The organism is Achromobacter sp. 2789STDY5608621, from assembly GCF_001299375.1.
GTDB lineage: Bacteria > Pseudomonadota > Gammaproteobacteria > Burkholderiales > Burkholderiaceae_B > Achromobacter > Achromobacter insuavis.
The window spans coordinates 56,023-111,756 of sequence record NZ_CYTU01000014.1 but is presented as its reverse complement, the minus strand read 5'-3'; the positions used below and the strand labels follow the sequence as shown (position 1 = coordinate 111,756).

Sequence of the window (55,734 nt, the reverse complement as noted above, 5' to 3'; positions counted from 1 at the left end):
CTGCGCGACAGCGAAGACCTGGGCGCCGCGCGCGAGCTGGTGCTGTCGCACCTGCGACTGGTGGTGTCGGTCGCGCGCCAGTACCTGGGCTATGGATTGCCTCACGCCGACCTGATCCAGGAAGGCAACGTCGGCCTGATGAAGGCCGTCAAGCGGTTCGACCCCGAGCGCGGCGTGCGCCTGGTGTCGTTCGCCGTGCACTGGATCAAGGCCGAGATCCACGAATACATCATCCGCAACTGGCGCCTGGTCAAGGTAGCGACCACCAAGGCCCAGCGCAAGCTGTTCTTCAACCTGCGCAGCATGCGCCCGGACGGCCAGACGCTGGACCCGGAACAGGTCGACCACATCGCGCGCGAACTCAACGTGCGCCGCGAGGACGTCAGCGAAATGGAAGTGCGCCTGTCCGGCCGCGACATGTCGCTCGAGAACCAGGACGACGATGACGACAGCTACGCGCCCATCGCCTACCTGTCCGACGAAGGCCGCCAGGAGCCGACCCGCGTGCTGGAACGCGCCGCGCGCGACCAGCTGCAGAGCTCGGGCCTGTCGAGCGCGCTGGAAGCGCTCGACCCGCGTTCGCGCCGCATCGTCGAAGCGCGCTGGCTGCAGGACGACGGCGGCGCCACGCTGCATGAACTGGCGCAGGAATTCGGCGTGTCGGCCGAGCGCATCCGCCAGATCGAGGCGGCCGCGCTGAAGAAGATGCGCGGCAACCTGGCCGCCTGATTCTCCGCCACATCCTCCCCGCCGCATCCATGCCCAGGGCCGCGATTCGCGGCCCTTTTCTTTGGTTCCGCCGCCTGTGCGCGCCTGTGGGAAGGGGCCGTGGCGGCCGTTGTCGCGACGCACCAATAAATTGATACAAATTCACCGCGAAATAACGGGCCATTTCAGAAACTTAATGAGGTGGGCGCCGCCTAACTTCACGTAGACCGCAAACTTTGGTTGGCAGTCTTGTCATCCGTCTCGGCTTCTCCTCTTTCCCCTCCCCTATGAGACGGATGCTTGCGGGGCACCACGCATATGGTGCCCCGTTTTTTATTGCGCGCGCGAAACGCGCGGCGCCTGCTCAGGCCGCTTGCGCGCTGTCGGGGCCGGGCTGCGTCGCCTGCCACAGCGCGTCCTGCACGCGCCGCACGCCGGTGGCCATGGAGCCATCCTGGTAAAGCTTGATCCAGCGATAGCCGGGCGCGAGGTTGTCGACCACGTGCTTGCCGTCGCGGATGCTGAACTGGAAGCAGGTGGACGGCGTGGCGAGCATGCGCAGGTTGTGGCGGCGGCGGTCGAACTCGTGGTGCACGTGGCCCCACAGCAGCACCCGCACCTGCGGCCAGCGCGTCAGCAGCTTGAACAGCGCCTGCGGGTTGTCGATCATCATCGAGTCGTGCCAGTGGCTGTCGATCTGCATCGGGTTGTGGTGCATGGCCAGCAGCGTGTGCCGTCCGGGCGCCTCGGCCAGCGCGGCTTCCAGCAGGTCGAGCTGGCTGTCGGGCAGGTGGCCGGCGTTCGAGCCGGGCACGGTGGTGTCCAGCGAGACCACGCGCCAGGCGCCCACGTCCGTCACCGGCACCGACCATTCGGGCAGTTCATGGCGCATCGCCACGGGCAGGTCGTGGTTGCCCGGCAGGCAACGGATCCGGGCGCCTTCCAGCGCCGGCGCGGCGCCCAGCATGGCGGCCAGGCGCTGGTAGGCGGCGGGCTCGCCGTCCTGGGACAGGTCGCCGGTGGCCAGCAGCAGGTCGGGATGCTTGCCGTCGGCCTCGATCTGGCGCAGCACGGCGCGCAGGCTGGCATCGGTGTTGACGCCGAGCATCACGGTGTCGGGCTCGCCGAACAGGTGGCAATCGGTCAGCTGGACGAGCATGGCCGGGGCGTCGGTGCGCCGGGCCAGGGTATGGACGCGTGCCAAGTGCGGCTCCTGCGAAGTTTCTGCACGGCCCCTACCATACCGAAAAAACATGGCGCGGCGCGCATCGCCCGGCCCGATCGGGGTAACGAAACGTGCGCCGGAAATATCTGTTCGCCGGAATCGACCGGAAAACCCGCTATTCTTGTGGAACTTCTCACAAGCTTCATGATCGGGACGCGGCGTTATCCATGGATGTAGGTTTTCTCGTATTCGGCCTGGCCGGGCTGTTGACCCTGGTGTGCTTCATGCCGCCGCTGGCTGGCCGCCTCAAGCTGCCCTACTCGGTGCTGCTGGCTATCGTCGGCTGCTTGCTGGGCATCATCGTGCACGTCCATGGCTGGGCGCCGAGCTGGATCGGCGACTTCCTCGACTCGCTGGAACGGTTCGAGATCTCCTCCGAGACCTTCCTGATGGTGTTCCTGCCGGTGCTGTTGTTCGAGACCGCGCTGTCCATGAACGTGCGGCGCCTGATGGACGACATCGGCCCGATCCTGATGATGGCCATCGTCGCGGTGGTGGTGTGCACCGTGGTGGTCGGCGTGACGCTGGACGCGATCTCGTCCTATGGCCTGGTGGTCTGTCTGCTGCTGGGCGCCATCGTGGCGACCACCGATCCGGTGGCGGTGGTGGGCATCTTCCGCGAAGTGGGCGCTCCCAAGCGCCTGACCACGCTGGTGGAAGGCGAAAGCCTGTTCAACGACGCCGCGTCGATCGCCTTGTACTCGGTGCTGCTGGCCGTGCTGGGCGGCCATGGCGAACTGACCGTCAGCGGCATCTTCAATGACTTCATCGTGCACTTCATCGGCGGCGGCATCGCCGGCTTCGCCATGGGGCGCCTGGCCTGTTTCCTGTTCGCCTGGCTGCGCGGCTTTCCCACGGCCGAGATCACGCTGACGCTGACGCTGGCCTATCTGTCCTTCTTCATCTCCGAGCACTACCTGAACGTGTCGGGCGTGGTCGCCACGGTGATCGCCGGCCTGGTGGTGGGGTCGACCGGCCGCACCCGCATGTCGCCGACCACCTTCGAATACCTGTCGAGCGCCTGGGAACAATTCGGCTTCTGGGCCAACTCCCTCATCTTCCTGTTCGCGGCCATGCTGATCCCCAAGCTGATGGCGGCCGCCGACTGGCAGGAACTGGTGCTGGTGGCCGTGGTGTTCCTGGTGACGCTGGTGGCGCGGGCCATCGTGGTGTTCGGCCTGCTGCCGTTGCTGGGGCTGACCAAGCTGGGCACCAAGGTCAGCAACCCTTATAAGGCGGTGATGCTGTGGGGCGGCCTGCGCGGCGCCGTGTCGCTGGCCCTGGCGCTGGCCGTGACCGAGCAGACCGGCGTGGCCGAGGAGGCGCGCCAGTTCATCGCGGTGGCCACCACCGGCTTCGTGCTGCTGACGCTGTTCGTCAACGGCATCAGCCTGCGGCCGCTGATCCGGATGCTGGGGCTGAACCAGCTGTCGCCGGTCGAGCGCACCATCCGCAATCAGGCGCTGGCGGTGGCGCTGGAAGACCTGCAGGGCAAGACCGAGGAAGTCGCCAAGACCGAGCATATCGGCAGCGAGGTGCGCGACCGCATCCGCGCCGTGTTCGACGCCAGCCTGACCAGCGTGCACGACGGCCAGGTCAGCCAGATGAGCGACGAGCAGCGGGTGGCGGTGGGCCTGGCGATCGTGGCGCAGCGCGAGGAGGAAATGTTCTTCGACATCCTCAAGGCGCAGATCGTCGACTGGCGCATGGCGGAAACGCTGCTGGCGCGGGCCGAACGGCTGGAGGACGCGATCCGAATGGGCGGGGTGCCGGGCTTCGAGCGCGCCATCATCGCCGACGTGCGCTATTCCTCGGGCTTCCGGCTGGCCTTGCGGCTGCATTACCTGTTCGGTTTCCAGGGCTGGCTGGCGCGCGAGCTGGGCCATCGTTTCGCCAACCTGATGAGCAAGCGGTCGGTGGCGCAACGCCTGATCGTGTTCGCGCGCGAGCAGATCACGCCGCTGCTGGGGGAAACCGCCACGCAGCGCATCGTGTCGCTGCACCAGCGCCGCCTGGACCTGATCGAGAACGCGATGCAGGCGCTGAACCTGCAATACCCGTCGTATGCGCAGTGGCTGCAGGAAAGCTATCTGGGCCGGGTGGCGCGCGAGCTGGAGCGGATCCGCTACCGCGACATGCTGGAACAGTTCCTGATCAGCGGCGAGGTCTACGCCGACCTGATGGCGCAGTTGAAGAGCCGCTGGGCGCATATCGACACGCATCCGCCGCTGGATATCGAGATGAGCGCGGCCGACCTGATCAACCGCGTGCCGCTGTTCGAGGGGCTGTCGGCCGATTCGCTGCGCGCCATCAGCAAGCTGCTCAAGCCGCGCCTGTCGCTGCCCGATCAGCGCGTGCTGACCAAGGGCCGGCATGGCGAAGAGATGTGCTTCGTGGCGTCGGGCGCGGTGGCGGTGCACCTGCCGGACAACACCATGATCGAACTGGGCAGCGGCGAGTTCTTCGGCGAACTCGGCCTGCTGGGCGAGCAGCAGATCGCGCCCGAGGTGACCTCGCTGGGCTACAGCAAGCTGCTGATGCTGTCGTCGCGCGATTTCCACGCCCTGCTGGCGCGCGACGAGCACCTGCGCGAGCGCATCCAGGTGGTGGCCAAGCAGCGCCTGCGCGCCATCGAGGTCTGGAAGCAGTTCTCGCAGGCCAACGCGGCGCCGGCGCCCGCGCCCGCGCCGGCGTCGGCGCTCACGCCGTCACAGGCGGCGGAAGCGGCCGAGGCCGCGGGGGCGGCGGATAGCGGGCTCGATACGCGGGCGGTGCAGGCGCTGCGGGCGGCCGAGCCGCAGCAGGGCGATAAGCGCCCTGCGCCGTTGCAGCAGGTCGAGACGCGCGCCGCGCCGTTGCAGCAGGTGGAGACGCGCCAGGCCGAGGCGCACAAGACCGACGCGCGAGACCCCGACGCGCGAGAAGCCGACGCGGCGCCAGGAGGCGCCAGCGCCTGATTCAGATTTCGCCGGCCGCCCGGCGCTGCATGATGTCTTCGAGGATCACCAGCGCCGCTTCCAGCGTGAATTCACCATCGGCCACGCGTTGCACCACGGTGTCGACGTCGGCGGCCGCGATTTCCATCACTTCGCCATCGCGGTTGGCGGGCCGCGCGTCCGCCGCCAGCACGCAGGTGCTGGTCAGTACGTCTTCGACCTGGTAGCCCTCGGGCAGGCGGCGGTGGATGCGCAGGATGGTGCGCAGCGGCGAGCGCTGCGCCAGGTCCGGCGCGTCCAGGCCGGCTTCCTCGCCGCATTCGCGCACCAGCGCAACGTCCAGGTCCTCGCCGCGGCCGGCCAGGCCGCCCACCAGGGTGTCCCACATGCCGGGGTCGGTGGATTTGCTGAGCGCGCGCCGCGCGATCCAGATGCGGCCATCGGGCGTCCAGGCGTTCAGGTGCACGGCCTTGGTCAACAGGCCCAGCGGCCGCATCGCCGCGCGTTCGATGACGCCAAGCGTGGTGTCGCCATCCAGCACATCGAGCAATTCATCGCGCCAGCCGCGCAGGCAGTTGGCTTGGCGCAACAGTTGCGCGGCCTGTTCGAGCACCGCGTCGAGGGCGGGACCGGGCGACAGCGTCGCGCCGATGCGCAACGCGTCGGCATCGGACTCGATATGGGCGGCCCCTTGCAAGGCATCGCAGGCGGCATGCGTGGCCCAGCCGCAGCGGCGCCCCGCTATATAGAGCGCGTGTGCGCCAACCGGGGCGGGCTCCTGGGCCCGTGCGCTCAGGGCGGCATACAGATCGGACAGCTGTTTGGGCATCGTGAGGCAGTGTTAATAAGACTGTCCGCGATTTTATGCCACCCCTGTTTACCCTGGGTCGTGAACGAACGCGCGCAGATGGGGGCGGGCGGTATGAATTCAAGAGCACAAACTTACATCCATTTGCGCGTCCGCTATAATCCGCCAGTTTCTTTGTGATTTCGAGTGGGAATGCGGGGGCCGCTCTATCTCCCTGCCTAGCCCTGCCATCTAATAATTGCGCGTAGTCCTGTTGCAGTGACATCCGTGCCACTAGGCGACAAGGGCCCTCGCGCCGTGTTTCGAGGTAAGCATGAAGAAGTGGAGAGGGATACTGGGCGCTTGTGCGCTGCTGATTGGCAGCGTGGCCGTCGCTCAGGTGCAAGACATGCCCGGCGGCCCGAAGGTCAATCAGCTGAACCTGCATGAAGGCGTCACGCAGATCACGCGCGATGTCATGTGGTTGCACTGGCTACTGCTCACGATCTGTATCGTGATTTTCGTGGGCGTCTTCGGAGTGATGTTCTACTCCATCTGGGCGCACCGGAAATCCCGCGGACACAAGGCCGCGACCTTCCACGAACACCTCGGCGTGGAAGTGGCCTGGACGGTCATCCCCTTCATCATCGTTATCGCCATGGCGTTGCCGGCCACCAAGACGGTCGTCGCCATGAAAGACACTTCCAGCGCCGACCTGACCGTCAAGGTCACCGGCTACCAATGGAAATGGGGCTACGAATATCTCGATGGCTCCGCCGCCGGGATCAAGTTCCTGGCCACCCTGTCGACCCCGCGCGCGCAGATCGAGAACCGTGAGCCCAAGGGCCAGTTCTACCTGATGGAAACGGACAACCACATGGTGGTGCCCGTGGACAAGAAGATCCGCGTGATGTTGACCGCCGCCGACGTCATCCACTCGTGGATGATTCCCGATTTCGGCGTCAAGCAGGATGCCATCCCCGGCTTCCTGCGCGATGCGTGGTTCCGCGCCGAAAAGCCCGGTATCTACCGCGGCCAGTGCGCTGAATTGTGCGGCAAGGACCACGCGTTCATGCCCATCGTCGTGGAAGTCCTGTCGCAACCGGACTACGATAAGTGGGTTGAAGACCAAAAGAAGAAGATGGCGGCAAACGCCGACGATCCCAATAAAGAGTGGACGGAAGCCGAACTGGTTGCCCGTGGCGAGAAGGTTTTCGCCGCCAATTGCGTGGCCTGTCACCAGGCCAACGGCAAGGGCATCCCGGGCAGCTTCCCCGCGCTCGACGGAGACAAGGTTGTCCTGGGCCCGAAAGCCGCCCAGATCAACACCGTGCTGAAGGGCAAGCCCGGCACCGCCATGGCGGCGTTCGGGCCGCAGCTCAATGATGTCGAGATCGCCGCGGTCATCAGCTATACGCGCCATGCCTGGAGCAATGCCGGCAAGGGGCAGGACCCGACAGTGATGCCGAAGGACGTGGCGGCCGCGCGTTGATCGCGCCCCGCTTTCCCATCGCCAGAGCTGGTTCCGTTTAGTCAGAGATACCCTGCCGGTTCCGTGGAACGGGGCCGGCACTCAGCAGGAAGGAGTCCATCATGAGCAGCGTCACTGTAGACCACGTGTCGCCGGGCCACGGCCACGGTCACGATGACCACCACCACGCCATGCCCACGGGCTGGCGCCGCTGGCTTTTCGCCACCAATCACAAAGACATCGGGACGATGTATCTCATCTTCTCGTTCGTCATGCTGCTCGAAGGCGGCACGCTGGCGCTGTTGCTGCGTACCGAACTGTTCGAGCCGGGCCTGCAGTTCTTCCGTCCCGAGCTGTTCAACCAGTTCACCACCATGCACGGCCTGATCATGGTGTTCGGCGCCATCATGCCGGCGTTCGTGGGCTTCGCGAACTGGATGATCCCGATGCAGATCGGCGCGTCCGACATGGCCTTCGCGCGCATGAACAACTTCAGCTTCTGGTTGCTGCCGGTGGCCGCGATCATGCTGACGGCGTCGTTCTTCGTGCCGGGCGGCGCCACCGCCGCCGGCTGGACGCTGTACGCGCCGCTGTCGCTGCAGATGGGCCCGGGCATGGACCTGGCCATCTTCGCCATGCACATCATGGGCGCGTCCTCGATCATGGGCGCCATCAACATCATCGTGACCGTGCTGAACATGCGCGCGCCCGGCATGACGCTGATGAAGATGCCGCTGTTCTGCTGGACCTGGCTGATCACCGCGTTCCTGCTGCTGGCCGTGATGCCGGTGCTGGCCGCCGCCATCACCATGGTGCTGACCGACCGCCACTTCGGCACCGGCTTCTTCAACGCCGCCGCCGGCGGCGACCCGGTGCTGTACCAGCACGTGTTCTGGTTCTTCGGGCACCCCGAGGTCTACATCATGATCCTGCCGGCGTTCGGTATCGTGTCGGCCATCGTGCCCGCGTTCGCCCGCAAGAAGCTGTTCGGCTACGCCTCGATGGTGTACGCCACCGCGTCGATCGCCGTGCTGTCGTTCATCGTGTGGGCCCACCACATGTTCACGACGGGCATGCCGGTGACCGGCCAGCTCTACTTCATGTACGCCACCATGCTCATCTCCATCCCGACCGGGGTGAAGGTGTTCAACTGGGTCGCCACCATGTGGCGCGGCTCGATGACGTTCGAGACGCCGATGCTGTTCTCGATCGGCTTCATCTTCGTGTTCACCATGGGCGGCTTCACCGGCCTGATCCTGTCGGTGGCGCCGATCGACATCCAGGTGCATGACACGTATTACGTGGTGGCCCACTTCCACTACGTGCTGGTGGCCGGCTCGCTGTTCGCGCTGTTCGCCGGCACCTACTACTGGCTGCCCAAGTGGACCGGCCGCATGTACAGCGAAAAGCTGGGCAAGGTGCATTTCTGGTCGACGCTGATCTCGTTCAACGTGACCTTCTTCCCGATGCACTTCCTGGGCCTGGCCGGCATGCCGCGCCGCTACGCCGACTACGCCGCGCAGTTCACGACCTTCCACCAGATCGCCACCATCGGCGCCTTCTGGTTCGGCCTGTCGCAGCTGATCTTCCTGTGGGCGGTGCTGCGCTGCTACATGGGCAAGGGCGAGAAGGCCACGGCCAAGCCGTGGGAAGGCGCCGAAGGGCTGGAATGGACGGTGCCGTCGCCCGCCCCGTTCCACACTTTCGAAACGCCGCCCGAAGTCAAGTGAGCGCCGATTCCAACCCCGCAACAGGCAGCATGGCAATGACCCCCGAGCAGCGCCGACGCAACAAGATCGCAGGACTGATTCTGCTGGTATTCGTCATTGCCGTGTTCGCCTGGACCGTGTTCCGCGGTTCGGCGCTGTTGACGGGCAAGGCCATCGGCGGCTAGCGAACCATGAGCGACGACCTGCGTGAATCCGCCCAGCGCAAGCTGAGTTTCCTTCAGACGATGAAGGCGGTGGCGTGGGGGTTTTTCGGCGTCCGCAAGGGCGCGGGCTACCGCGAGGACAGCGCCAGGCTCAATCCCGTGCACGTGATCGTGGCGGGATTGTTGGCGGCGGCGATCTTCGTGACCGTGCTGGTGTTAATTGTGCGTTGGGCGGTATCCAGCCTGACTTGAATCACTTAATTCTATAAATCAGTACCAGGGAGAAAGCCATGAGTGCAAGCCACTCGGTTCAAGGTAAAGAGGCACCCTATTACTACGTGCCCGCCGATTCGGGGCATCCCGTGCGCACGGCCGTGGCGCTGTTGCTCATGGGCCTGGGCGCCGCGGGCTGGATCAACGGCGTGAGCTGGGCCAAGTGGTCGGTGCTGGCCGGCTTCATCGCGCTGATCGTGGTGCTGTACTACTGGTTTGGCGACGCCATCCAGGAATCCGAGGCCGGCATGAACAGCAAGCGCATCGACGGGTCGTACCGTTGGGGCATGAGCTGGTTCATCTTCTCGGAAGTGATGTTCTTCGCGGCGTTCTTCGGCGCGCTCTGGTACGTGCGCACCATCACCACGCCGTGGCTGGGCGACATGGACCACCGCCTGATGCTGTGGCCCGACTTCCAGGCGGTGTGGCCCAACTTCGGTCCGGCCGGCGTGGTCGAGCACTTCCAGACCGTGGGCCCCTTCTGGCTGCCGACGATCAACACCGCGCTGCTGCTGAGCTCGGGCGTGACGCTGACCATCGCCCACCACGCGCTGCGCGAGAACCATCGCGGCAAGACCATGTTCTGGCTGGCCGCCACGGTCATCCTGGGTTTCATCTTCGTGGCCTGCCAGGCCGCTGAATACCACCACGCGTACACCGAGCTGAACCTCAAGTTCAATTCGGGCGCCTACGGTTCGCTGTTCTACATGCTGACCGGCTTCCACGGCTTCCACGTGATCCTGGGCGCCACGATGCTGACGGTCATCCTGATCCGCCTGATGCGCGGCCATTTCACCGCCGACCATCACTTCGGCTTCGAAGGCGCCGCCTGGTACTGGCACTTCGTGGACGTGGTGTGGCTGGGCCTGTATCTGTTCGTCTACTGGTTCTGAGGCGGGGCCCGGCGTTGCCGGGCCGACTGGCGGGACACGGGGCGAGGCTGGCGGGCCGCCGGGCAACACCGGCGCCGCGGGCCTCGCCCTTCGTTTCAGGGCGGTCGTGTTCCAATAGGGCCGGACCCGCCGGCATCTGGCGGGAACCGGCCGGACGCGGGCCTATCTAAGACCGGTGCTTTCGATCCAGCCCATGTGGTGGGCGAACAGCACGAACAGGAACAGGGCCACCGACAGGCCGATGCGCACCGTCAGCGCATTGACCGTGCGGTTGGTGCTGCCTTTGTCCCGCATCAGGTAGACCAGGGCGGATGCCAGACTGGCCAGAATCCCGATGAAGGCCAGTACGACGAAAACGCGCATGATGGTCTCCGGACAAATCGAATGTATTGAAGACAAATGGCCCGACCGCATTCAACCCGCTACACGGTAGCCGCCTTGCTCCTGCTGGGGATCGCCGTGGTGATCCTGGCGTCGCTGGGCCAATGGCAACTGCGGCGCGCCGACGAGCGACGCGACATTCTGGCGGCTATCGAGGCCGGCCGCAACCAGGCGCCGCTGCAGCTGGCGCCCTCGACCGCGCCGGCCGACATGAAGCCGTGGCGCGTGGCGCAGGCCAGCGGCACGTGGCTGCCGCAATTCAGTGTACTGCTGGACAACCGCAACCATGACGGCCGGCCCGGCTACTGGCTGGCCACGCCGCTGCTGCTGGACGCCGACAAGCGCACCGCGGTGCTGGTGCTGCGCGGCTGGCTGCCCCGGGTGATCCAGGGCCAGGGCGCGCCGGCGCTGCCGGCCACGCCCCAGGGCGAGCAGATCATCAAGGGCGAGCTGTCGCCGCGCGTGCCGCGCATGTTCGAGCTGTGGTCGCTGGGCGGCCAGGATGCCTCCAGCCTGCCCGCCACGCTGCCCGCGGCCGGCGGCGCCGTGCCGCAGGTGCAGAACCTGCCGCTGGACGCCCTGGCGCGCGCCACCGGCCTGACCCTGCTGCCCACGGTGGTGAGCCAGTTCGGCCTGGGCCAGGACGACGGCCTGGTGCACGACTGGCCGCAGCCGTCGGTGAATTTCCAGCAGAACACGGTCTACGCGGTAGAGTGGTTCTCTTTTGCCTTGTTCGCCGCGATCGCGTGGCTGGTGGTGCTGGGGGGCGCCATCAAGCGCATGCGCCAACGCACGGCCAACGACCCGGCGGCCTGAGCGGCCGCCTTTCCCGACAACAGGATTCCGAATCAACGTGGCTCGCGACATGACTGCTTCCCAACCCGCCCGGCGCTCGCTGACGCCCATGGTGCTGGTGTTCCTGTGCACGCTGGCGCCGATCGTGGCGGCCTTCGTGGTCTACATGAATCCGCAATGGTGGCCGGCCGACGCCAGCAACTACGGCCAGCTGGTCGAGCCGCAGCGGCCCGTGCCGGCGCCCGCGGCGCTCAAGCTGACCACGCTGGACGGCAAGCCGTTCGACCTGCAGACCTTGAAGGGCAAATGGCTGCTGGTCGCGGCCGACGGCGCGGCCTGCCCGGAAAGCTGCGCCCGCAAGCTCTACATCACCCGCAACACCCACGCCAGCCAGGGCAAGAACGTCGACCGCCTGGCGCGGGTCTGGTTCATCACCGACGACGGCCCGGTGCCGGACAAGGTGCTGGAGGCCTACCAGGGCACGATCATGCTGCGCGCCGATCCGGACCAGCTGGCGCGCTTCCTGCTGGCGCGCGACGCCGCGGCCGGCCAGCCCGGTTTGCAGGCGCCGATCTGGGTGATCGATCCCCTGGGCAACCTGATGATGCAGTATCCCGCCGACGCCGACGGCGTGAAGGTGCGCAAGGACATCAGCAAGCTGGTCTATAACTCGCGCATCGGTTGAATCGGTATTTAGTTGATTTCCATGGAACGCATCAAAGCGCGGTATCGCAAACTCGTCTTCTTCACCTGGTTCCTGACGCTGGACCTGATCATGTTCGGCGCCTTCGTGCGCCTGACGGACTCGGGCCTGGGCTGCCCGGACTGGCCCGGCTGCTACGGCAGCGTCACGCCGCTGGGGGCGATGGGCGATATCCACGAGGCCTCGCAGGCCATGCCGTTCGGGCCGGTGACGCTGTCCAAGGCCTGGATCGAGATGATCCACCGCTACGTCGGCTCGATCCTGGGCATGCTGATCATCGGCATCGTCTACATGGCCTGGCGCTACCGCCGCGAACTGGGCCGCTCGCCGGCCCTGGCGGTGACGACGCTGGTGGCCGTGTGCGTGCAGGGCGCGTTCGGCGCCTGGACTGTGACGCACAAGCTCATGCCCGCCGTGGTCACGGCGCACCTGGTGTTCGGCCTGTCGGTGCTGGCGCTGATGACCTGGCTGTCGGCGCGCGAACGCCCGCACCATGCGGTGGCCGCCGCGGCGCGGCGTTTCAAGCCCTGGGTGATCGGCGGCTTCGTGCTGCTGCTGATCCAGGTGACGCTGGGAGGCTGGGTCAGCACCAATTACGCGGCACTGGCCTGCATGGATTTCCCCATGTGCCACGGCAAATGGGTGCCGGACATGGACTTCCATGGTGGCTACTCGATCATCCGCGGACTGGGCGAACTGCCGTCCGGGGAAATGATCTCGCAGCCGGCGCTGACGGCGATCCACTGGGTGCACCGCAATTTCGCCTTCGTCGTGTTCGCCTACCTGGGCGTGCTGGCCTGGCGCCTGCGGGCCGACCGCGGCCTGCGCGGGCCGGCCACGCTGATGCTGGCGCTGCTGGGGGCCCAGTTGCTGACCGGCCTGACGACGATCTTCTTCCAGTGGCCTTTGTTGATCGCGGTGCTGCACAATGGCGGGGCCGCCGGCCTGACGCTGGCCGCGGTGGTCCTGATGGTGCGCCTGTCCACTGCGGGCGGGGCACCGGCCAGGGGCTACGGCCCCAATTCGGTGCGCGTTTAAAATAGGGTGCATGATGACCAGTCTTGCCGCTCCCCAATCCGGATTGCTCCGCCAGTATTTCGTTCTCACCAAGCCGCGCGTCACCCAATTGGCGGTGTTCTGCGCGGTGATCGGCATGTTCCTGGCGGTGCCGGGCGTGCCGGACATGCGCCGCGTGCTGTTCGGCACCCTCGGCATCTGGCTGCTGGCGGCCGCCGCCTTCGCCATCAACTGCCTGATCGAGCAGGAAGTCGACGCCCGCATGCTGCGCACGGCGCGGCGCGCCACCGCCCGCGGCACCATTTCCGCCTTCCAGGTGCTGAGCCTGTCCGGCCTGCTGGGCGGCGCCGGCATGTTCGTGCTGTACACGCTGGTCAACCCGCTCACCATGTGGCTGACCTTCGCCACGTTCGTCGGCTACGCCGTCATCTACACCATCATCCTGAAGCCGCGCACGCCGCAGAACATCGTCATCGGCGGCCTGTCGGGCGCCATGCCGCCCGCGCTGGGCTGGGCGGCGGTGGCCGATTCCGTGCCGGCCGAAGCCTGGCTGCTGGTGCTGATCATCTTCATCTGGACGCCGCCGCACTTCTGGGCGCTGGCCCTGTACCGCAACCATGACTACGTCAAGGCCGGCCTGCCGATGCTGCCGGTGACGCATGGCCAGCAGTTCACCCGCCTGCAGATCCTGCTCTACAGCATCGCGCTGGTCGCCACCACGCTGCTGCCCACCGCGATCCGCATGAGCGGCGCGCTGTACCTGGCGTCGGCGCTGGTGCTGGGCGGCATGTTCGTGTCGTACGCCTGGCGGCTGTACCGCAACTACAGCGACGAGCTGGCGCGAAGCATGTTCCGTTTTTCCATCCTCTACCTGGCGCTGCTGTTCGGCGCCCTGCTGGTGGACCACTGGGTCGCGCTGATCTGACCCCCTGGAGATAAGTCGATGTCCGTATTTTCCGCCAGCCGGCGCCTGGCCCTGCGCCTGGCCACGGCCGCCGCTTTCACCGCCGCCCTGGCCGCCTGCGGCGACAACGCGCCCCAATTCAAGGGCAGCGACATCAGCGGCACCCAGTTGGGCCGCGGCCTGGAGCTGTCGGACTACAACGGCAAGACGCGCACGTTGCAGGACTTCGCCGGCAAGGCGGTGGTGGTGTTCTTCGGCTTCACGCAATGCCCGGACGTCTGCCCGACGTCGCTGGCCGAACTGACCGAGGTGATGAAGAAGCTGGGCCCGGACGCCGACCGCGTGCAGGTGCTGCTGATCACCGTCGATCCCGAGCGCGACACGCCGGAAGTGCTCAAGCAATACGTAACGGCGTTCGACCCGCGTTTTCTGGGTTTGACCGGCACGCCGGACCAGGTGAAGAAGGCGGCGGCCTCGTTCAAGGCCTATTACGCCAAGGCGCCGACCAAGGACGGCAACTACACCATGGACCACACCGCGGCGTTCTACCTGCTCGACGGCAAGGGCGAATCGCGGGTGCTGGCCAACAACAACATCGGGGTCGATGCCCTGGTGCACGACATCCAGGCCCTGCTCAAGGGTTGATCGCCGGGCGGCCCGGCGGCGGGCCGCGACCGCGTGGCGCTAGGCGCCGGCTGCCGCGCTCCAGCGGGCCAGCGCATCGCGCGCCTTGTCGCCGAGTTCGGCCGCGGGCAGTTCGCGGCGGTGCGACATGATCATCAAGGCGTAGGGGGCGGCCAGCGCGGCCGCCTCGGGGCACAGGCGTGATTCGTCGCCGACCGACGGCGAGACGTTGCGCCAGTAGTTGATGGCCGCTTCGATCTGGGGCAAGGTAATGGCATCCATGGCCCTATTGTCCACGAATGCCAGGGGCTGTCCAATCGCATTGGTGCAGCAATGAAGCGTCACCATCGCAACATGCCGAAACCGCATCCGGGTGCTATACCACTGCCGGTTAGTAACGATGGAGCATCGTCATGAATAATCCCGTCCAGTCCGATTCCGCCCGCCGCGGCCTGCATCCGCTGGTTTCGGCCGCCGCCATCGCGGTCATCGTCATGTGCTCGGTCGGCGTCGCCGCCGTGCTCGGCTGGCTGCCCACGCCGTCGGCTACGCCGCACCCCGAGGATCCCGCGCTGGCGCAGGCCGGCCCCGAAAACGCCAACCTGGCGCCGGCCCAGCCTGGAGCCCCCGGCCAGCCGCAAGCCCCGGGCGCGCGGCCGCCCGCTGCCCAGGCGCAGCCCCAGGCCCAGGGCCGGCCCGCGCCGGCCGCGCCGCCGGCGGCGCAGGCCTGCCGCACCTGCGGCGTGGTGGAGACCATCCGCCAGGTTCAGGTGCCGGTCAAGGACAATAGCGACCACCTGGTCGGCACCATCGCCGGCGGGGTGGCCGGCGGCGTGGTCGGCAACCAGTTCGGCGGCGGCAGCGGCAAGACCGCGCTGACCGTGCTGGGCGCGGTGGGCGGCGCTTTGGCAGGCCGTGAAGTTGAGCGTAATATCAGGCAGCAACAAACGGTGACGCACTATGAGCTCACGGTCCGCATGAACGACGGCAGCACGCGCCAGTTCCGCAGCGCGCAGCCGTTCGCGTTTGCGTCCGGCGACCACGTGCGCGTGGAGAATAACCAGCTGCTGCCGGGATGACCGTGCCGGCCGGCAGCCCTTTGCGATCTATGGGAAACCAGGAATGAGCGACCAACACAGCAACCCGTTCGTCCTGCCCGGCATGGGCCAGAATGCCGACCTGTCGGGCAATCCGCTGCTGGCCAGCATGGAAATGATGCGCCAGGCCTGGGCCGGCCTGACTGGCCCGGGCGGGTTGGCGAGCAGCCTGCCGATGGCGCCGCCGATGAACCTGGAAGACCTGGACCGCCGCATCGCGGAACTGCGTTCGGTGGAAAACTGGCTGCGCATGAACCTGTCGATGCTGTCCAGCACGATCCAGGGCATGGAAGTGCAGCGTTCCACCATCAGCACCCTGCGCGCCTTCGTCGACTCGGCCGCCAACCTGGACCTGGGCGCCATGCGCGAAAGCGGGGCGGCGTCGCCGCTGGAAGTGGTGCTGGGCCTGAAACCGGCGCCCGCCGCCAAGAGCGCGCCGAAAGGCGCGTCGCAAGAGGCCGCGGGCGCGGCGAAGGCCGAGGCCAAGGCGCCCGAGGCCGACGGCGGCGCGGCTGGCGCCCAGCCCGGCATGAGCGAGCAGATGGGCGCGGCGGCGCAGTCGGCCTCCAAGGCCTGGTGGGACCTGCTGCAACAGCAGTTCAACCAGATCGCGGCGGCCACGGCCGCATCGATGCCCGGCAGCCAGCCGGCGCCCGAGGCCGACAAGCCCAAGGCCAAGCCGGGTGGTCCGCAGGCCGCGGCCGCCCCGGCGGCCAAGGCCGCCAAGACGGTCGCCAAGCCCGCCCGCAAGACCGCGCGCAAGCCGGCCGCCAAGAACACCGGGCCTGCCAGCGGCAAGCCCTGATTTTTTCAATCCAGATCCGGGGCCGCCGCGTCGGCCCCCGGGCGATTTCGATACACCGGAACTTATGCTTAATGTAGTGATTCTCGCCGCCGGACTCGGCAAGCGCATGCAGTCGGACCTGCCCAAGGTGCTGCACACCCTGGCTGGCAAACCCATGCTGGCCCACGTGCTGGACAGCGCCCGCCAGCTGGAGCCGGCCCGCGTCATCGTGGTGGTCGGCCATGGCGCCGATCGCGTCAAGCAGGCCTTCTCCGGACAGGACGATCTGCGCTTCGCGCTGCAGCAGCCGCAGCAGGGCACCGGCCATGCGGTCCAGCAGGCCGTGCCGCAATTGCTCGAAGGCGATGGCCAGGACGACGTGACCCTGGTGCTGTACGGCGATGTGCCGCTGGTGCAGCCCGAGACGCTGCGCGGCCTGCTGCGGGCGCGCGGCGCCGGCGCGGCGGTGCTGACCGAAGTGCTGGCCGACTCCACCGGCTATGGCCGCATCGTGCGCGACGCCGCCGGCAACGTCTGCCGCATCGTCGAGCACAAGGATGCCTCCGAGGCCGAGCGCGCCATCAAGGAAGTCAACACCGGCATCCTGGTCGCGCCCACCGCCAAGCTCAAGGACTGGCTCTCGCGCATCGACAACAACAACGCCCAGGGCGAGTACTACCTGACCGACGTGGTCGGCCTGGCCGTTACCGACGGCGTGCCGGTGGGCGCCGCCCAGCCGGGCGCGTCGTGGGAAACGCTGGGCGTGAACAGCCGCGTGCAGCAGGCCGAACTGGAGCGCCGCTGGCAGGCCGAACAGGCCCGCCGCCAGCTCGAGGCCGGGGTGACGCTGGCCGATCCCGCGCGTTTCGATGTGCGCGGCACGCTGACCTGCGGCCGTGATGTGTTCATCGACGTCGGCTGCGTGTTCGAGGGCCGGGTGACGCTGGCCGACGGCGTGCGGGTGGGCCCGCATTGCGTGCTGCGCGATGTGAGCATCGGCGCGGGCACGCAGATCGAGGCCTTCAGCCACCTGCAGCAAGCCCAGGTCGGCGGCGACGCGCGCATCGGTCCGTACGCCCGCCTGCGTCCGGGCGCCGAACTGGGCGATCGCACCCACGTCGGCAACTTCGTCGAGATCAAGAAGAGCGTGCTGGGCGTCGACAGCAAGGCCAATCACCTGGCCTACATCGGCGACGCCACCATCGGCGCGCGCGTGAACGTGGGCGCGGGCACCATCACCTGCAACTACGACGGCGTCAACAAGCACCGCACCGTCATCGAGGACGACGCCTTCATCGGCTCGGACTCGCAGCTGGTGGCCCCGGTGCGCGTGGGCCGCGGCGCGACGCTGGGCGCCGGCACCACCCTGACCCGCGATGCGCCGGCCGAGAAACTGACGGTGTCACGCGTCAAGCAGCTCACCATCGACGGTTGGCAACGGCCGGTCAAGAAGTCGTGACGCCGCCGGCGTCTGAAACCCCGGCCGGCGGCGCCAGGCCCGCCGCGCCGGACGGCCTGCCGGTCCCGCGCCGCTATTGGGCCGCGGCGACCGTCATGACGGGCATCAGCCTGTCGGTGCTGGACACCACCATCGCCAATGTCGCCCTGCCGACCATCGCCGCCGACCTGAACGCGTCGCCGGCGCAGGCGGTGTGGGTGGTCAACGCCTACAACCTGGCGGTGGTGATGATGCTGCTGCCGCTGTCGGCGCTGGCCGAGCGCATCGGCTTTCGCCGCATGTTCACTTTCGGGCTGGTGCTGTTCACGCTGGCCTCGCTGGGCTGCGCGCTGGCCGGCACGCTGGTGCAGCTGACGCTGGCGCGGGTGTTCCAGGGCGTGGGCGCGGCGACGCTGATGTGTCTGTTCGGCGGCCTGGTGCGCAACATCTATCCGCTCAAGATGCTGGGCCGGGGCATCAGCCTGAACGCCACCACGGTGGCGGTGATGTCGGTGCTGGGGCCGACCATCGGCTCGGCGATTCTGTCGGTGGCGCCGTGGCCGTGGATCTTCGCGGTCAACCTGCCGATCTGCGTGCTGGCCATGTTCGGCCTGCGTCACCTGCCCGAGGTGCCGCGCAATGACGTGAAGCTGGACGGGATCAGCGCCCTGCTGTGCATGGCGACGCTGGGCGTGTTCATCACCGGCATCGACATGATGGGCGAGGATCTGCTGCGCGGCATCGGCCTGGTGGCGATCGCGGCCGTGGCGGGCCTGGTGCTGGTGCGCCGCGCCAGCCGCCAGCCCGCGCCGCTGGTGCCGGTGGACCTGCTGCGCATCCGGCCGCTGGCGTTCGCGGTGGGGGCGTCGGCCTGCACCTTCGCGGCGCAGATGGCGTCGTATGTGTCGCTGCCGTTCTATTTCCAGCAGGTGCTGGGCCGGCCGTATCTCGAGGTCGGCCTGCTGATGGGCGCCTGGCCGGTGGGCACGGCGCTGATCGCGCCAGTGGCGGGCCGCCTGTCGGACCGCTATTCCGCCGCCACCCTGAGCGGCGTGGGCGCGGCCACCATGGTGGTGGGCATGCTGTGGCTGGCGGCGCTGCCGGCGGCCGTGGGCAACGTGCCGATCATGGCCGGCATGTTCGTGGCCGGGGTGGGCTTCGGCTTCTTCCAGACGCCCAACAACCGCGCCATGCTGTCGGCCGCCCCGCGCTCGCGCAGCGGCGCGGCGGGCGGCCTGCAGGCCACCACCCGGGTGTTCGGGCAGAGTTTCGGCACCGCGCTGGTGGCGATCGCCTTCAGCGTCAGCGTGGCGCATGGCCCCGGACTGGCCCTGGTGCTGGGCACGATCTGTGCCGCCCTGGCGGTGGTGGTGAACACGGTGCGCTTCAGCAAGCTGCGGGCGCCGTAGCGCGCCCTCCGTTCCCGGGCCGGGCGGCGCCAGACCCGCCGGCCGGCCCGCTTCTATAATGGCGACCGGCGCTGGGGTGGGATGCCCCGGCGCGATGATTACCTATTTTTAAGGCGTTCAGGCATGAAGATCACGGTCGTGGGTACCGGTTACGTAGGGTTGGTGTCGGGGGCGTGCCTGGCCGACATGGGCAACGACGTCATGTGCCTGGACGTGGACGCGGCCAAGATCGCCCTGCTGCGCCAGGGCGGCATTCCGATCTACGAGCCGGGCCTGGAAGACCTGGTGCGGCGCAACGTGCAGGCCGGCCGGCTGCATTTCACCGATGACGTGGCGCAGAGCGTGGCGTTCGGCGACGTGCAGTTCATCGCCGTCGGCACGCCGCCGGGCGAGGACGGCTCGGCCGACCTGAAGTACGTGCTGGCCGCGGCCCGCAACATCGCCCGCCACATGACCACCCGCAAGCTGATCGTGGACAAGTCCACCGTGCCGGTCGGCACCGCCGACAAGGTGCGCGCCGCGGTCGAGCAGGAGCTGGCCGCGCGCGGCGTCGAGGTGCCGTTCAGCGTCGCGTCCAATCCCGAATTCCTGAAGGAAGGCGCGGCGATCAACGACTTCATGAGCCCGGACCGCGTCATCGTCGGCGCCGACGACGACTACACCATCGGCGTCATGCGCCGTATCTATGAGCCGTTCCAGCGCACCCATGATCGCCTGATGGTGATGGATGTGCGTTCGGCCGAGCTGACCAAGTACGCCGCCAACGCCATGCTGGCCACCCGCATCTCGTTCATGAACGAGATGGCCAACCTGGCCGAGGCGCTGGGCGCCGACATCGAGCAGGTGCGCCGCGGCATCGGCGCCGATCCGCGCATCGGCTACCACTTCCTGTATCCGGGCGCCGGCTACGGCGGCTCGTGCTTCCCCAAGGACGTGCAGGCGCTGGTCAACACCGCCGCCGAGAATGCGCTGCCGATGCGCGTCATCGAGGCGGCCGAGGCCGCCAACCACGCGCAGAAGTTCCGCCTGTCGGAAAAGCTGGTGGCGCGCTACGGCGAGGACCTGAGCGGCCGCAAGTTCGCGCTGTGGGGCCTGTCGTTCAAGCCCAATACCGATGACATGCGCGAGGCGCCCAGCCTGACCGTGATCGCCGAGCTGACGCGGCGCGGCGCCAGTGTGCGCGCCTACGACCCGGTGGCCATGCACGAGGCCGGCCGCGTGCTGGCCGGCCAGGCCGGCGTGAGCTTCGCCACCGACATGTACGACGCGCTCGACGGCGCCGACGCGCTGTTGATCGCCACGGAATGGAAGGTCTTCCGCGCGCCCGACTTCGACCGCGTCAAGGCCCTGCTCAAGACCCCGCTCATCATCGACGGCCGCAACCTCTACACGCCGGCCGACGTGCGCGCCCAGGGCTTCGAGTACTCGGGCATCGGCCGCGCATGAAGATCCTGCAGCTCAACTTCGAGAAGGGCTGGCGCGGCGGCGAGCGGCAGACGCTGTATTGCATGCGCGCCTTCCGCAATGCCGGCCACCAGGTCGAAGTGCTGTGCCGCGAAGGCGGCCCGCTGGCCGAACGCGTGCGCCAGGAGGGCTTCGTGGCGCACACCGTCCGCAACGTGCCGGCGCAGCTGGCGTTTCTGGCGCGCGCGGGCAGCGGCTATGACATCATCCATGCCCAGACCGCCAACACCATCACCTGGGCGGTGCTGACCAAGTGGCTGCACCGGCGCCCGGTGGCGTTCTCGCGCCGCACCTCGTTCGTGGTCAAGCCGAACGAGGAATGGAAGACCGGCTACAAGTGGCGCCACACCGACCTGTTCGTGGCGATCAGCGACATGGCGGCCAGCGAGCCGCGGCGCCTGGGGCTGGACCCGGTCATCATCCGCAGCGCGGTCGAGCCGCACCAGATCAACCAGGCGAACGTCGCCGCGCTGGTGCGCGAGTTCGATCTGGAAGGCAAGAAGGTCATGGCCACGTCGGCCGCGCTGATCCGCGACAAGGATCCGGTGACGCTGGTGCGCGCGGTGGCCGAACTGGCCAGGACGCGGCGCGACTTCGTCTTCCTGCATTTCGGCGCCGGCGGCGACCGCGAACAGCAGGCGCGCGACGAGGCGCGCGCGCTGGGCGTCGAGGACGTCTACCGCTTCGCGGGCTTTCGCAAGGGCGTCGAGGATTTCTACAGCATCCTCGACGTCTTCGTCATGAGCTCCGAGGAAGAGGCGCTGGGCAGCAGCGTGCTGGACGCCTTCCTGCAGCGCGTGCCGGTGGTGTCCACCGACGCCGGCGGCTTGAAGGAAAGCCTGGCCGATGGCCGCGGCGTGCTGTGCGCGGTGGCCGATTTCCATGCCATGGCGCAGGGCATGGCGCGTTGCCTGGACGATGCCGCGTTCCGCCAGGAGATCACCGACCGTGCCTATGACTACGTGCGCGACGAGCACGACGTGCAGAAGATGGGCAACCGTTACCTGGCGCAGTTCGAGCGGTTGCTGGCGGCCCGCTGAGGCGCGTCGCTATGGCGCCCGCAGGTCGATGCGGGTCTCGAACTTGGCGCGATGCACCGAGAAGAACGTGCGCACGTTGCGCACGTTGGCGTGCGCGGTGAAGGCGCGGTGCGCCAGCGCGTGATAGGCCGGCATGTCCCGGACCTGCGCGATCACCACGAAATCCGGCCCCGGCGACACGCGGTAGCACTGCAGCACCGCCGGTTCGGCCAGCATGATCTGTTCGAAGGCGTCCAGGCTTTCGGCCGCCTGCACGTCCAGCGTGATCTCGACGATGGCGGTCAGCGTGCTGCCCAGCTTCTCGGCCGCCAGGATGGCCACCTGGCGCGCAATCACCCCTTCTTCCACCAGGCGCCGCACCCGCCGCAGGCAGGTCGGCGGCGAGGCATGCACGCGCGAGGCGAGTTCCTGGTTGGTCAGCGAATTGTCGTCCTGCAGCTGTTCCAGGATGCGCAGGTCCAGATCATCCAGTTCGGGGTGGGAAAGCGGCGGATTTTGCATGATTAATTCACCAATCCGTTATTCATGAAATATTATTTAATCACAAATATGTAAGTGAATAAACTGTCAAATCTGAGCAGATAAAGAAATCAAATTTCTTGGCGCTGCGCGCACAATGCGTTCCGTACTCGAACTTTCCGGAGTCTCTCCTATGTGCGGCATTGTTGGCGCCGTCGCCCAGCGCGACATCACCCCGATCCTGGTCGAAGGCCTGAAGCGGCTGGAATACCGTGGCTATGACTCCTGCGGCGTCGCCGTGTATGCCGACGGCCACCTGCGCCGCACGCGCAGCACCCAGCGCGTGGCCGAGCTGGCCGAACAGGTCGCCCAGGACCACCTGCAAGGCTTCACCGGCATCGCCCACACCCGCTGGGCCACGCACGGCGTGCCCGCCACGCACAACGCCCACCCGCACTTCTCGCGCCTGGGCAACGACGAGCCGCGCATCGCGCTGGTGCACAACGGCATCATCGAGAACCATGACGAACTGCGCGCCGAGCTGCAGGCCGTGGGCTACGTGTTCGAAAGCCAGACCGACACCGAAGTGATCGCGCACCTGGTCAACCACCTTTACGCGGGCGACCTGTTCGAGGCCGTGCAGAATGCCGTGCGCCGCCTGCATGGCGCCTACGCCATCGCCGTGTTCTGCCGCGACGAACCGCACCGCGTGGTTGGCGCGCGCCAGGGCTCGCCGCTGGTGGTGGGCGTGGGCCAGAACGAGAACTTCCTGGCCTCGGACGCGCTGGCGCTGGCCGGCACCACCGACCAGATCATCTACCTGGAAGACGGCGACGTCGTCGACCTGCAGCTGGCTCGCGTCTGGATCGTGGACGCCAACGGCAAGGACGTGAAGCGCGAGGTGCACACGGTGCACGTGCACACGGGCGCGGCCGAACTCGGCCCCTATCGCCACTACATGCAGAAGGAAATCTTCGAGCAGCCGCGCGCCGTCGGCGACACGCTGCAGGATATCGAGTCCATCACGCCCGAACTGTTCGGCGACGACGCCTACAAGATCTTCAAGGACGTCGACTCGCTGCTGATCCTGGCGTGCGGCACCAGCTACTACGCCGGCCTGACCGCCAAGTACTGGATCGAATCGATCGCCAAGATCCCGGTGGCCGTCGAAATCGCCAGCGAATACCGCTACCGCGACAGCGTGCCGAACCCGCGCTCGCTGGTGGTCACGATCTCGCAGTCGGGCGAGACCGCCGACACCCTGGCCGCGCTCAAGCACGCCCGTTCGCTGGGCATGGAAAACACGCTGACCATCTGCAACGTGTCGACCAGCGCCATGGTGCGCGAGTGCAAGCTGTCGTACATCACCCGCGCCGGCGTCGAAATCGGCGTGGCCTCGACCAAGGCCTTCACCACGCAGCTGACCGCGCTGTTCCTCTTGACGCTGGCGCTGGCGCAGGTGCGCGGCCGCCTGACCGAGGAGCAGGAGACCGAGCACCTGAAGGCGCTGCGCCACCTGCCCGTGGCCATCGGCTCGGTGCTGGCGCTGGAGCCGCAGATCATGGCGTGGGCCGACCGCTTCGCCTCCAAGGAAAACGCGCTGTTCCTGGGCCGCGGCATGCACTACCCGATCGCGCTGGAAGGCGCGCTCAAGCTCAAGGAAATCAGCTACATCCACGCCGAGGCCTACCCGGCCGGCGAACTCAAGCACGGCCCGCTGGCCCTGGTGACCGAGCACATGCCCGTGGTCACCATCGCGCCCAAGGACGAGTTGCTGGAAAAGCTGAAGTCCAACATGCAGGAAGTGCGCGCGCGCGGCGGCGAGCTGTACGTGTTCGCCGATGCCGACAGCAAGATCCAGAGCGCCGAAGGCATGCACGTGATCCGCATGCCCGAGCACTACGGCAAGCTGTCGCCGATCCTGCACACGGTGCCGCTGCAGCTGCTGTCGTATCACACGGCCTGCGCCCGTGGCACCGACGTGGACAAGCCGCGCAACCTGGCCAAGAGCGTGACGGTGGAGTAAGCCGCGTCCGAACAAGGCCGTTGGCCAAGAACGCGTTGAATTGATGAGGGGAAGCCGGACCGGCTTCCCCTTGTCGTTTCCGGGGCCGCCAAGCGGGGCCGCCAAGGACCGTTTGCCAGGTCTCGTGCGCGCCCGCCGGATCATGAGCCGAACTAATGATTTGATCGAAATAAAATCATTTTTATTCATGGAAGGCGCGACATAAAATACGACCCGAATGTTGACAGTGTCAATACTGCTAAATCAAAAAAATCCAAAAAAGCATTGGAAATTACTGAAAAGCAGGAAACAGTCGCGGGTTTTATTTCAGAAATTTGGGCGCCGGATCAGAATGAGTAAAGAGTTCACATTTGCCATCAAGAGCATTTGTTTCGACGAGGATTATCGTCCCGCGGACAATACGCGAATCACGACCAACTTCGCCAATCTGGCCAGAGGCGCGAGCCGTCAAGAGAACCTGCGCAACACGCTGGCGATGATCGACAATCGTTTCAATGCCCTGGCGCATTGGGACAATCCCAAGGGCGACCGCTATGCCGTCAACCTTGAAATCATTTCCGTCGAGCTGAATATCGAGGGCGAAAGCAGCGGCAATGGCCTGCCGCTGATCGAAGTGCTGAAGACCAGCATTCTCGACCGGAAAACCAATGAGCGTTTCGCAGGCATCGTGGGGAACAACTTTTCCTCCTACGTGCGGGATTACGATTTCAGCGTGCTGCTGCTGGAGCACAACAAGAACCAGCCCGCATTCAGCGCGCCGGAGAATTTCGGCGACCTGCACGGCAAGCTCTTCAAGAGCTTCGTGAACTCGAGCGCCTACAAAGAGAACTTCAGCAAGGCGCCCGTCATTTGCCTGAGCGTGTCGAGCAGCAAGGTCTACCAGCGCACCGAAAATCAGCATCCCGTGCTGGGCGTCGAATACCTGCAGGATGAATATTCGCTGACGGACGAGTATTTCAAGAAAATGGGCATGAAGGTTCGCTACTTCATGCCGCCGAACAGCGCCGCGCCGCTGGCTTTCTACTTCACCGGCGATCTGCTGGGCGATTACACCAATCTCGAGCTGATCAGCACCATCAGCACGATGGACACCTTCCAGAAGATCTATCGGCCCGAGATCTACAACGCCAACTCGGCCGCGGGGAAGTCCTATCAGCCGAGCCTGAAGCACCAGGATTATTCCCTGACGCGCATTGTCTACGATCGGGAAGAACGTAGCCGGCTGGCTGTCGAGCAGGGCAAGTTTGTCGAGGAAAACTTCATCAAACCGTATCAGGCGGTTCTCGAGCAGTGGTCCGCGGCTACCCCTCATTGATTAATAAAGAGCATCAGGTCTTATCGTGAAAAAATTGCTTCCCACCTCCACCGCCGGCAGCCTGCCCAAACCTTCCTGGCTGGCAGAACCCGAGACCCTGTGGTCGCCCTGGAAATTGCAGGATGGCGGACTGATCGAGGGCAAACAGGATGCCCTGCGCCTGTCGCTGCAGGAACAACAGCACGCCGGCATCGACATCGTCAGCGATGGCGAACAGACGCGCCAGCATTTCGTGACGACGTTCATCGAGCACCTCGATGGCGTGGATTTCGAGAACCGCAAGACCGTTCGCATCCGTGATCGCTACGATGCGAGCGTGCCGACGGTGGTGGGCGCCGTCGCCCGCCGCAAGCCGGTCTTTGTCGAGGATGCCAAGTTCCTGCGCCAGCAGACCAAGCAGCCGATCAAATGGGCCCTGCCGGGTCCCATGACGATGATCGATACGCTGTACGACGATCACTACAAGAGCCGCGAAAAGCTGGCCTGGGAATTCGCCAAGATCCTGAACCAGGAAGCCAAGGAACTCGAGGCGGCCGGCGTCGACATCATCCAGTTCGACGAACCCGCGTTCAACGTCTTCTTCGACGAGGTCAATGACTGGGGCGTCGCCACGCTGGAGCGCGCCATCGAAGGACTGAAGTGCGAAACCGCGGTCCACATCTGCTATGGCTATGGCATCAAGGCCAATACGGATTGGAAGAAGACGCTGGGCTCGGAATGGCGGCAATATGAAGAAGCCTTCCCCAAGCTGCAGAAGTCCAATATCGACATCGTTTCGCTGGAGTGCCACAACTCCCACGTGCCGATGGAGCTCATCGAGCTCATCCGCGGCAAGAAGGTGATGGTGGGCGCCATTGACGTGGCGAGCAATACCGTCGAAACGCCCGAGGAAGTGGCCAACACCCTGCGCAAGGCGCTCAAGTTCGTGGATGCCGACAAGCTCTATCCTTGCACCAACTGCGGCATGGCCCCGCTGTCTCGCGCGATCGCACGCGCCAAGCTGAGCTCCCTGAGCGCAGGCGCGGAGATCGTCCGCAACGAACTCTCGAACTGATTTCGAGACGGCAAATGGCCGTCGCAAGCTGCTTGCGACGGCCAGACTCGCAAGGCCTTCCGTAGCGCTTTCGCGCTGCGCCCCGTCGCCAGTATTCGGCAGTACCTACTATGTCACTCCTCAGTCCCGCCATCGAGCCGTTGCGCTTTCGTGAAGCGCTCGGGCACTACGCGTCCGGCATCACGGTGGTCACCACGCACATCGATGGCGAGCCGATCGGCTTCACCTGCCAGTCGTTCCACAGCGTGTCGATGAGTCCGCCGCTGGTGTCGTTCAGCGTGATGTCCAGCTCGGCCAGCTATCCGAAGATTCGCCAGGCCGGCCGTTTCGCCGTCAACATCCTGTCGGAAGCGCAAGTCGAGGTGTCCAACCAGTTCGCCCGGCGCGGCACGGACAAGTGGCGCGGCATCGACTGGCAGGAATCGCCGCTGGGCAATCCGCTCATTGCCGGCAGCCTGCACTGGATCGATTGCGAGATCCATGCGGAACACGCCGCGGGCGATCACGTGATCGTGATTGGCGAAGTGAAGGCGCTGGATCTGCAGGAAACCGCCGCCACGCAGCCACTGCTGTATTTCAAGGGGCAATATCGCAACATCGCCGCGCACGGCGCGGCGTGAACGCGTATCGCCGCTGGCCGCACCCTTGGTAGCCTGAGGTCGCGCGGCGCCCTTTGATCGACACGGTATCGAGCTGTCTTGAGTTCATTGAAACAGGCGCTGGGCGAAAGACGCTTCGCCTGCGTGCTGGAGATCATTCCCCAGCATGCGCCCGCGCGCCAGGCCGCGCTCGAACGGATCGTGCGGCGCGGGCGCCTGGCCGGCTGGCCGTTGCTGCCGGCCTTCGCCGATCGTGTCGGCCTGCATTCTGACCTGAGCCCGCTGCAAGGGGCCGGCGCGTTGGGCGATCCGGCTTCATCCCTGCTGCACTTTTCAGGCAAGGATCGCGCGCGTGCCGACCTGCTGCGCCAGATGGACGCGATGCAGGCGCGGGGCCTGTCGCAACTGCTGCTGCTCAGTGGGGACCGCCTGCCGGGCCATGATCCGGGACGGGCGCCCGTGCGCTATCTGGAGTCGGTGCCCGCGCTGCAGATTGCCCGCGAGCACGGCCCGGACTGGCTGCTGGGCGCCGCGTTGAACCCATTCAAATACCGCGAGGAAGAAGGCGCCGCGCAGTACCTGAAGGCGCAGAAGAAACTGCTGGCGGGCGCGGATTTCCTGACCCTGCAGCTGGGTTTCGACGCCGCCAAGCATCTCGAGGCCCAGGCCTGGATGCGCGCCCAGGGCCGCGTCAAACCCATGCTGGCCTGCGTGATGCAGCTGACCCACAGGCGCGCGGCGGCGTTGCAGGACGTGCCCGGCATCGTCATCACCGACGCCATGCGCGAATTGCTGGGCAGGGAGCAACAGATATCACCCGCCCATGCCAGCGCGCGCAGCCTCGAGCGGCTGGCGTTGCAGATCGTGGGCCTGCAATGGATGGGTTATGCCGGTGTGCATCTGTCCGGGGTGCATACGCTGGACGAACTGCTGTTGCTGGAGCAGGCGATCGCCGAGCAACGCGATGCGGTGACCTCGCTGTCCGACTGGGCGCAGCGATGGCAGGCGAGTTGGCGGATGCCCGGCATGCCCCAGGCAGGCTTCGCCCCTGACATTGACACGTGGGAGCTGGGGCAGTCCGATGTCGCCGCCACGCCTGGGGAGCGCTTGCGCTATGCGCTGCTTTCCACGGTGCATGAACAGCTCTTCAATCGCACGGGATGGCTCGGCAGCGCCTTTGGCTGGAGTGTGACGCGGCCGTTCTGGAAGACCGGCGTGGCGGCGCAGGCGCTGCACGCGGTCGAACGGACGCTCAAGCGGCCGCTGGTCGGTTGTGACACCTGTGGCACCTGCCGCTTGCAGGACACGCTCTATGTCTGCCCCGAGACCTGTCCCAAAGGGCTGGCGAACGGCCCCTGCGGCGGCACTCGGCTCAATCGGTGCGAATTCGGCGACCGGGAATGCGTGCACAGCGTCAAGTATCGGATCGCCAAGTCCGCGGATCAGTTGCCTGCGCTGGCGCAGACATTGATTCCCGGTATCGAAGCGGGCGACCGGCATCGCAGCTCGTGGCCCGAATGGTTCAAGCCGGAGGATCCGACGCCGGGCAATGATTGCCAATCGTTGCCAAAGTCTGGTTGACGCCTCGATGCTCCCTCAGAATGCACCACGCCTTGGCGTTTGCCTGCCTGTTGCCTGAAGTGGAGCCCATCCCATGCGTACCGAAGCGATTTCCCGACTGGCCGCGGTGGCGGCCGTTGCCGTGCTGGCGGGCTGCGCGCAACCTGTGTCGACCCGCGAAGTCGCGCTCAATGCCGATGGCTACACCACGCGCACCCTGTCGCCCGATGCCCTGCCGCCCGCGGTGCGGGCCAGGCTGCCGGCGGCGGGCACGCAGCCCATGGGGTTTCGCGTCTTGCGCCTGACGGGCACCCAGCATACCGTCGGCATCGACCACGTCGCGGTGGACAGCGAGTATGAGTTGACGTTCCACAATGACCGCGACGATGGCACGTTGCGCAGTATCTATATCGGCAAGCTCAATGGCCTGCCGGTCAACTACGTGTTGGCGCTCAACTATCGCAGCCTGGCGCTGCTGATCCATCAGGCCGGCGGATTCAAGGCCGCGCAGGTGCCGCCGCGCTGGATGGTGCGCGACATCCAGCAATGGCCGGGCGATGTGTTGGCCAATCCGCCGGAAAATGCCCGGTTCACGCTCGAGAGCGAGGGCGGATGGGAAGGGCGGCGGGCCGGGCCCAGGCAAACGCTCACCTGCGCCAGCGGCACGGATTATCCCGCCAGCCGGGTCCTGACGCAGATCCCGGGGCAGGCGCTCGATGTGAACTGCGTCGAGACCAGCGAGAACGGCGTGCCGGTCCGCAAGCTGCATTACGTCTTCCTGCGCCGATTCGGCCTCACCATTACCGCCGAGATCGCGACGGCCAGGTCGGTGACTACCATGACGGTCAAATCGGTTCGGGTAGAGTAGGCGCGGAAATGGCGGGCGAACCGAACCGCCCGCGACAACAGGCGTCGACGCTTGCCAGGTTCACATCCGAAAAATACAATGAGAATCGTTTTCATTGATACGGTGCGGCCTGGAAGACCTTCCGGGGCCGCCATGCTCCCATGGCTAGCGTTCTGTCTGGCGCGCCCGGTGCCACCGGCGCGCCGCCCTTGCGGAAGATCCACCACTTGCGCTCCGGCCTGAGCCTGCAACTGGCCTGCGAGACCGATAGCGACGCGTCGACCGGGCTGGCGATGGTCGATGATCATCTGCGGATCGTGCTGGTGCTCGACGGCCGCATCGACGTCAGCTACGGACGCAGCGTCCTGCGGCTGGCTCGCGGGCAAGGAGTCGACGCGGGGGTGGTGACGTTGCGCGAGCCCGAGGAATGCAGGCGAGTGGTGCTGGGCGGTGAATCGTCGCGCCGCGTCAGCATCGGCGTGAATCGGCAGTGGCTGGAAGAATCGTTTGGCGAGACCCGGGCGCTCGCACCACATGGGGTTCCCCATCTGGCCACGCGCAGCTGGCGCGCCTCGACACGGGCCCGGCTGCTGGCCGAGCAGCTCCTGAATCCACCGTCGCTGCCGCGGCAGGTCGCCGGCCTATATCTCGAAAGCCGCGCCATCGAATTGGTCATCGAGGCGTTGTCGCTCGATGGCGGGGCAGCCGGGCAGGCGACTGATCCGGCGCCGCAGCCCGCCGTTCTGCGCCGCCGCATGGTGGACCTGACGCAGTGGTTGCGGCGCCACGCCGGCGAGCCCCTGAGCATCGAGCAGATCGCGCGCCATATGAACACCACGCCCACCACCTTGCAGCGCCATTTCCGCCAGGCGCTGGGCATGACGGTATTCGACTTCCTGCAGCAGGAACGCCTGCGCCTGGCGCGCCAGGCGCTCGAAGCGGAGGGGATCAACGTGACGCAGGCGGCGGCAATCGCCGGGTACGCCAATCCCGGCAGTTTTTCGACAGCGTTCCGGCGCCATTTCGGCCTGACGCCGCGACAGGTGCGGGCGCGTCTGTAGCGGCGCCGGCGCTGGCGGCAGATCGCCGTTTGCGCGAACAAATCCGCCGTTTTCACGAACGACGCGCATCGGCACCCCATGCTCTACTCCAGTGAGAACAAATCTTATTTACTCGCAGGAGAAGTCCCGTGCCAGCCCTCGCGCCGAAGCGCCTCCCCTTCCGCCGCGCCGCTCGTCCGGCCAGGCGCCGCGCAGTCTATCCGCTGTTGCTCGCCCTGTCGGGGCAGGCTGGCGTCGCCTTCGCGGTCGACGAACCGGTCAGCCTGGAAGCCGTAACGGTCAATGCCTACCGGCCCGCAGAGACGATCGGCGGCTCGACCAAGACCGACACGCCGCTGCGCGAAGTGCCGCAATCGGTGTCGGTGATCGAGCGGCGCGAAATGGACCTGCGCGGCGTGCGTAACCTGAATGAGGCGACCCGCTACACGGCGGGTGTATTGCCCGAGAGCCAGGGCATCGACAACCGGGTCGATGATCTCTATATCCGCGGCTTCGATGCCGGCAGCTTCGGCGCGAACGTGATGCTCGATGGATTGCGCGCGCCGTCGGACAGCAGCCTGAGCTGGAACCGGACCTCGTTCAACACCTGGAACCTGGAGCGCGTCGAGGTGTTGAAAGGCCCGTCCAGCGTGCTGTATGGGCAGTTGGCGCCGGGCGGCATGGTGAACCAGGTCAGCAAGCTGCCGACGCTGGGAGAAGAGCAGGTGGTGCAGTTGCAGGTCGACGGTCACGGACGCAGGCAGACCGCGTTCGACCTGGGCGGCGCCAACGGCGACGAGAACGTGCTGTGGCGGCTGGTGGGCCTGTATGGCGACGGCGCGACACAGATCAAGCACACCGACCACGAGCAGTGGTTCATTGCGCCCAGCGCCACGATGTATTTCAACGATCACGCCACACGGTTGACGCTGCACGGCCTGTACCAGAAGGATCGGGGCGGCAGCACCTTCCAGTTCCTGCCCTATCAGGGAACGGTGGTGCCGGCCGCCGAGGGCTACATCAAGAACACCACGTTCCTGGGCGAGCCCGACTGGAACACCTACAACCGCGATATCTGGACCGCCGGCTGGCAGCTCGAACATCAGTTCAACGACGCATGGAAGTTCAGCCAGAACGCGCGCTACACGCACGTGGATTCGCTCTACCGCGCGACGGTGGGCAACGGGGTGCGCGGCGCCGCGCTCACCAACCTGAATACGCTCATCGGCGGCCGCATCCTCAATCGTCGCGCGGTGCAGGGCGAAGGCGATTCCGACGCGCAGACCATCGACACGCGCATCGAGGGCAAGTTCGGCACCGGACCGCTCACCCACACGATGATCGCCGGCTTCGATTGGCAGAAGACCGATTGGACCTTCTTGCGCCAGGCCGCGACCGTTTCGCCGGCCGTCATTGCCATCAATGTGTACGACCCGGTCTATACCCATTACGATTTCGAGCCGACGCTGGCCAAGCAGATGTCCACTCGCGAGACCGACTCGCAGTACGGCGTGTACCTGCAGGACCAGATTGCGCTGGACCGCTGGCGCTTCACCCTGGGCGGGCGGCAGGACTGGACGCGCATGGATTCCCTGAACCGCCTGACCGGTGTGCGCCAGGTGACCCGCGACGAGGCCTTCACGGGTCGCGCCGGCGTCACCTACCTGTTCGACAACGGCCTGGCGCCCTACTTCAGCTATTCGGAGTCGTTCCAGCCCACGGGCGGCACGACGCGCGCGGGCAGCGCCTTCAAGCCGACCACCGGCACGCAATGGGAGGCGGGCCTGAAGTACGAGCCGCGCCACATCGACGGCATGATCACCTTGTCGGCCTACGAGCTGTCGCAGCAGAACGTGCTGACGGCCGATCCGCTCAACGAGGCCGACGAGGCCTACCAGGTACAGACCGGCAAGGTGCGCGTACGCGGCGTCGAGCTGGAGGGCCGCATCACGCCGCTGCGGGGGCTGAGCGTCATCGGCGCCGTCACGCGCATGGATTCGAAGGTGGTGCGCAACAACGACGGCTATGCCGGCAACCGCATGATCCGGGTGCCCGAGTGGATGGGCTCGATGTGGGTGGACTACACCTTCCATGGCGGTCCGCTGGCCGGCCTGGGCATGGGGGCGGGCGTACGCTATGTCGGCGCGACCTATGGCGACCTGGCCAACAACCTGCACATTCCGGCCTACACGCTGTTCGATGCCGCCCTGCGCTACGACGCGGGCAAGATCGGCGGCATGAACCTGCAGTTGGCGCTCAATGGCAGCAACCTGGCCGACAAGCGCTACGTGGCCACGTGCTCGGCGGCCACCTCGTGCTACTACGGCACCGGGCGCACGGTCATGGCGACCGCGCGACTGTCGTGGTGACGACGCGCCGCCGACTGGCCGCGTGGCTGATGGCGCTCGCGCTGGGCCTGGGGGCGTCGGCGCAGGCGGAGACGGCGCCGGATTGGCCACGGCGCTTCGACAATGCCGATGGCACGCAGACCACGCTGGCCGTGGCCCCGCGGCGCGTGCTGTCGACGTCGGTGACGGTCAGCGGCACGTTGCTGGCCATCGACGCGCCGCTCATTGCCAGCGCCGGCGGCGCCAATGGCCGCTTTTTCGATCAATGGGCGGCGGTCGCGCGCGAACGCGGCCTCAAGCCGCTGTGGCCGGCCGGGCAGGTCGACCTGGAAGCGGCGTATGCGGCCCGGCCCGATCTCATCATCGTCTCGGCCACTGGCGCGGACTCGGCGCGCGAGCAACTCGATGCGCTGCGCGCCATCGCGCCGGTCATCGTGGTCGATTACAGCCACCAGACCTGGCAGGAGCTCGCGGTGCAACTGGGCCGGGCGCTCGGCATCGAGGCCGCAGCGACGCGCGCCATCGCGGGCTTTGACGCGCGGGTCGCCGCGGCCCGCGCCCGCTTGCGCATTCCCGAGGGCGCCGCCAATATCGTCAGCTACAACGGCCCGGGCACCAATAATCCCATCGCCACGCCCGCCAGTCCGCATGCGCGCCTGCTGGCCTCGCTGGGCTTCCGCATCGAGGCGCCCGATCCGGCCTGGCACGTGGCGCTGGGCGCGCCGGGCGATTTCGTCTGGGCGCCCTACGAGGCGCTGACGCGCCTGACGGCGCGCACCACCTTCGTGCTGCGCGCCGACGCCGCGGGCGCCGGCGCCCTGCTGCGCGATCCGGTGCTGGCCAACCTGCCGTCGGTGCGGGCGGGGCAGGTCTACGGCCTTGGCCGCGACGCCTTTCGCATCGATGCGTACAGCGCCGGTCAGATCATCGACACTCTGCTCGAACGCTTCGGCATATGACCTTCCCGCACCCGCCGGCCGCGCGCCGCCGCCTCGCCTGGACCTTGCTGCCGGCCTGCATGATCGCGATCGCCCTGCTGGCGTTGGCGAGCCTGATGGTCGGCGCGCGGCCGTTGTCGCTGGCGACGGTGGAGCACGCGCTCACCGCCTTCGATGCGCGTGACAGCGAGCACCTGCTGCTGCGCCATCTGCGCTTGCCACGCACCGTGCTGGCGCTGGTCGCGGGCGGGGCGCTCGGCGTCGCCGGGGCGCTGATGCAGACCCTGACGCGCAATCCATTGGCCGATCCCGGTCTGCTGGGCGTCAATGCGGGCGCGGCTGCGGCGATCGCCGCCGCCATGGCGCTGGGCGCCGCGCACGGGCCGGCGGGGCAGGTGATGGCGGGTTTTGCCGGCGCGGCGGCGGCCGGCGCGCTGGTCTATGCGATCGGCGGGCTGCATCGCGCGCACGATCCGCTGCGGCTGGTTCTGGCCGGCGCGGCGATATCGGCGATCCTGCTGGCCGTCACGCAGCTCATCACCCTCAACAGCGAGGAGCGGGTCTTCGATCAGTTCCGCCATTGGGTGGTCGGTTCGTTGCAGGGGCGTTCGGGCCAGGTGCTGGTGGCCGTGCTGCCGGCCGTGGCGCTGGGCTCGGTGGGCGCGTTGGCGTTGGCGCGCGCGCTGGATGCGCTGGCGCTGGGACAGGACCTTGGCAAGTCCCTGGGCGCGCGGCCGCGCCTGGTCTGGATCGGGACCGCCGTCGTCATTGTGTTGCTGGCTGGCGCGGCCACCGCCGCCGCCGGCCCGCTCGCCTTCGTCGGGCTGGCCGCGCCCCACGTGGCGCGCCATGTCTGTGGCCCCGGCCATCGCCGCGTGATCCCCTGCGCCGCGCTGGTGGGCGCCTGCCTGCTGCTGGCCGCGGATACCCTGGGCCGCGTGATCGCGGCGCCGGACGAGATCAGCGCCGGGATCATGGCGGCAGTGCTGGGCGGGCCGCTGTTCGTGGCGCTGGCGCGCCGTGCCGGGATGGGCTGACATGCGCGACGCGATCCATTCGATGGCTTGGTGGCGGCCGCGCGTGGCCGGCGCGGCGCCGCGCGCCGCGCTGGCCGGCCTGGCGTTGCTGCTGTCGGCCGGGATCCTGGCGCTGGTCGCGCTGGGGACGGGCAGTGGCGGGCTGTCGCTGGGCCGCATGCTCGACATGCTGGCCAGCGGCCCGCCGGCGACGTCCGGCGAGCAACTGATCCTGGGCTTTCGCCTGCCACGCGTGTTGACCGGCCTGTTCGTGGGCGCCGCGCTCGGCGTATCGGGGGCGGTGTTCCAGTCGCTGTCGCGCAATCCGCTGGGGTCCCCCGATCTCATCGGCTTCACCACGGGCGCGGCTTCCGGCGCCTTGCTGCACATCATCCTGTATGGCCCGTCCGTGATCGGCGCGGCGGGAGGCGCGGCCCTCGGCGGCCTGCTGACCGCTGCCATGGTCTGGCTGCTGGCCTATCGCCGTGGCGGAATGAGCGCGCGCCGGCTGGTGCTGGTCGGCATCGGCGTGGGCGCGATGCTGCATGCCGTGAACGGCCTGTTGCTGGTCAAGGGCGACCTGGATCATGCGCTGTTGGCGAATCTCTGGTTGTCTGGCTCCCTCAATGCGCGCACCTGGACGCATGCCTGGCTGGCGGGGGGCGCCCTCGCGTTGTGCCTGCCCCTCGTGTGCGCGTCGGCGCGCGGTCTGGCTTTACTGGAAATGGGCGATGACCTGGCCAACCAGCTGGGCGTGCCGGTGGCGCGGGTGCGCGTGACGATGTTTTTCTGCGCGGTGATGCTGGCGTCGCTGGCCACGGGCGCGGCCGGGCCGATCGCCTTCATCGCGCTGGCCGCGCCGCAACTGGCCCGGCGCCTGCTGGGCGGCGCGGGCCCCTCGATCATCGGCTCGGCCGCCATGGGCGCCTGCCTGGTGATCGGCGCTGACGTGCTGGGCCAGCGGCATCCGTGGCAATTGAACCTGCCCATCGGCAAGCTGACCGGCTTGCTGGGGGGGCTTTACCTGATCTGGCTGCTGCTGCGCCGCGGCCCCCGCTGACACAATCCGATTGCGAAAAGCCTGCATGCGCGACTGCCCTCCACCTCCGCCCTCAGATGTCGTGTTGCGCGCGCGCGGACTCACGCTGTCGCATGAGCTGTCGCCCGTGTGCCAGGACCTGGACCTGGATATTCCCGCCGGACGCATCACCGTCATCCTGGGGCCCAACGGCTGTGGCAAGTCGACGCTGCTGCGAGGATTGGCCCGCCTGCTGGCGCCGCAGGCGGGCCGGGTGGAACTCGAGGGCAAGGCGCTGCAGCGTTATGGCGCGCGCGAACTGGCGGCCCGGTTGAGCCTTCTGCCCCAGGCGCCGCAAGCGCCAGACGGCATTCGGGTAGGGGAGCTGGTCGCGCGCGGCCGTTATCCGCACCAGACCTTCTGGCGGCCCTGGTGCGCGGCCGACGACGAGGCGGTGCGGCAGGCCCTGGCGCAGACCGGCCTGACCGCGTTGGCCGACCGGCCGGTGCACACCCTGTCGGGGGGGCAGCGCCAGCGCGCATGGCTGGCGTTCGCGTTGGCGCAGAACGCGCCGGTGATGCTGCTCGACGAGCCCACTACCTATCTCGATATCGCCCACCAGCTCGAGGTGCTGGACCTGTGCCGTCGGTTGAACCGGCAGCAGGGCAAGACGCTGGTGATGGTGCTGCATGACCTGAACCAGGCGGCGCGCTATGCCGATCACATCATCGCGCTGCGCGACGGCAAGGTCGAGGCCTGCGGGCCGCCGGTCGACGTCCTCACGCCGCAGCGGGTGCAGCGCCTGTTCGGCATCCGCTGCGTGGTGATGGCCGATCCCGTGTCCGGCACGCCCCTGGTCGTGCCCATTGCCAGCGCCGCTGGCGATTGAATGCGTATTTCAAGGAGTTCCGCGTCATGCAGTCATCCCCCTTGTGCATCGGATTGTCCCTGGCCGCCACGTGGCTGTCCGCCTCGGCATGGCGGCGGCCGGACAGCCAGGTCGAGCGCTTGTGCGACCTGGATTTCTACCGTCGTGTCGCGCAGCGCGCGGAGGACGCCTGCCTGGACTTCGTGTTCCGCCCCGATGCGTTGTTCCTGGACCTGCCGGCGCTGGCGCAAGGCCCGGGTTTCAGCAGCCTCGACCCGGCGCTGTTGTTGGCTGCGCTGGCGCGGGACACGCGGCACATCGGTCTGGTGACGACCGCCGCCACCTCGTTCAATCCCCCCTACGTGGTGGCGCGGCAATTGCAATCGCTCGATTGGATCAGCGATGGCCGCGCGGGCTGGAACATCGTCACGGCGCTCGACGGCAGCCAGAACTTTGGCGATGCGCCGCTGCCGCCGTCGGCGCAGCGCTATCGCAAGGCGTTGGAGTTCACCGAGGTGGTGCAGGCGCTGTGGCGCAGCTATCCGCAGGACGCGGTGCTGGCGGACCGGACATCCGGGCGGTACGCCGATCTGGCCCGCATTGGCCCGATCGCGCATCGCGGCGAGTATTTCAGTGTGCAGGGGCCGTTGAATGTGCCCGCCCGCGCCGGCGGCCGCATTCCCCTGTTCCAGGCGGGCGCCTCGGACTGGGGGCGGGATTTCGCCGCCCGGGTGGCCGACGCGGTGTTTGCCGCAACGCCCGACGTGGCTTGCGGCCAGGCCTTGCGGCAGGACCTGCGGCGGCGCGTGGCCGCCTATGGCCGCGAGCCGGACGCGATACGGATGCTGCCCGGCCTGAGCTTGTACCTGGCGCCCACCCGGGCGCAGGCCCGGGCGCTCCATGAGGCGACCCACGCGGGCCAGGATGCGTCGCGCAAGCGCCATTACATCGGGCAGGCGCTCGGCCTGGACGTCGAGCACCTTGATCCGGCGGCGCCCATTACGGCGCGCATGCTGGGGCAGCCGCAGAAGGGGTTGCGCAGCCCGACGCATGCCCAGTTGCTGCGTCGTCTGATCGAACGCGAGCAACCCTGTCTGCGCGAATTGCTGGCGCGGCCCGAGGCCAGCGCGTCGGCGCATTGGACGGTGGTCGGCACCGTCGACGATGCGGTCGATGCGATCCGCCAGCGTGCCGACGCCGGGGCGGCAGACGGCTTCATCGCCCTGCCGGGCGGCGCGATGCAGTCGCTGGACCTGTTCCTGGAGGCGGTGGCGCCGCGGCTGGCGGCGCTGGGGTTGGCGCGGCGCGCATATGCCAGCACGACGTTCGCGGGCAACCTGGGGTTGGCGTGAGGGTCGACGGCGCGTGCGTTCGCGCCGCCGGCTAGTTAATGACCTTGCCCTGCCGGTCGATCGATTGCCAGTCTCCGCCCGACCACCAGCGATGCTCGCCATCGCTTTCATTCTTGCAGCCATGGCCCACGCTGGCCTTGCCGTCCTTGAACGGAAAGGCGCAGTCGTAGACCGGGGCGACGACGATGGCGCCCGTTTCCTCGTCGGCATAGCCGATCTTGCCGTTCAGGCGGATGCGGTAGCGCCCGTCCTGCGGATAGTCAGGCCCGTTGTCGAACAGGTAGACCTGGTAGGGCTCGCGCAATTGCACGTCGGCGACACGGAATCCGCCGGCCTGTTTGTCGAGGTAGATGCAGTAGCGAAATGGATTGCTGGCGAGGAAGCACTCGTCTATCCATTCGGGCTCCAGGGCCTGTTGCTTCAAGGTCGCGCGGGCCTGTGCGGCGGCGTCTTCGATGTCGGCCTGGGCGATGGCCGGGAGCGGCAGGGCCAGCAGGACGAGCAGGAACGGGCGGATGAAGGACATCGCGGAGGGCGGCAACGGCCGTGACAAGAGGGACGGAGCGTCATCATATGCCGCTTCCCGCGAGCCGCGCGGCGCCGGGGTGAAACCCCGGGGCCGTGAATGGCGGCAAGACGCCGCCGGGTCAGGCCGACGCCGTCATGGCGCCGCCGGCATCCATGCTGGCGGCGCCCAGGCCGCCACTGTCCAGACCGCTCATTGCGCCGCCGCCTTCGATCGCGTGCGCCGTCTTTTCGGCGTCGGCCAGGGCGTCCTGCACCTCGGCGACCTGTTTCTGGGTGGCCTTGTCCTGCATGCGCAGCTTGCTCTTGAGCATGGCGAGCAGTTCCTTCATGGCGCGGATGGCGTCGCGCACCGCCTGGGCATCGTCCTGGCGGCGTTTCTGCTCGACCTGCCGTTCCTGGCGGGAGTCGGCGGCGGACGTCGACTTGTCGTCCTCGCCGCTGGCGCCGTCGGGTTTGTCTTGCTCGCCGGGCACCGAGACGCCCTTGGCGGCGTCGCGCGGCGCCGGGGTCGCGCCTTGCGCCGCGGGGGCGGGATCCGCCGCGTCGGCCGTGTCGGCGGCGGTCGCGACGGCGGTGTCGCTGGCGGCCGCATAGGCCGCCACGGCGCGCGAGGCGGTGGCGGCGCTGGGCGCGGCGGCCTGGGCCGATGCCGCGTCGCCGGCATCGGCTGACGCGGGCCCGGCGGCGTTGGCGCCTTCGGCCGTGGCGGCCTGCGAGACGGTGGCGGCGGGGCCGTCCGTCGCGGGGCCGCCGGCGCCCTGCACAACGGGCGCCGTCATGGCGCCAGCGGCGCCCGCGGCCGGCGCGGCGCCGCCGCTGCTCTTGAGCGCCGCGGCGGCCTGGCCGAGTTCGCCGGACAGCTGGCGCAGTTCCTGCAGGATGGATTTGGCTGCTGCCTTGCCCAGGAACATCAGCATTTTCTTGAGCATCTCGATGCGCTGCTTGATCTGCGAGACGCGGGAACGGGCGAAGTCCTGGCGCGACTGGGCCGCATCGACGGCGAGCTGCGAGATGGCCTTGCGCGCCTTGGCGGCGCGTTCCAGGGCGTCGTCGCTCAGCACCACGCGGACCGAGACTGGGCGATCGCTGGTCGCGGTCTCCGGGTCCTGCGCCTTGGTATCGGCGTCGGCGTCGCGTCTGGCGGCGCGCGGATCGTTGCCCGTGGGGGCGGCGGGGGGAAGGACGCTGTCGGTGGCCAAGGGCTGCATGGGAGATTCCGGTAAGGCGGGACACGTGGCATCGGGGACGGGCCGGGCGGCCGCTGCCCGCGATGGCGAGGTGACACGACATGTACGGCAGTCCGGCACGCATTCTTTAACCGGAGGGAGGCGGGAATCGGTCCGAGAACACGCCGTGGCCATGCGGCGGTGGTATCTTCTGCCCCATGTCCGCCCGTGATTCCTCCCTGTCCCTGTCCAGCGCGCCGGTGGCGCCCGGCGCCGCTCAGCCCTACGTGCAGGCCTCCGGCACCACGCGCACCCTGCACTTTTCCGAAAAGGTGATCCAGAGCCGCATGTCGACGCTCAACCCGGACGCGCTCGACCTCGAATACACGCGGATGATGATGGGGTTCGTGCTGTTCGCGCCGGAGCCCGCCGACATCCTGATGGTGGGGTTGGGCGGCGGTTCGCTGGCCAAGTTCTGCCATCGCTACCTGGCGCGCTCGCGCATCGAGGTGGTCGAGATCGATCCGGCGGTGATCGCGCTGCGCGAGGCGTTCATGGTGCCGTCCGACAGCGACCGCTTCCGGGTGGTGCGGGCCGATGGCGCCGATCACGTGCGTGGCCTGCGCGAGGCCGCCGACGTGCTGCTGCTCGACGGTTTCGACGATGCCGGGATTCCGGACGCGCTGTGCTCGGCGGACTTCTACGCCGACTGCCACCGCGCGCTGCGCGACGACGGCATCCTGGTGATCAACTTCCATGTGAATCATCCGCTTCACCACGAGTACCTGGACCGGGTGCGGGCCGCGTTCGGCAGCGCGATGTTCGAAGTGGTGGACGACGACATGACCAACAGCATCGTGTTCGCCTGCAAGGGCGATCTGCTGGACGATCCGGCGGCGGCCGACCTGAAGCGGCCGGCCGCCATCGCCAAGGACGCCTGGCGCCAGCTGATGCCGACCCTGCGCGTGATCGGGGCGACGCGGGAATTGAAGTAGCGCCATGGCCGGCTGACGGCGCGGCCGTCCAACATCTGGTTGCGGGCGGCGGGCTTTTGTTGCAACTGGCCGGCCAACGTGTCGCGAGGGCTTGATAGCATCCCCGCTTTCCCCCGACAGGCAGGCTCCCGACCATGAGTATCTTCTCCCGCTTTTTCGGCCGCTCCGATTCACCGGGCGAGACCGCGGCCTTGACGGCCAATCCCGATATCGACAATCCGTTGAGCCTGCAGGTCGTGTTCGCGGCGCCGCTGGCCGTGAAGGCCGATGCGTTGGCGGCGGCCTTGCGCGCCTATCACCCGGAGACGCGCCAGGCGCGCGCCGAGATCGAGCCGGACATGCCGCAGCTGCTGGGCATGGTCGGCTGGGGCAAGCACGTGGTGCGCCTGGTGGGATTCGACGCGCCGTTGCCGCACGATGCCCTGGAAGTCTGCGTGGCGCCGGCGCACTACCCGGCGCAGGTCAAGGAACAGGTGCGCGCCCACGTCAGCCACGTGCTGCTGTATTACGCCGGCTTCGACGAGGATCCGCTGGAGCAATACGTGGCGATGGCCGCGGTGGCCGGCGCGTTGGGCCGCTTCAACGCGATCGCGGTGCTGAACGAGCATGCGCACACCTCGCTGCCGGCCGGCGTCTTCACCGACGATTCGCTGGGCGACGAAAGCCTGGAGGTGCTGCGCTCATTGCCGCTGACTATGCTGTATTGCGGCTTCGTGAAATACGAGGTCGAAGGCGTGCAGGGCGTGTGGATGCGCACCTACGGCGGCGACGCCTTCGACCTGCCCGATTTCGCCGTGCTGGCCGACGGCCACCACCAGGGCGAGGAGTATTCCGGCATGTTCAACAACATCATGGCCTACATGCTCGACAGCGGCGCCGAACTGGCCGCCGGGCATACCATGCAGATCGGCGAAAACCGCTACATGAAGCTGCGCGAGCCGCAGGAAGCCGAGTACTACCTGCAAGGCCCGGGCCCGGTGCTGGTGGCGGAGATCATCGACGCCTCGCAGATCAACCAGCCCGAAGCCGACACCCAGCACTGACGCCCCGCCGGGCCGGCGTTCGTCCGGCCCATCGCGGCGCCCCGGCCGGGCGCCGCCGCATCCTGCCTTTTCTCTCCCCTGAATCGTTTCATTTGGAAATATTATTTCCAGAGGGGAGAGCTATTTTTGTCCCGGTAAAAAAGCGCCGTAATACGGCATGTCAAAAATAGGACATGTAGAAGCGCCGCCATAGGCCATCAATCGCCGGAGTTACGGGCATCAATGCGAAATACCGCATTTCGATCCGTCACTTCCAAATATGACCTATGTATTCAATTGTATATACTCGCTGCCGGATTTCTTTCTTTCAATCGACGCCCGGCGGGGTTTGGCGCGGGCTTGCAGGAGAGTGGCATGTTGAAGAAGGCTGTACAGCTTGGCGCGGTAACGATGTTGTCGCTGGTGGTCGCGGGTTGCGCCACCGAACGCTCCCAGTCCGTGGCGGTCCCCGCCGTGGCAGCGGCCAGCAAGCCCTATCAAGGCGTGCGCAGCCCGATTTCGGTGGGCAAGTTCGACAACCGCACCAACTACCTGCGTGGCGTGTTCTCCGACGGCGTGGACCGTCTGGGCGGCCAGGCCAAGACCATTCTCGTCAGCCATCTGCAGCGCAGCGGCCGGTTCCAGGTGATGGACCGCGAGAACCTCTCCGAGATCGCCCAGGAAGCGGCGTTCAACAAGAAGGCCAGCCAGATCAAGGGCGCGCGCTACGTGGTGACGGGCGACGTGACCGCCTTCGGCCGCAAGGTGACGGGCGACCAGCAGCTGTTCGGCATTCTCGGCCGCGGCAAGGAACAGGTGGCCTACGCCAAGGTCGACCTCAACGTGGTCGACGTGACGACGTCCGAAGTGGTGTATTCCGCGTCCGGCGCTGGCGAATACAGCCTGTCCAACCGTGAAGTCATCGGCTTCGGCGGCACCGCCGGCTACGACTCGACGCTGAACGGCAAGGTGCTGGATCTGGCGATCCGCGAAGCGGTCGACCGCCTGGTCGACGGTATCGAACAGGGCGCCTGGCAGCCCGCCCAACAGTGAGAGGACGTCCCATGTTGAACAATCTGGCGAAGGGTCGCCCGGTCGCGCTCGGGCGCGCCGGTCGCATCCTGGCGGTGGCCGCCCTGGCGGGCGCGCTGAGCGCGTGCGCGCAACCCAAGAGCATGTACAGCTGGCAGTCGTACCAGCCCTCGGTCTACGCCTACCTCAAGGACGACGGCGCCGACCACGCGGCGCAGACGCTGGCGATGGAAAAGAACATCGAGACTGCGCGGGCGACCAACGCGGAACTGCCGCCGGGCTTCCGCGCGCATCTCGGCATGCTGTACCTGAAGATGGGTGAAGGCGCCAAGGGTGTGGAACAGCTGGAAGGCGAAAAGGCGGCCTTCCCGGAGGCCAAGCCGTTCATGGACTTCCTGCTGCGCAATGCCAGCAAGACCGCGGAAAACGCGCCCCAGGCCACTCAGCCCGAGGCGGCAAAGCCCGAGGCGCCGGCTGGCCAGGCCGCGCCCGCGCAACCATCCAAGAAGGGAGCCTGACATGACCACGACCCTCCGTATCGCCGTGCTGGCGCTGGTGGCCCTGCTGGCCGGTTGCGCCGCGCCGCAACGCAATGTGGACTACGCCGCCTTCCGCGAAAGCAAGCCGGCGTCGATCCTGGTGCTGCCGCCGCTCAATACCTCGGTGGACGTGGCCGCGACCGCCGCGGTGCTGTCGCAGGCCACCCTGCCGCTGGCGGAATCGGGTTACTACGTGATCCCGGTGGCGGTGATGGAAGAGACGTTCAAGCAGAACGGCCTGACCAGCGCGGATGAAATCCATGAACTGCCGGCGCCCCGGCTGCGCGAGATTTTCGGCGCCGACGCCGCGTTGTACATGACCGTCAAGCAGTACGGCTCGAGCTACGCCGTGCTTTCCAGCTCGATCACCGTTTCCATCGACGCCGCGCTGGTTGATCTGCGCACGGGCGCCAAGCTGTGGGATGGCAGCAAGCAGGTGGTGCAGGCCAGCAATGGCGGCGGCGGCCTGATCGGCATGCTGGTGCAGGCAGTGGTGGACCAGGTGGTCAACACGCTGTCCGACCGCAGCTTCGGCGTGGCGGGCATGACCAACAACATGCTGCTCAGCGCCGGCACGCCGGGCGGCATCCTGTACGGCCCGCGTTCGCCGCGCTACGCCGCGCAGTAAGTCCCCGACGCTCGCATCGGGTCGCACAGCCCTCGAACCGTTGCCACGGTTCGAGGGCTGTGTCGCATTCGGCGCCCGCTGGCGTGGGCCGTCCGATCAGGCCGCGCAGTTCGCGCTCTGCGCCACGCGGCGCCGGGCCGGCCAGACGCGCAGGGCCAGGGCGCCGAGCGCCGCCGCCGTGGCCACCGCGGTCACGCCGATCCAGCCCCAGTGCGCCAACGCCAGGCTGCCGAGCGCGCCGCCCGCGGCCATGCCGATGAAGACGCTGACCATCAGCACCGCGTTGAGCCGGCTGCGCGCGGCGGGGTCGATGCCGTAGACGATGCTCTGGTGCGCGATCAGCGCCACCTGGATGCCCAGGTCGAAGCCGATGGCGCTGGCGGCGATCAGCCACAGGCCGGATTGGGCCGACAGCAGCGGCAGCAGCGCCATGGTGGCGAACGACACCGCGGTCAGCGCGGCGCCCAGGCGGCTGACGGCGTTGGGGCCGCGCCGGTCGGCGTAGCGGCCGGCCAGCGGCGCCGCCAGGGCGCCAGCGGCGCCGGCCAGGCCGAAGGCGCCGGCCGCCGCCGCGCCGAGGTGGAACGGCGCTTCGTGCAGCATGACCGCCAGGGTCGACCAGAAGGCGCTGAAGCCCAGCGACAGCAGGCCTTGCGCGGTCGCGGCGCGGCGCAGTTCGCCGTGCTGGCGCCACAGGCGGGGCAGCGAGCGCAGCAGTTCGGCGTAGGGCAGCCGCGAGGTCGGCGCGAACGCGGGCAGGCCGCGCCACAGGGCCGCGCCCAGCGCCACGATCGACACCGCGGCGGCCAGGAACATGGTGCGCCAGCCGAGCTGTTCGGCGACGAAGCCGCTGATGACGCGCGACAGCAGGATGCCCAGCAGCAGGCCGGTCATCACCGTGCCGACGATGCGGCCGCGATGCGCGGGCGGCGCCAGCGTGGCGGCGGCGGGCACGATGTCCTGCGCCAGGGTGGCGGACAGGCCGATGGCGAAACTGGCGGCCAGCAGCACGCCGATGGCGGGGGCGACGGCGGCCAGCAGCAAGGCCGCGGCAAGGGCGCAGGCCTTGATCAGGACGATGCGCTTGCGGTCGTAGCGGTCGCCCAGCGGCGCCAGCAACAGGATGCCGAACGCGTAGCCCAGCTGGGTCAGCGTCGGGATCCAGCCGAGCTGGCTGGCGCTGGCGTGCAGGTCCGCGCCCAGGATGCCGAGCATCGGCTGGTTGTAATACAGGGACGCAACGGCCAGGCCGGCGCCCATGGCGAGCAGCAGGACCAGTCCGGCGGACGGGTCTTGGGTGGCGGGCGCGGGATGCGCCCGGGTATCGGAGGACATGATGGGGTTCCGTTCAGGAAAGAGGCCGCGAAGAGGGCACGGCGCAGATTCTGAGCGTCCGCCCGGGCCGTGGGTAGCCGTCCGCTGGGTAGATCCGTTATACGATGGCCGTATGACCAAGCCCGCCCTGCCCCTCGCGACCGGCACCGACCGCCTGCTGTTGCTGGAGACCTTCATACGTATCGTGGAGGCTGGCAGCCTGTCGGCGGCCGCCTTGCAGCTGGGGGCGACGCAGCCGACGATCAGCCGCCGGCTGCAACTGCTGGAGCGCACGCTGGGGGTGCGGCTGCTGCAGCGCTCGACCCATGCCATCCGGCTGACCGAGGATGGCCAGCGCTGTTACGAGCGCGCCCGGGAATTGACGACCACCTGGCAGTCGCTCGAGAGCGAGGTCAGCGGCGCCGGCGAGGACCTGGCCGGGTCGTTGCGGGTGGTGGCGCCGCACGCTTTCGGCCAGAACCAGTTCATGGATGCGCTGGCGCATTACCTGCGCCTGTATCCGCGCATGCGGGTGGAGTGGCTGCTGCATGACCGGGTGCCGGATTTCATCGCCGAGAACATCGATTGCGCGATCAAGGTCGGGCCGGTGCAGGATCCGTCGGTGGTCGCGGTCAAGCTGGGCGAGGTGCCGCGCAGCGTCATGGCGGCGCCGTCGCTGCTGGGCGGCGGGCCCCTGCCCCGGCATCCGTCCGAGCTGGCGGCCTTGCCGTGGCTGGCGCTGCGCACGTTCTACCGCAACGAAGTCAGCCTGACGCACGTCCGGACCGGCGAGGTGGTGTGCATCGACATCGTGCCGCGCCTGTCCACCGACGGCCTGTACGCGATGCGCAAGGCGGCGCTGCAAGGCCTGGGCGTGGGCATCGCGTCGGACTGGGCGCTGCGCGATGACTTGGCCAGCGGCCGGCTGGTGCAACTGGCGCCGGACTGGTTCGCCCCGCCCTTGCCCGTCTACCTGGTCTACGCGCCGTCGCGATTGCAACCGCCGCGGTTGCGCCGTTTCATCGAGATCATGCGCGAGCATCTGCCGGCGGAGTTGCGCGCGAGTGACGCGGGTTAGGCGCAGTTCGCGGCATATCAGGGATTACCAGCAGCGCCGCGGCCGGATTGCGACAAGTGGCATCGGCCGTTGCCAGAATGGCAGGTTCCTAGCATTTTGTGTGGAAAGTGGGCGCTAGGCATTGACCTGGGCATCGGACAGAATTTCTGTACCGAAACATCAGGGGAAAATAATGACGACACTGCTCACCACCACCGACGTCGCGAAGATCGTGGCCGCACAGGGCCCGCGCAAGGTATTCGAAGACCTGCTGGACTATCTGCTGGCCGATTTCCTGCGCTGGCAGGAGTTCGACAAGAGCGCGCGCGTCGCCAACCATTCGACGACCGGCGTGATCGAGCTGATGCCCACCGCCGACAGCGATCTCTACAGCTTCAAGTACGTCAACGGCCATCCCGGCAATCCGGCGGCGGGCCTGAGCACCGTGATGGCCTTTGGCGCGCTGGCGCAGGTCAACACCGGCGAGCCGCTGCTGATCAGCGAACTGACGCTGACCACCGCGCTGCGCACCGCCGCCACCTCGGCGCTGGCCGCCCGCGCCCTGGCCCGTCCGGGCTCGCGCAGCATGGCGCTGATCGGCAACGGCGCGCAAAGCGAATTCCAGGCGCTGGCGTTCCATCACATCCTGGGCATCGACACGCTGCATCTGTACGACGTCGATCCGGCCGCCACCGACAAGCTCGAGCGCAACCTGGCCGGCGTGCCCGGCCTGCGCCTGCGACGCTTCGACAGCACCGCCGCGGCCGCCAAGGGCGTCGACATCGTGACCACGGTGACGGCCGACAAGGCCTACGCCACCATCCTGACCGCCGACATGATCGAGCCGGGCATGCACATCAACGCCGTGGGCGGCGATTGCCCCGGCAAGACCGAACTGCACGCCGACGTGCTGCGCGCCGGGCCGGTGTTCGTCGAATACGAGCCGCAGACGCGCATCGAGGGCGACCTGCAGCAGATGCCCGCCGATTTCGCCGTGACCGAGTTGTGGCGCGTGCTGACCGGCCAGAGCGCCGGCCGCCAGGGCGATCGCGACATCACCGTGTTCGACTCCGTCGGTTTCGCGCTCGAGGACTTCTCGGCGCTGCGCTGGCTGCGCGACAGCGCGGTCAAGCACGGCATCGGCACCCGGGTGGAAGTGGCGCCGCGCCTGGCCGATCCGAAGAACCTGTTTGAACTCGTGCGCGGCCGCCAGGCCGCCGCGCAGGCCGCGGCCCGCGCCAACCAGGCGCTGCTCAAGGACTGACGCGCGCCGCGGGCGCCGTGGCCTATTCGGGCTGCGGCGGCTCGTGCGAGATCGGCCGCCCCAGCAGGAAGCCCTGGAAGTGCGAGCAGCCTTCCTGCGTCAGCCTTTCCAGCTGGGCCGCCGTCTCCACGCCCTCGGCGGTGGTGGGGATGTCGAGGCTGCGGCCGATGCCGTTGATGGCGCGGATGATGGCCAGCGCTTCCTTGCTCGATTCGACGTCCTGCGTGAAGGACTTGTCGATCTTGATCTTGTCGAACTCGAAGGTGCGCAGATAGCCCAGCGATGAATAGCCGGTGCCGAAATCGTCCAGCGCCACCTTCACGCCCAGCTGCTTGAGCCGGTTGAGCGTGGTCAGGTTGGCCTCCGAATTGGCCAGCAGCACCGATTCGGTGATCTCCAGCTCCAGCCGCCGCGCCGGCAGGCCGGAGGTGGCCAGGGCCGATTCCACCAGCGAGACCAGCGCATTGTTGGTGAACTGCGTGGCCGACAGGTTCACCGCCACGGTTTCGTGCGCGTCCCAGGTCATGGCTTCGCGGCAGGCTTCGTGCAGGGTGAAGGCGCCCAGCTCGTGGATCAGCCCGGTCTCTTCGGCGATCGGGATGAAGTCGTTGGGCATGATGAGGCCCTTGACCGGATGCTGCCAGCGCATCAGCGCCTCGCGCCCCACCGTGCGGACGTGGGTGACATCCTTGATGGGCTGGTAGTACAGCTGCAGCTGCTGCGACAGGATCGCCTGGCGCAGGTCCATCTCCATTTCGTGGCGCTTGAGCGCGGCCGCTTCCATTTCGGGCTTGAAGAACGCCAGGCAGTTGCGGCCATTGCGCTTGGCTTCGTACAGCGCCATGTCGGCGTAGCGCAGCAGGTGGTCGGCGCCGGCTTCCTGCGCGGTGGCCCGGGCGATGCCGATGCTGACGCTGACCGGCACGGTGTGGCCGTCGACCTGGAACGGCTCGCGCACCGCGTCGATCAGGCGCTGCGCCATCTGGCGCAGGTCGTCGGTCTTTTCGATGCCGGGCAGCACCACCGCGAATTCGTCGCCGCCCAGGCGCGCCAGCGTGTCCTGCTCGCGCAGGTTCTTGGCCAGGCGCCGGGCCAGCTGGCGCAGCAGTTCGTCGCCGTACTGGTGGCCGAGCGTGTCGTTGACGCTCTTGAAGTTGTCCAGGTCCAGGCACAACACCGCGGCGCTGCGCTCGCGGCCCTCGGGCGACAGCGCCTTGAGCAGGCGCTCGCGGAACAGGCGGCGATTGGGGATGCCGGTGAGGGTGTCGTGATGCGCCATGTAGCGCACCTGGGCCTGGGCCGCGTTCTCGTCGGTGATGTCGTCGGCGATCAGCAGCACGTAGCGCGAACGCGGATCGCTGCTGTGGAACACCAGCGTCTTGCTGCGCAGCGTGCGCGGGCCGCGCTCGGTGATGACTTCTTCCTGCCCGGCCTCGCGCAGCGCGCCGTCGGAACGCAGGGCGTCGTTGGTCAGGCGCTCGAAGAATTCATGGACGGCGGGCGGCAGGCATTGCTGCATGGTCTGGCCCTGCATCTGCTCGCGGCGCGCGCCGAAAACGTTTTCGGTCTGCCGGTTGGCCAGCAGGATGCGGCGCGACACGGCGTCCAGCACCAGCACGCAGGACGGGATGTGCGAGACCACGGCTTCCAGGAAGCTCGACAGCGAGGTCAGCTCGCTGTTGTAGCGCTCGGCCAGTTCCTTGGCGTGCAGCACCTGCAGCTCGCGTTCGCGGCGCTCGGTGCAGTCGCGCGTGATCTTGGCGTAGCCGATGAGCGCGCCGGTGTCGTCGTGGATGGCGTCGATCACCACGTGGGCCCAGAACGGCGTGCCGTCCTTGCGGATGCGCCAGCCCTCGGCCTCGAAGCGGCCCTGTTCGCGGGCGATGCTCAGGCCGCGCCCCGGCAGGCCCGAGGCCTGGTCGGCGGGGCTGTAGAAGCAGGAAAAATGCCGCCCCACGATTTCGTCCCGCGTATACCCCTTGGCGCGCTCGGCGCCGGCGTTCCAGTTGGCGACGGTGCCGTCGGGGTTCAACATGTAGATAGCGTAGTCAACGACACCTTGCACGAGGTGCCGATACATGACGTCGGAATGGTCGATGATCATTGGGAGTGGGCAGGCGTTGCGGGATTCGCGGCACTACGTTTACGTCGTGCCGACGCGATTATTTACCGGCAATGCGCGGAAAAGCCGATCCTTGCCGATCTTGACGCATTAAGTCCGATCTTTGCGTTGGGTAACAGGCTCAGGGTTTCATGCGTTGCTTGAGGGCCTGCGTGATCATGGGGATGTCGAGATCCTGGCCGGGATGCTTCTGGCAGAAGTCGTACAACACCGCGATGTAGGCGTTGCCCAGCAGTTTGGTGATGGCGCCGGCGGTGGTGGCGGCGATGGTGCCGCCGATCGCGCTGCCGGCGCCGGGGATGAACTTCAGCAGGCCCGACACCACCGAGCGCCCGACCAGCGTGGCCGCGGACGCGCCCAGCGTGGACGTGACCAGCGTGCTGATGGCGGCGGTGTTCAGTTCCATGCCGAAGGTGATGCCGATCTTGGCGATCATGCCGACCTGGATCGGCACCAGCGCGACGGCGTCGGAGAACGGAATCGGCGCGGCGGCGGCCGACGCGGCCAGGCCGGCGGCGACGTTGACCTCTATTTCAGCCCGCTTTTTTTTTACTTCCAGGGCCTTCTGGTTGCGGGTCGAGAGCGCGTTGGCGTAGGCGCGCTGCTGCGATTCGGGGATGAAGGCGGCGGTGGCTTCGATCAGCGCGTCCAGCCCCATCGGCGGCAGGTCCGCATCCAGTTCCTCGATGCGTTCGGGCAGCGCGCGCACCGCCACCACCTGGCGCGCGCGCGGCAGCAGTGCGCGCGCCTGTTCCAGGAAGGGGCTGTTCTTGCGCGCCTTGGTGAGCACGCCGATGACGGGGATGCCGGCATCGGCCAGCAGCGCGCACAGTTCGATTTCGGCATCCTCGACGCGGTGGCTGCTGTCCTGGATGCAGAGCCAGGCCACGTGCAGGTGCCGGTCCTGGTCTTCCGAGGCGGCGCGTTCGCGGATCAGGTCGGCCAGCTGCTGGCGCGAGCGGGCGTAGTCGCCGACCTCCAGGCCGCGGGTGTCGATGATGGTGAGCGGATGGCCGGGCCGCGAGAATTCCTGCGTGGTCTGCGTGACCGGCTTGCCGGCGCCGGTCTTGGCCAGGTCGCCGCGGAACACCGCGTTGATGAGCGTGCTCTTGCCCACGCCGGTCTTGCCCGCGACCAGGATGTTGACGCGGCCGGCGCCGCGCGTGGCGGTGCTGATCGCGTCGGCGATCGCGTCCTGCAGCTGGGGCGTGTCGTGGCGGGGCGGGGTCATGGCTGGCGAAGGAAGGGCGCGCGGCGGGCGCGGGGATCGGACATGGCTTGATTCTAGCGACAAACGCGAACGGGGCCGGATCGCCCGTCAACCGTACAGGTGCTCCGCTTCCGGGAAACGGCGCGCGCGCACGTCGGCGGCGTAGTCGCGGGCGGCGTCCTGGATGCGGGCCGACAGGGTGTCGTAGCGCTTCACGAAGCGGGCGGTGCGGTCGAACATGCCGAGCATGTCGTCGACCACCAGCACCTGGCCGTCGCAGCCGGCCGACGCGCCGATGCCGATGGTGGGGCAGGCGATGGCTTCGGTGATGGCCAGCGCCAGCGGTTCGACCACGCCCTCGATCACCACGGCGAAGGCGCCGGCGTCGGCCACCGCCGCTGCGTCGGCGGCGATGCGGGCGTACTCGGCGTCGCCGCGGCCGCGCGCGCCGTAGCCGCCGAGAATATTGACGGCCTGCGGCGTGAGGCCGATGTGCGCCATGACCGGAATGCCGCGCGCCGACAGATAGGCGATGGCGGGCGCCATGGCCTGGCCGCCCTCCAGCTTGACCGCGCTGGCGCCTGTTTCCTTCAGGACCCGCGCGGCCGAGCGGAAGGCCTGCTCCGGGCTTTCCTCGTAGCTGCCGAAAGGCATGTCGACCACCACCAGCGCCTGGCGCGCGCCGCGCACCACGGCGGCGCCGTGCGCGATCATCATGTCGAGCGTGACCGGCACGGTGGACGGCAGGCCGTAGATGGTCTGCGCCAGGCTGTCGCCCACCAGCAGCGCGTCGCAGTGGGGATCGAGCAGTTCGGCCATGCGCGCGGTGTAGGCGGTGAGCATGACCAGCGGTTCGGCGCGCTTGCGGGCGCGAAAGGCCGGGACGGTCATGCGGCGCGGCGCCGCGGCGGCGGCATTCAAGGTGGCGGTGGTGGACATGCGGACTCCTGGTGTGCGGGGCGCGGGGCCTGGCGTGGCCGCCGCGCGCGGCACAGGTATATCACGGCGGCGAGGCCGGCGCGTCCAGCAGGGCCGCGCGCATGTCTTCGAGAAAGGCCGCGGCGATGTCGTCCAGGTGGCTGCGCCGTTTCGCCACCATGCTGATCTCGACGTCGTAATGATAGGTGTCGGCGTCCAGCGCGTGCAGCAGGCCGGCGGCGACGTAGGGCGCCGCATAGTGCTCGGGCAGGTAGCCCAGGTGCGCGCCCGACAGGATCAGGATCAGCGCGGCCTCCATGTTGTCGGCTTCGGAGGTGATGTGGCGCGGCCGGCCTGCGAACGAGGACTCCGGCAATGGATAGGTGCGCCAGGTCCAGTCGGCGTCGGCGATGTCCTGCTCGGTGACGCGGCCGGCGCGCGCCGCCAGCGGATGCGTGGCGCCGCAGTAGGCGATCTGGCGTTCCTGGAACAGCGCGGTGTAGTCCAGCATCGGCACCCGGTGCAGGAAGTAGCCGATGGCGACCTGCATCTCGTCCTTCAGGATCAGTTCCTCCAGCTCGCGCGGGCTGCGGATCAGCACCGACAGGCGCACGGCCTCGTCGCGCCGGCGGAACTTCTCGATGGCGCGGCCGATGCGCGCGTTCTGCGCCATGGTGGCGTTGCCGATCAGGCCCAGCGTCAGGTTGCCCACCAGTTGCCGATGCATGTTGCGCGCCTGCGCGCTGAAGTCGTCCAGCGAGGCCAGCGCGCGACGCGCCAGCTTGTCGAATCGCTGTCCCTTGGCGCTCAGGCGAAAGCCGCCGCGGCCGCGCTCGCACAGGGTGAAGCCAAGGCGCGTTTCGAGCGTGGCGAGCTGGCTGCTGATGGTGGACTGGCCCACGCCCAGCAGCGCCTGCGCCGCCGACACGCCGCCGGCGTCGACGATGGTGAGGAAGACGCGGATCAGCCGCAGGTCGAGGTCGGAGACGTTCGAGAGCATAGGGTAACTACCGACTAAACATTGATGGACGTCGATGTGAATTTTCCGAACCAGATATGGATGGAAGATCGCCGGATTCCTATTATTCCACCGGAGTTGCCGATTTGGATCGACGCCGACGCCGCCGGCGGCGAGCGCGCCGATCGGGGCTGGAAACCGCGAGTTTTCCGGATTCACTTCTACGTCAATAGTTGTTTTGCCGGCGGCGGTCAATCAGCGTGCGCGCTTCGCGACGCACGCGGCGACACAAGGGGAAGGACATGGTTTTGGATATAGGCGTCGTGATGCTGTACCTGGCCGCCATGCTGCTGCTGGGCTGGTACGGCATGCGGCGGGCGAAGACGCACGAGGATTTCCTGGTGGCGGGCCGCAACCTGGGGCCGGGCTTCTACATGGGCACCATGGCGGCGACCGTCCTGGGCGGCGCCAGCACGGTCGGCACGGTGCGGCTGGGCTATGTGTACGGCATTTCCGGCTTCTGGCTGTGCGCCATGCTGGGCCTGGGCATCATCGTGCTCAATGTGTTCCTGGCCAAGCCGCTGCTGAAGCTGCGCATCTTCACCGTGACGCAGATCCTGGAATACCGCTACAGCGCGCGCACCAAGCACGTCAGCGCGCTGGTGATGATGGCCTACGCGCTGATGCTGGCGGCCACCTCGGTGATCGCGATCGGCACCGTGATGCAGGTGCTGTTCGACCTGCCCTTCTGGCTGTCTATCCTGGTGGGCGGCGGCGTGGTGGTGGTGTATTCGGCGGTGGGCGGCATGTGGTCGCTGACGCTGACGGACATCGTGCAGTTCCTGATCAAGACCGTCGGCCTGATGTTCATCCTGCTGCCGATCTGCCTGTCGCGGGTCGGCGGCTGGGACCAGCTGGTGGCCAGGCTGCCGGCGTCCAGCTTCGAGTTCGCCACCATCGGCTGGTCCACGGTGCTGACGTACTTCCTGATCTATTTCTTCGGCATCCTGATCGGCCAGGACATCTGGCAGCGCGTGTTCACCGCCCGCAGCGAACGGGTGGCGCGGGTGGCGGGCGCGGCGGCGGGCGTGTACTGCATCGTCTACGGCCTGGTGGGCGCATTGATCGGCATGACGGCCAAGGTGCTGCTGCCCGATCTGGACAACGTCAACAACGCGTTCGCGGCCATCGTGCAGGCGGGGCTGCCGGAGGGCATCCGCGGCCTGGTGATCGCGGCGGCGCTGGCGGCGATGATGTCCACGGCCAGCGCGGCGATGCTGGCGTCGGCGACGGTGCTGTCCGAAGACCTGCTGCCGGCCCTGCGCGGCGGACGCGGCTTCACGCACGTGCGCAGCCATCGCCTGGTGACGCTGCTGGTGGGCCTGGCCACGCTCGGCATCGCGCTGGCGGTCGACGATGTGCTCAATGCGCTGACCTGCGCCTACAACCTGCTGGTGGGCGGCATGCTGGTGCCGATCCTGGGCGCCATCTGGTGGCGCCGCGCCACCACGCCCGGCGCCATCGCCAGCATGCTGCTGGGCTGCGGCACGGCGATCGGCTTCATGATCAAGGACGGCCTGGCCGCCAACACGCCGATCTACGCCAGCCTGGCCGTCAGCGTCCTCAGCTTTGTCATCGTCAGCCTGATGGGGCAGGCCGCCGCGCCTGTCCAGGGCGACACCCCTTCCAGGAGCATTCCATGACCTTCACGCCCGAGAAGCTGGCCGCGTTGCGCGCCCGGTTCGGCGGAGCCAACGAGGCTGTCATCCACGACCCGCACTTTCGCGCCGTGGCGGCCAACGTCATCGACGAGAGCGGCACGCGCAGCGCGCCCTATGCCGGCATGCCGACCCTGCTGGACGCGCCGGCGCGGCAGATCGACTGGGACCGGCCCGACTTCGGCGACCTGCAGGTGGCGTTGCTGGGCGTGCCGATGGACCTGGGCGCGAGCAATCGCAGCGGCTGCCGCTTCGGGCCGCGCGCGCTGCGCGCCATCGAGCGGGTGGGGCCGTACAACCATGCGCTTCGATGTGCGCCGGTGCGCGAGCTGCGGGTCGCCGATATCGGCGACGTGCCGATGCGCAGCCGCTACAGCCTGGAGCAATCGCACGAGGATATCCACGCGGCCTACGCCAGGATCGCGGCGGCGGGCGTGACGCCGCTGTCGGTCGGCGGCGACCATTCCGTGACGCTGCCGATCCTGCGCGCGCTGGGCGCGCGGCGGCCGGTGGCGCTGGTGCATTTCGATGCGCATTGCGATACAGGCGGGCCGTTCGACGGCAGCCGCTTCCATCACGGCGGACCATTCCGGCAGGCGGTGCTGGAGGGCGTGCTCGACCCCACCCGCACCATCCAGATCGGCATCCGGGGCTCGGCCGAATACCTGTGGGAGTTCTCGTACGAGTCGGGCATGACGGTGATCCACGCCGAGGACATCCCGCGCCTGGGCGTGGAGGCCATCATCGCCCAGGCGCGCGCCGTGGTCGGCGACGCGCCGGTCTACGTGTCGTTCGACATCGATTGCCTGGATCCGGCGTTCGCGCCCGGCACCGGTACGCCGGAGGTCGGCGGGGTGACCGTGCGCGAGGCCCAGGCCATGCTGCGCGGGCTGGCCGGCCTGGACATCGTCGGCGGCGACCTGGTGGAAGTGGCGCCGTCGTACGACGCCACCGCCAATACGGCCCATGCGGGCGCGCAGATCCTGTTCGAGATCCTGAGC

At 67.7% G+C, this 55,734-nt stretch carries 53 protein-coding genes (2 of these 53 cut by a window edge); 41 read left to right on the top strand and 12 right to left on the bottom strand.

The annotated features are described in order from the left end of the window. A protein-coding gene (gene rpoH, locus AOZ53_RS15925) for an RNA polymerase sigma factor RpoH (RefSeq protein WP_006388088.1) crosses the window boundary here: on the top strand, positions 1-729 show its 3' portion. The gene continues 156 nt to the left of window position 1, outside the view; 729 of the gene's 885 nt are visible here — the last part of the coding sequence; the start codon falls outside the window, past its left edge; its stop codon occupies positions 727-729. Positions 730-1,072: 343 nt separating this feature from the next. Here the strand turns inward: rpoH and cpdA are convergent, their stop codons facing one another. Continuing rightward, entirely contained in the window at positions 1,073-1,912 is an 840-nt protein-coding gene (gene cpdA, locus AOZ53_RS15920) for a 3',5'-cyclic-AMP phosphodiesterase (RefSeq protein WP_054488449.1), read from the bottom strand. Between the two features lie 188 nt (positions 1,913-2,100). Between cpdA and AOZ53_RS15915 the strand changes: the two genes are divergently transcribed. Then, entirely contained in the window at positions 2,101-4,890 is a 2,790-nt protein-coding gene (locus tag AOZ53_RS15915; protein ID WP_054433781.1) for a cation:proton antiporter, read from the top strand. Between the two features lies 1 nt (position 4,891). Here the strand turns inward: AOZ53_RS15915 and AOZ53_RS15910 are convergent, their stop codons facing one another. Further along, positions 4,892-5,698, bottom strand: coding sequence for an NUDIX hydrolase (locus AOZ53_RS15910; RefSeq protein WP_054433783.1), 807 nt, complete (start codon positions 5,696-5,698; stop codon positions 4,892-4,894). Between the two features lie 292 nt (positions 5,699-5,990). On the opposite strand from AOZ53_RS15910, the gene coxB reads away from it, so the two are divergent. From coxB to AOZ53_RS15890, 5 genes are all read left to right on the top strand, one after another. After that, entirely contained in the window at positions 5,991-7,148 is a 1,158-nt protein-coding gene (gene coxB, locus AOZ53_RS15905; protein WP_035359862.1) for a cytochrome c oxidase subunit II, read from the top strand. A gap of 101 nt (positions 7,149-7,249) precedes the next feature. Continuing rightward, positions 7,250-8,857: a cytochrome c oxidase subunit I gene (gene ctaD, locus AOZ53_RS15900; protein ID WP_006392369.1), complete on the top strand. Its 1,608-nt coding sequence runs from the start codon at positions 7,250-7,252 to the stop codon at positions 8,855-8,857. Between the two features lie 35 nt (positions 8,858-8,892). Beyond that, on the top strand, positions 8,893-9,021 hold the full coding sequence (locus tag AOZ53_RS34190; protein ID WP_006392370.1) for a cytochrome oxidase small assembly protein: 129 nt from the start codon (positions 8,893-8,895) through the stop codon (positions 9,019-9,021). Positions 9,022-9,027: 6 nt separating this feature from the next. Continuing rightward, the gene (locus AOZ53_RS15895; protein WP_006392371.1) at positions 9,028-9,252 is read left to right on the top strand and encodes a DUF2970 domain-containing protein; all 225 of its coding nucleotides are present in this window, start codon (positions 9,028-9,030) and stop codon (positions 9,250-9,252) included. Positions 9,253-9,290: 38 nt separating this feature from the next. After that, the gene (locus AOZ53_RS15890; protein ID WP_054433785.1) at positions 9,291-10,166 is read left to right on the top strand and encodes a cytochrome c oxidase subunit 3; all 876 of its coding nucleotides are present in this window, start codon (positions 9,291-9,293) and stop codon (positions 10,164-10,166) included. 162 nt (positions 10,167-10,328) lie between these two features. Here AOZ53_RS15890 and AOZ53_RS15885 read toward each other — a convergent pair whose 3' ends face one another. After that, complete coding sequence (locus tag AOZ53_RS15885) at positions 10,329-10,529, bottom strand: twin transmembrane helix small protein (protein ID WP_006392373.1); 201 nt, start codon at positions 10,527-10,529, stop codon at positions 10,329-10,331. A 36-nt stretch (positions 10,530-10,565) separates the two neighbouring features. On the opposite strand from AOZ53_RS15885, the gene AOZ53_RS15880 reads away from it, so the two are divergent. Genes AOZ53_RS15880 through AOZ53_RS15860 form a run of 5 tightly spaced genes read left to right on the top strand, consistent with a single transcriptional unit; the run spans position 10,566 to position 14,611 of the window. After that, the gene (locus AOZ53_RS15880; protein WP_054488447.1) at positions 10,566-11,363 is read left to right on the top strand and encodes an SURF1 family protein; all 798 of its coding nucleotides are present in this window, start codon (positions 10,566-10,568) and stop codon (positions 11,361-11,363) included. Positions 11,364-11,412: 49 nt separating this feature from the next. Next, a complete protein-coding gene (locus tag AOZ53_RS15875) occupies positions 11,413-12,027 on the top strand; it encodes an SCO family protein (RefSeq protein WP_054433789.1) in 615 nt (204 codons plus the stop codon). 21 nt (positions 12,028-12,048) lie between these two features. Then, on the top strand, positions 12,049-13,083 hold the full coding sequence (locus AOZ53_RS15870) for a COX15/CtaA family protein (protein ID WP_054488446.1): 1,035 nt from the start codon (positions 12,049-12,051) through the stop codon (positions 13,081-13,083). A gap of 13 nt (positions 13,084-13,096) precedes the next feature. Continuing rightward, positions 13,097-13,987 (top strand): heme o synthase, encoded by an 891-nt coding sequence (gene cyoE / locus AOZ53_RS15865; RefSeq protein ID WP_006392377.1) that lies wholly within the window; start codon positions 13,097-13,099, stop codon positions 13,985-13,987. Positions 13,988-14,005: 18 nt separating this feature from the next. Continuing rightward, the gene (locus AOZ53_RS15860; protein WP_049070643.1) at positions 14,006-14,611 is read left to right on the top strand and encodes an SCO family protein; all 606 of its coding nucleotides are present in this window, start codon (positions 14,006-14,008) and stop codon (positions 14,609-14,611) included. Between the two features lie 39 nt (positions 14,612-14,650). On the opposite strand, the gene AOZ53_RS15855 is transcribed toward AOZ53_RS15860, so the two are convergent. Beyond that, complete coding sequence (locus AOZ53_RS15855) at positions 14,651-14,872, bottom strand: DUF3717 domain-containing protein (RefSeq protein ID WP_054433793.1); 222 nt, start codon at positions 14,870-14,872, stop codon at positions 14,651-14,653. A 131-nt stretch (positions 14,873-15,003) separates the two neighbouring features. On the opposite strand from AOZ53_RS15855, the gene AOZ53_RS15850 reads away from it, so the two are divergent. The 6 genes from AOZ53_RS15850 (at position 15,004) to AOZ53_RS15825 (ending at position 21,822) form a co-directional block, all read left to right on the top strand. Further along, a complete protein-coding gene (locus tag AOZ53_RS15850) occupies positions 15,004-15,669 on the top strand; it encodes an outer membrane lipoprotein (protein ID WP_054460579.1) in 666 nt (221 codons plus the stop codon). Between the two features lie 43 nt (positions 15,670-15,712). Further along, positions 15,713-16,492, top strand: coding sequence for a PhaM family polyhydroxyalkanoate granule multifunctional regulatory protein (locus AOZ53_RS15845; RefSeq protein WP_054488443.1), 780 nt, complete (start codon positions 15,713-15,715; stop codon positions 16,490-16,492). Between the two features lie 64 nt (positions 16,493-16,556). Next, positions 16,557-17,930: a bifunctional UDP-N-acetylglucosamine diphosphorylase/glucosamine-1-phosphate N-acetyltransferase GlmU gene (glmU, locus tag AOZ53_RS15840; RefSeq protein WP_054488441.1), complete on the top strand. Its 1,374-nt coding sequence runs from the start codon at positions 16,557-16,559 to the stop codon at positions 17,928-17,930. Next, positions 17,927-19,318, top strand: coding sequence for an MFS transporter (locus AOZ53_RS15835; RefSeq protein ID WP_054488439.1), 1,392 nt, complete (start codon positions 17,927-17,929; stop codon positions 19,316-19,318). Before glmU ends, AOZ53_RS15835 begins: the two co-directional genes overlap by 4 nt. A 123-nt stretch (positions 19,319-19,441) precedes the next feature. After that, positions 19,442-20,764: a UDP-glucose dehydrogenase family protein gene (locus AOZ53_RS15830; RefSeq protein WP_054433801.1), complete on the top strand. Its 1,323-nt coding sequence runs from the start codon at positions 19,442-19,444 to the stop codon at positions 20,762-20,764. Next, positions 20,761-21,822 (top strand): glycosyltransferase family 4 protein, encoded by a 1,062-nt coding sequence (locus tag AOZ53_RS15825; protein ID WP_054477436.1) that lies wholly within the window; start codon positions 20,761-20,763, stop codon positions 21,820-21,822. Before AOZ53_RS15830 ends, AOZ53_RS15825 begins: the two co-directional genes overlap by 4 nt. A gap of 9 nt (positions 21,823-21,831) precedes the next feature. Here the strand turns inward: AOZ53_RS15825 and AOZ53_RS15820 are convergent, their stop codons facing one another. After that, positions 21,832-22,323: an Lrp/AsnC family transcriptional regulator gene (locus tag AOZ53_RS15820; protein ID WP_054433805.1), complete on the bottom strand. Its 492-nt coding sequence runs from the start codon at positions 22,321-22,323 to the stop codon at positions 21,832-21,834. A gap of 151 nt (positions 22,324-22,474) precedes the next feature. Between AOZ53_RS15820 and glmS the strand changes: the two genes are divergently transcribed. The 13 genes from glmS (at position 22,475) to AOZ53_RS15755 (ending at position 38,262) form a co-directional block, all read left to right on the top strand. Continuing rightward, positions 22,475-24,307, top strand: a complete 1,833-nt coding sequence (glmS, locus tag AOZ53_RS15815) for a glutamine--fructose-6-phosphate transaminase (isomerizing) (protein WP_054433807.1) — start codon at positions 22,475-22,477, stop codon at positions 24,305-24,307. Positions 24,308-24,638: 331 nt separating this feature from the next. Continuing rightward, entirely contained in the window at positions 24,639-25,622 is a 984-nt protein-coding gene (locus AOZ53_RS15810; RefSeq protein ID WP_054488437.1) for a DUF1852 domain-containing protein, read from the top strand. A gap of 25 nt (positions 25,623-25,647) precedes the next feature. Further along, complete coding sequence (locus AOZ53_RS15805; protein ID WP_180180076.1) at positions 25,648-26,676, top strand: methionine synthase; 1,029 nt, start codon at positions 25,648-25,650, stop codon at positions 26,674-26,676. 110 nt (positions 26,677-26,786) lie between these two features. Continuing rightward, positions 26,787-27,296, top strand: coding sequence for a flavin reductase family protein (locus AOZ53_RS15800; protein ID WP_054488435.1), 510 nt, complete (start codon positions 26,787-26,789; stop codon positions 27,294-27,296). A gap of 87 nt (positions 27,297-27,383) precedes the next feature. After that, positions 27,384-28,856 carry a methylenetetrahydrofolate reductase C-terminal domain-containing protein gene (locus AOZ53_RS15795; RefSeq protein WP_197286494.1) on the top strand — a complete coding sequence of 491 codons (1,473 nt, stop codon included), beginning with the start codon at positions 27,384-27,386 and terminating at the stop codon, positions 28,854-28,856. A 73-nt stretch (positions 28,857-28,929) separates the two neighbouring features. Then, a complete protein-coding gene (locus tag AOZ53_RS15790; RefSeq protein ID WP_054488431.1) occupies positions 28,930-29,703 on the top strand; it encodes a hypothetical protein in 774 nt (257 codons plus the stop codon). Between the two features lie 188 nt (positions 29,704-29,891). Continuing rightward, positions 29,892-30,743 (top strand): AraC family transcriptional regulator, encoded by an 852-nt coding sequence (locus AOZ53_RS15785; protein WP_197286493.1) that lies wholly within the window; start codon positions 29,892-29,894, stop codon positions 30,741-30,743. 128 nt (positions 30,744-30,871) lie between these two features. Beyond that, the gene (locus AOZ53_RS15780) at positions 30,872-33,091 is read left to right on the top strand and encodes a TonB-dependent siderophore receptor (RefSeq protein WP_231690623.1); all 2,220 of its coding nucleotides are present in this window, start codon (positions 30,872-30,874) and stop codon (positions 33,089-33,091) included. After that, a complete protein-coding gene (fepB, locus tag AOZ53_RS15775) occupies positions 33,088-34,029 on the top strand; it encodes a Fe2+-enterobactin ABC transporter substrate-binding protein (RefSeq protein WP_231690622.1) in 942 nt (313 codons plus the stop codon). The genes AOZ53_RS15780 and fepB overlap by 4 nt, the downstream gene beginning before the upstream one ends. Then, positions 34,026-35,045, top strand: a complete 1,020-nt coding sequence (locus tag AOZ53_RS15770) for a FecCD family ABC transporter permease (RefSeq protein WP_054433820.1) — start codon at positions 34,026-34,028, stop codon at positions 35,043-35,045. Before fepB ends, AOZ53_RS15770 begins: the two co-directional genes overlap by 4 nt. Before the next feature lies 1 nt (position 35,046). Then, entirely contained in the window at positions 35,047-36,084 is a 1,038-nt protein-coding gene (locus AOZ53_RS15765) for a FecCD family ABC transporter permease (protein ID WP_156333402.1), read from the top strand. 25 nt (positions 36,085-36,109) lie between these two features. Then, complete coding sequence (locus AOZ53_RS15760) at positions 36,110-36,931, top strand: ABC transporter ATP-binding protein (RefSeq protein ID WP_054488427.1); 822 nt, start codon at positions 36,110-36,112, stop codon at positions 36,929-36,931. A 26-nt stretch (positions 36,932-36,957) separates the two neighbouring features. Continuing rightward, a complete protein-coding gene (locus AOZ53_RS15755; protein ID WP_054488462.1) occupies positions 36,958-38,262 on the top strand; it encodes an NtaA/DmoA family FMN-dependent monooxygenase in 1,305 nt (434 codons plus the stop codon). 31 nt (positions 38,263-38,293) lie between these two features. Here the strand turns inward: AOZ53_RS15755 and AOZ53_RS15750 are convergent, their stop codons facing one another. Together AOZ53_RS15750 and AOZ53_RS15745 are read right to left on the bottom strand one after the other, a co-directional pair. Then, positions 38,294-38,788 carry a WG repeat-containing protein gene (locus AOZ53_RS15750; protein WP_231689820.1) on the bottom strand — a complete coding sequence of 165 codons (495 nt, stop codon included), beginning with the start codon at positions 38,786-38,788 and terminating at the stop codon, positions 38,294-38,296. Positions 38,789-38,909: 121 nt separating this feature from the next. Then, on the bottom strand, positions 38,910-39,998 hold the full coding sequence (locus AOZ53_RS15745; RefSeq protein ID WP_054488425.1) for a hypothetical protein: 1,089 nt from the start codon (positions 39,996-39,998) through the stop codon (positions 38,910-38,912). 176 nt (positions 39,999-40,174) lie between these two features. On the opposite strand from AOZ53_RS15745, the gene AOZ53_RS15740 reads away from it, so the two are divergent. The 5 genes from AOZ53_RS15740 (at position 40,175) to AOZ53_RS15720 (ending at position 44,172) form a co-directional block, all read left to right on the top strand. Beyond that, positions 40,175-40,951 carry a fused MFS/spermidine synthase gene (locus tag AOZ53_RS15740; protein ID WP_054488424.1) on the top strand — a complete coding sequence of 259 codons (777 nt, stop codon included), beginning with the start codon at positions 40,175-40,177 and terminating at the stop codon, positions 40,949-40,951. A 134-nt stretch (positions 40,952-41,085) separates the two neighbouring features. Beyond that, entirely contained in the window at positions 41,086-41,994 is a 909-nt protein-coding gene (locus AOZ53_RS15735) for a DUF4261 domain-containing protein (protein ID WP_054434022.1), read from the top strand. Positions 41,995-42,348: 354 nt separating this feature from the next. Beyond that, a complete protein-coding gene (locus AOZ53_RS15730) occupies positions 42,349-43,026 on the top strand; it encodes a CsgG/HfaB family protein (protein ID WP_035359874.1) in 678 nt (225 codons plus the stop codon). Between the two features lie 11 nt (positions 43,027-43,037). Next, positions 43,038-43,523 (top strand): DUF4810 domain-containing protein, encoded by a 486-nt coding sequence (locus tag AOZ53_RS15725; protein WP_054434021.1) that lies wholly within the window; start codon positions 43,038-43,040, stop codon positions 43,521-43,523. A 1-nt stretch (position 43,524) separates the two neighbouring features. Further along, complete coding sequence (locus AOZ53_RS15720) at positions 43,525-44,172, top strand: DUF799 domain-containing protein (RefSeq protein ID WP_054434020.1); 648 nt, start codon at positions 43,525-43,527, stop codon at positions 44,170-44,172. A 96-nt stretch (positions 44,173-44,268) separates the two neighbouring features. Here the strand turns inward: AOZ53_RS15720 and AOZ53_RS15715 are convergent, their stop codons facing one another. Continuing rightward, positions 44,269-45,507 carry an MFS transporter gene (locus AOZ53_RS15715; protein WP_054434019.1) on the bottom strand — a complete coding sequence of 413 codons (1,239 nt, stop codon included), beginning with the start codon at positions 45,505-45,507 and terminating at the stop codon, positions 44,269-44,271. A gap of 112 nt (positions 45,508-45,619) precedes the next feature. Between AOZ53_RS15715 and AOZ53_RS15710 the strand changes: the two genes are divergently transcribed. Together AOZ53_RS15710 and AOZ53_RS15705 are read left to right on the top strand one after the other, a co-directional pair. Next, entirely contained in the window at positions 45,620-46,564 is a 945-nt protein-coding gene (locus AOZ53_RS15710) for a LysR family transcriptional regulator (protein WP_054434018.1), read from the top strand. A gap of 172 nt (positions 46,565-46,736) precedes the next feature. Beyond that, the gene (locus AOZ53_RS15705) at positions 46,737-47,807 is read left to right on the top strand and encodes an ornithine cyclodeaminase (RefSeq protein WP_054434017.1); all 1,071 of its coding nucleotides are present in this window, start codon (positions 46,737-46,739) and stop codon (positions 47,805-47,807) included. Positions 47,808-47,829: 22 nt separating this feature from the next. Here AOZ53_RS15705 and AOZ53_RS15700 read toward each other — a convergent pair whose 3' ends face one another. The 4 genes from AOZ53_RS15700 to AOZ53_RS15685 all read right to left on the bottom strand — a co-directional run bounded on the left by AOZ53_RS15700 (position 47,830) and on the right by AOZ53_RS15685 (position 53,057). Beyond that, complete coding sequence (locus tag AOZ53_RS15700; protein WP_082385649.1) at positions 47,830-49,911, bottom strand: sensor domain-containing protein; 2,082 nt, start codon at positions 49,909-49,911, stop codon at positions 47,830-47,832. A 139-nt stretch (positions 49,912-50,050) separates the two neighbouring features. Beyond that, on the bottom strand, positions 50,051-51,160 hold the full coding sequence (locus AOZ53_RS15695) for a YcjF family protein (RefSeq protein ID WP_054488422.1): 1,110 nt from the start codon (positions 51,158-51,160) through the stop codon (positions 50,051-50,053). Positions 51,161-51,247: 87 nt separating this feature from the next. Then, entirely contained in the window at positions 51,248-52,078 is an 831-nt protein-coding gene (gene panB, locus AOZ53_RS15690) for a 3-methyl-2-oxobutanoate hydroxymethyltransferase (protein WP_054488421.1), read from the bottom strand. Between the two features lie 61 nt (positions 52,079-52,139). Beyond that, the gene (locus tag AOZ53_RS15685; RefSeq protein WP_054434014.1) at positions 52,140-53,057 is read right to left on the bottom strand and encodes a LysR family transcriptional regulator; all 918 of its coding nucleotides are present in this window, start codon (positions 53,055-53,057) and stop codon (positions 52,140-52,142) included. A 24-nt stretch (positions 53,058-53,081) separates the two neighbouring features. Here AOZ53_RS15685 and AOZ53_RS34715 point away from each other — a divergent pair, with 24 nt between their 5' ends. The 3 genes in view from AOZ53_RS34715 to speB are tightly spaced (each overlapping or abutting the next) and all read left to right on the top strand, a layout consistent with a single transcriptional unit that may run on beyond the window. Further along, entirely contained in the window at positions 53,082-53,333 is a 252-nt protein-coding gene (locus AOZ53_RS34715) for a hypothetical protein (protein ID WP_197286492.1), read from the top strand. Beyond that, complete coding sequence (locus AOZ53_RS15680) at positions 53,318-54,718, top strand: sodium:solute symporter family protein (protein ID WP_054488419.1); 1,401 nt, start codon at positions 53,318-53,320, stop codon at positions 54,716-54,718. Before AOZ53_RS34715 ends, AOZ53_RS15680 begins: the two co-directional genes overlap by 16 nt. Beyond that, on the top strand, positions 54,715-55,734 hold the 5' portion of the coding sequence (gene speB / locus AOZ53_RS15675) for an agmatinase (RefSeq protein ID WP_054434012.1). 27 nt of this gene lie beyond the right edge of the window; the window shows 1,020 of its 1,047 coding nt (coding positions 1-1,020); its start codon is at positions 54,715-54,717; its stop codon lies off the right edge, out of view. Before AOZ53_RS15680 ends, speB begins: the two co-directional genes overlap by 4 nt.

Excerpts from the sequence above, each read along its gene's own strand:
- AOZ53_RS15915 (WP_054433781.1), top strand. The coding sequence starts at position 2,101 with ATGGATGTAGGTTTTCTCGTATTCGGCCTGGCCGGGCTGTTGACCCTG.
- AOZ53_RS15910 (WP_054433783.1), bottom strand. The coding sequence starts at position 5,698 with ATGCCCAAACAGCTGTCCGATCTGTATGCCGCCCTGAGCGCACGGGCC.
- coxB (WP_035359862.1), top strand. The coding sequence starts at position 5,991 with ATGAAGAAGTGGAGAGGGATACTGGGCGCTTGTGCGCTGCTGATTGGC.
- ctaD (WP_006392369.1), top strand. The coding sequence starts at position 7,250 with ATGAGCAGCGTCACTGTAGACCACGTGTCGCCGGGCCACGGCCACGGT.
- AOZ53_RS34190 (WP_006392370.1), top strand. The coding sequence starts at position 8,893 with ATGACCCCCGAGCAGCGCCGACGCAACAAGATCGCAGGACTGATTCTG.
- AOZ53_RS15895 (WP_006392371.1), top strand. The coding sequence starts at position 9,028 with ATGAGCGACGACCTGCGTGAATCCGCCCAGCGCAAGCTGAGTTTCCTT.
- AOZ53_RS15890 (WP_054433785.1), top strand. The coding sequence starts at position 9,291 with ATGAGTGCAAGCCACTCGGTTCAAGGTAAAGAGGCACCCTATTACTAC.
- AOZ53_RS15885 (WP_006392373.1), bottom strand. The coding sequence starts at position 10,529 with ATGCGCGTTTTCGTCGTACTGGCCTTCATCGGGATTCTGGCCAGTCTG.
- AOZ53_RS15880 (WP_054488447.1), top strand. The coding sequence starts at position 10,566 with ATGGCCCGACCGCATTCAACCCGCTACACGGTAGCCGCCTTGCTCCTG.
- AOZ53_RS15875 (WP_054433789.1), top strand. The coding sequence starts at position 11,413 with ATGACTGCTTCCCAACCCGCCCGGCGCTCGCTGACGCCCATGGTGCTG.
- AOZ53_RS15870 (WP_054488446.1), top strand. The coding sequence starts at position 12,049 with ATGGAACGCATCAAAGCGCGGTATCGCAAACTCGTCTTCTTCACCTGG.
- cyoE (WP_006392377.1), top strand. The coding sequence starts at position 13,097 with ATGACCAGTCTTGCCGCTCCCCAATCCGGATTGCTCCGCCAGTATTTC.
- AOZ53_RS15860 (WP_049070643.1), top strand. The coding sequence starts at position 14,006 with ATGTCCGTATTTTCCGCCAGCCGGCGCCTGGCCCTGCGCCTGGCCACG.
- AOZ53_RS15855 (WP_054433793.1), bottom strand. The coding sequence starts at position 14,872 with ATGGATGCCATTACCTTGCCCCAGATCGAAGCGGCCATCAACTACTGG.
- AOZ53_RS15850 (WP_054460579.1), top strand. The coding sequence starts at position 15,004 with ATGAATAATCCCGTCCAGTCCGATTCCGCCCGCCGCGGCCTGCATCCG.
- AOZ53_RS15845 (WP_054488443.1), top strand. The coding sequence starts at position 15,713 with ATGAGCGACCAACACAGCAACCCGTTCGTCCTGCCCGGCATGGGCCAG.
- glmU (WP_054488441.1), top strand. The coding sequence starts at position 16,557 with ATGCTTAATGTAGTGATTCTCGCCGCCGGACTCGGCAAGCGCATGCAG.
- AOZ53_RS15830 (WP_054433801.1), top strand. The coding sequence starts at position 19,442 with ATGAAGATCACGGTCGTGGGTACCGGTTACGTAGGGTTGGTGTCGGGG.
- AOZ53_RS15825 (WP_054477436.1), top strand. The coding sequence starts at position 20,761 with ATGAAGATCCTGCAGCTCAACTTCGAGAAGGGCTGGCGCGGCGGCGAG.
- AOZ53_RS15820 (WP_054433805.1), bottom strand. The coding sequence starts at position 22,323 with ATGCAAAATCCGCCGCTTTCCCACCCCGAACTGGATGATCTGGACCTG.
- glmS (WP_054433807.1), top strand. The coding sequence starts at position 22,475 with ATGTGCGGCATTGTTGGCGCCGTCGCCCAGCGCGACATCACCCCGATC.
- AOZ53_RS15810 (WP_054488437.1), top strand. The coding sequence starts at position 24,639 with ATGAGTAAAGAGTTCACATTTGCCATCAAGAGCATTTGTTTCGACGAG.
- AOZ53_RS15800 (WP_054488435.1), top strand. The coding sequence starts at position 26,787 with ATGTCACTCCTCAGTCCCGCCATCGAGCCGTTGCGCTTTCGTGAAGCG.
- AOZ53_RS15790 (WP_054488431.1), top strand. The coding sequence starts at position 28,930 with ATGCGTACCGAAGCGATTTCCCGACTGGCCGCGGTGGCGGCCGTTGCC.
- AOZ53_RS15770 (WP_054433820.1), top strand. The coding sequence starts at position 34,026 with ATGACCTTCCCGCACCCGCCGGCCGCGCGCCGCCGCCTCGCCTGGACC.
- AOZ53_RS15765 (WP_156333402.1), top strand. The coding sequence starts at position 35,047 with ATGCGCGACGCGATCCATTCGATGGCTTGGTGGCGGCCGCGCGTGGCC.
- AOZ53_RS15760 (WP_054488427.1), top strand. The coding sequence starts at position 36,110 with ATGCGCGACTGCCCTCCACCTCCGCCCTCAGATGTCGTGTTGCGCGCG.
- AOZ53_RS15755 (WP_054488462.1), top strand. The coding sequence starts at position 36,958 with ATGCAGTCATCCCCCTTGTGCATCGGATTGTCCCTGGCCGCCACGTGG.
- AOZ53_RS15750 (WP_231689820.1), bottom strand. The coding sequence starts at position 38,788 with ATGTCCTTCATCCGCCCGTTCCTGCTCGTCCTGCTGGCCCTGCCGCTC.
- AOZ53_RS15745 (WP_054488425.1), bottom strand. The coding sequence starts at position 39,998 with ATGCAGCCCTTGGCCACCGACAGCGTCCTTCCCCCCGCCGCCCCCACG.
- AOZ53_RS15740 (WP_054488424.1), top strand. The coding sequence starts at position 40,175 with ATGTCCGCCCGTGATTCCTCCCTGTCCCTGTCCAGCGCGCCGGTGGCG.
- AOZ53_RS15735 (WP_054434022.1), top strand. The coding sequence starts at position 41,086 with ATGAGTATCTTCTCCCGCTTTTTCGGCCGCTCCGATTCACCGGGCGAG.
- AOZ53_RS15730 (WP_035359874.1), top strand. The coding sequence starts at position 42,349 with ATGTTGAAGAAGGCTGTACAGCTTGGCGCGGTAACGATGTTGTCGCTG.
- AOZ53_RS15725 (WP_054434021.1), top strand. The coding sequence starts at position 43,038 with ATGTTGAACAATCTGGCGAAGGGTCGCCCGGTCGCGCTCGGGCGCGCC.
- AOZ53_RS15720 (WP_054434020.1), top strand. The coding sequence starts at position 43,525 with ATGACCACGACCCTCCGTATCGCCGTGCTGGCGCTGGTGGCCCTGCTG.
- AOZ53_RS15715 (WP_054434019.1), bottom strand. The coding sequence starts at position 45,507 with ATGTCCTCCGATACCCGGGCGCATCCCGCGCCCGCCACCCAAGACCCG.
- AOZ53_RS15710 (WP_054434018.1), top strand. The coding sequence starts at position 45,620 with ATGACCAAGCCCGCCCTGCCCCTCGCGACCGGCACCGACCGCCTGCTG.
- AOZ53_RS15705 (WP_054434017.1), top strand. The coding sequence starts at position 46,737 with ATGACGACACTGCTCACCACCACCGACGTCGCGAAGATCGTGGCCGCA.
- AOZ53_RS15700 (WP_082385649.1), bottom strand. The coding sequence starts at position 49,911 with ATGATCATCGACCATTCCGACGTCATGTATCGGCACCTCGTGCAAGGT.
- AOZ53_RS15695 (WP_054488422.1), bottom strand. The coding sequence starts at position 51,160 with ATGACCCCGCCCCGCCACGACACGCCCCAGCTGCAGGACGCGATCGCC.
- panB (WP_054488421.1), bottom strand. The coding sequence starts at position 52,078 with ATGTCCACCACCGCCACCTTGAATGCCGCCGCCGCGGCGCCGCGCCGC.
- AOZ53_RS15685 (WP_054434014.1), bottom strand. The coding sequence starts at position 53,057 with ATGCTCTCGAACGTCTCCGACCTCGACCTGCGGCTGATCCGCGTCTTC.
- AOZ53_RS34715 (WP_197286492.1), top strand. The coding sequence starts at position 53,082 with ATGGACGTCGATGTGAATTTTCCGAACCAGATATGGATGGAAGATCGC.
- AOZ53_RS15680 (WP_054488419.1), top strand. The coding sequence starts at position 53,318 with ATGGTTTTGGATATAGGCGTCGTGATGCTGTACCTGGCCGCCATGCTG.